The 57671-nt window shown below is 50.9% G+C and carries 52 protein-coding genes and 14 pseudogenes (2 of these 66 only partly in view); 59 read left to right on the forward strand and 7 right to left on the reverse strand.

Annotation, left to right across the window (positions count from 1 at the left end):
* From P378_RS06365 to P378_RS06370, 3 genes are all read left to right on the forward strand, one after another.
* Positions 1 to 170: the end of a D-alanyl-D-alanine carboxypeptidase family protein gene (locus tag P378_RS06365; RefSeq protein ID WP_238472966.1), read on the forward strand. It extends 802 nt beyond the left edge of the window; 170 of the gene's 972 nt are visible here — the last part of the coding sequence; its start codon lies beyond the left edge, outside the window; its stop codon occupies positions 168 to 170.
* On the forward strand, positions 167 to 433 hold the full coding sequence (locus tag P378_RS21220; protein ID WP_238472967.1) for a hypothetical protein: 267 nt from the start codon (positions 167 to 169) through the stop codon (positions 431 to 433). The genes P378_RS06365 and P378_RS21220 overlap by 4 nt, the downstream gene beginning before the upstream one ends.
* A gap of 63 nt (positions 434 to 496) precedes the next feature.
* A complete protein-coding gene (locus P378_RS06370; protein ID WP_099082662.1) occupies positions 497 to 934 on the forward strand; it encodes a Fur family transcriptional regulator in 438 nt (145 codons plus the stop codon).
* Between the two features lie 303 nt (positions 935 to 1237).
* Here the strand turns inward: P378_RS06370 and feoB are convergent.
* Together feoB and P378_RS06385 are read right to left on the reverse strand one after the other, a co-directional pair.
* Positions 1238 to 3221: pseudogene (gene feoB / locus P378_RS06380) on the reverse strand (ferrous iron transport protein B).
* A gap of 73 nt (positions 3222 to 3294) precedes the next feature.
* Positions 3295 to 3513, reverse strand: coding sequence for a FeoA family protein (locus P378_RS06385; RefSeq protein ID WP_099082664.1), 219 nt, complete (start codon positions 3511 to 3513; stop codon positions 3295 to 3297).
* Between the two features lie 286 nt (positions 3514 to 3799).
* Here P378_RS06385 and P378_RS21225 point away from each other — a divergent pair, with 286 nt between their 5' ends.
* Positions 3800 to 4441 carry a PAS domain S-box protein gene (locus tag P378_RS21225; RefSeq protein ID WP_238472968.1) on the forward strand — a complete coding sequence of 214 codons (642 nt, stop codon included), beginning with the start codon at positions 3800 to 3802 and terminating at the stop codon, positions 4439 to 4441.
* A complete protein-coding gene (locus P378_RS21230; RefSeq protein WP_238472969.1) occupies positions 4438 to 5421 on the forward strand; it encodes a sigma-54 interaction domain-containing protein in 984 nt (327 codons plus the stop codon). Before P378_RS21225 ends, P378_RS21230 begins: the two co-directional genes overlap by 4 nt.
* Before the next feature lie 81 nt (positions 5422 to 5502).
* Here the strand turns inward: P378_RS21230 and P378_RS06395 are convergent, their stop codons facing one another.
* Positions 5503 to 5724, reverse strand: coding sequence for a hypothetical protein (locus P378_RS06395; protein WP_099082665.1), 222 nt, complete (start codon positions 5722 to 5724; stop codon positions 5503 to 5505).
* Between the two features lie 133 nt (positions 5725 to 5857).
* Between P378_RS06395 and P378_RS06400 the strand changes: the two genes are divergently transcribed.
* The 32 genes and pseudogenes from P378_RS06400 (at position 5858) to ldhH (ending at position 36122) form a co-directional block, all read left to right on the forward strand.
* Positions 5858 to 6760 (forward strand): patatin-like phospholipase family protein, encoded by a 903-nt coding sequence (locus P378_RS06400; protein WP_099082713.1) that lies wholly within the window; start codon positions 5858 to 5860, stop codon positions 6758 to 6760.
* A gap of 183 nt (positions 6761 to 6943) precedes the next feature.
* Complete coding sequence (locus tag P378_RS06405; RefSeq protein ID WP_099082666.1) at positions 6944 to 7747, forward strand: histidinol-phosphatase; 804 nt, start codon at positions 6944 to 6946, stop codon at positions 7745 to 7747.
* 313 nt (positions 7748 to 8060) lie between these two features.
* A pseudogene (mraZ, locus tag P378_RS06410) lies at positions 8061 to 8488 on the forward strand (division/cell wall cluster transcriptional repressor MraZ).
* A 143-nt stretch (positions 8489 to 8631) separates the two neighbouring features.
* Positions 8632 to 9570 (forward strand): 16S rRNA (cytosine(1402)-N(4))-methyltransferase RsmH, encoded by a 939-nt coding sequence (rsmH, locus tag P378_RS06415; protein ID WP_099082667.1) that lies wholly within the window; start codon positions 8632 to 8634, stop codon positions 9568 to 9570.
* Between the two features lie 141 nt (positions 9571 to 9711).
* Positions 9712 to 10245 (forward strand): cell division protein FtsL, encoded by a 534-nt coding sequence (locus P378_RS06420; protein ID WP_099082668.1) that lies wholly within the window; start codon positions 9712 to 9714, stop codon positions 10243 to 10245.
* A gap of 38 nt (positions 10246 to 10283) precedes the next feature.
* On the forward strand, positions 10284 to 12428 hold the full coding sequence (locus P378_RS06425; RefSeq protein ID WP_099082669.1) for a stage V sporulation protein D: 2145 nt from the start codon (positions 10284 to 10286) through the stop codon (positions 12426 to 12428).
* A 133-nt stretch (positions 12429 to 12561) separates the two neighbouring features.
* Positions 12562 to 14004 (forward strand): UDP-N-acetylmuramoyl-L-alanyl-D-glutamate--2,6-diaminopimelate ligase, encoded by a 1443-nt coding sequence (locus tag P378_RS06430; RefSeq protein ID WP_099082670.1) that lies wholly within the window; start codon positions 12562 to 12564, stop codon positions 14002 to 14004.
* A gap of 251 nt (positions 14005 to 14255) precedes the next feature.
* Positions 14256 to 15502: pseudogene (locus P378_RS06435) on the forward strand (Mur ligase family protein); the annotation flags it as partial.
* An 80-nt stretch (positions 15503 to 15582) separates the two neighbouring features.
* A complete protein-coding gene (mraY, locus tag P378_RS06440) occupies positions 15583 to 16584 on the forward strand; it encodes a phospho-N-acetylmuramoyl-pentapeptide-transferase (protein WP_099082671.1) in 1002 nt (333 codons plus the stop codon).
* Between the two features lie 126 nt (positions 16585 to 16710).
* Positions 16711 to 18074 (forward strand): annotated as a pseudogene (murD, locus tag P378_RS06445) (UDP-N-acetylmuramoyl-L-alanine--D-glutamate ligase).
* Positions 18075 to 18262: 188 nt separating this feature from the next.
* A pseudogene (gene spoVE / locus P378_RS06450) lies at positions 18263 to 19363 on the forward strand (stage V sporulation protein E).
* A gap of 111 nt (positions 19364 to 19474) precedes the next feature.
* Positions 19475 to 20590 (forward strand): undecaprenyldiphospho-muramoylpentapeptide beta-N-acetylglucosaminyltransferase, encoded by a 1116-nt coding sequence (gene murG, locus P378_RS06455; protein ID WP_099082672.1) that lies wholly within the window; start codon positions 19475 to 19477, stop codon positions 20588 to 20590.
* A 226-nt stretch (positions 20591 to 20816) separates the two neighbouring features.
* Positions 20817 to 22198: pseudogene (murC, locus tag P378_RS06460) on the forward strand (UDP-N-acetylmuramate--L-alanine ligase).
* A 1-nt stretch (position 22199) separates the two neighbouring features.
* Positions 22200 to 22613: an FAD-binding protein gene (locus tag P378_RS23445; protein WP_338013852.1), complete on the forward strand. Its 414-nt coding sequence runs from the start codon at positions 22200 to 22202 to the stop codon at positions 22611 to 22613.
* Entirely contained in the window at positions 22610 to 23110 is a 501-nt protein-coding gene (murB, locus tag P378_RS23450; protein WP_338013853.1) for a UDP-N-acetylmuramate dehydrogenase, read from the forward strand. The genes P378_RS23445 and murB overlap by 4 nt, the downstream gene beginning before the upstream one ends.
* Positions 23111 to 23124: 14 nt before the next feature.
* Positions 23125 to 24376: pseudogene (murA, locus tag P378_RS06470) on the forward strand (UDP-N-acetylglucosamine 1-carboxyvinyltransferase).
* A gap of 181 nt (positions 24377 to 24557) precedes the next feature.
* Positions 24558 to 25229: a cell division protein FtsQ/DivIB gene (locus tag P378_RS06475; RefSeq protein ID WP_238472970.1), complete on the forward strand. Its 672-nt coding sequence runs from the start codon at positions 24558 to 24560 to the stop codon at positions 25227 to 25229.
* Positions 25226 to 25927, forward strand: a complete 702-nt coding sequence (locus tag P378_RS06480; RefSeq protein ID WP_099082673.1) for a DUF881 domain-containing protein — start codon at positions 25226 to 25228, stop codon at positions 25925 to 25927. The genes P378_RS06475 and P378_RS06480 overlap by 4 nt, the downstream gene beginning before the upstream one ends.
* 11 nt (positions 25928 to 25938) lie before the next feature.
* A complete protein-coding gene (locus P378_RS06485) occupies positions 25939 to 26646 on the forward strand; it encodes a DUF881 domain-containing protein (protein ID WP_099082674.1) in 708 nt (235 codons plus the stop codon).
* A 2-nt stretch (positions 26647 to 26648) separates the two neighbouring features.
* Positions 26649 to 26990 carry a small basic family protein gene (locus P378_RS06490; protein WP_099082675.1) on the forward strand — a complete coding sequence of 114 codons (342 nt, stop codon included), beginning with the start codon at positions 26649 to 26651 and terminating at the stop codon, positions 26988 to 26990.
* 91 nt (positions 26991 to 27081) lie between these two features.
* Positions 27082 to 27699, forward strand: a complete 618-nt coding sequence (locus P378_RS21235) for a cell division FtsA domain-containing protein (protein ID WP_238472971.1) — start codon at positions 27082 to 27084, stop codon at positions 27697 to 27699.
* Positions 27700 to 27709: 10 nt separating this feature from the next.
* On the forward strand, positions 27710 to 28057 hold the full coding sequence (locus P378_RS21240) for a cell division protein FtsA (protein ID WP_238472972.1): 348 nt from the start codon (positions 27710 to 27712) through the stop codon (positions 28055 to 28057).
* Between the two features lie 46 nt (positions 28058 to 28103).
* Positions 28104 to 29156: a cell division protein FtsZ gene (ftsZ, locus tag P378_RS06500; protein ID WP_099082676.1), complete on the forward strand. Its 1053-nt coding sequence runs from the start codon at positions 28104 to 28106 to the stop codon at positions 29154 to 29156.
* Positions 29157 to 29260: 104 nt separating this feature from the next.
* Positions 29261 to 29407, forward strand: coding sequence for a hypothetical protein (locus P378_RS19445; protein ID WP_180261006.1), 147 nt, complete (start codon positions 29261 to 29263; stop codon positions 29405 to 29407).
* Between the two features lie 70 nt (positions 29408 to 29477).
* Positions 29478 to 29702, forward strand: coding sequence for a putative signal transducing protein (locus P378_RS06505; protein ID WP_099082677.1), 225 nt, complete (start codon positions 29478 to 29480; stop codon positions 29700 to 29702).
* Positions 29703 to 29917: 215 nt separating this feature from the next.
* On the forward strand, positions 29918 to 30595 hold the full coding sequence (locus P378_RS06510; protein ID WP_274378654.1) for a sigma-E processing peptidase SpoIIGA: 678 nt from the start codon (positions 29918 to 29920) through the stop codon (positions 30593 to 30595).
* Positions 30592 to 30825: a sigma-E processing peptidase SpoIIGA gene (locus tag P378_RS22805; protein ID WP_274378655.1), complete on the forward strand. Its 234-nt coding sequence runs from the start codon at positions 30592 to 30594 to the stop codon at positions 30823 to 30825. Before P378_RS06510 ends, P378_RS22805 begins: the two co-directional genes overlap by 4 nt.
* Before the next feature lie 58 nt (positions 30826 to 30883).
* Positions 30884 to 31584: pseudogene (sigE, locus tag P378_RS06515) on the forward strand (RNA polymerase sporulation sigma factor SigE).
* 191 nt (positions 31585 to 31775) lie between these two features.
* Positions 31776 to 32548 (forward strand): annotated as a pseudogene (gene sigG, locus P378_RS06520) (RNA polymerase sporulation sigma factor SigG).
* Positions 32549 to 32805: 257 nt separating this feature from the next.
* On the forward strand, positions 32806 to 33075 hold the full coding sequence (locus tag P378_RS06525; RefSeq protein WP_099082678.1) for a YlmC/YmxH family sporulation protein: 270 nt from the start codon (positions 32806 to 32808) through the stop codon (positions 33073 to 33075).
* Between the two features lie 297 nt (positions 33076 to 33372).
* Positions 33373 to 33966 (forward strand): LutC/YkgG family protein, encoded by a 594-nt coding sequence (locus tag P378_RS06530; protein ID WP_180261007.1) that lies wholly within the window; start codon positions 33373 to 33375, stop codon positions 33964 to 33966.
* 11 nt (positions 33967 to 33977) lie between these two features.
* Positions 33978 to 36122 carry an L-lactate dehydrogenase (quinone) large subunit LdhH gene (gene ldhH, locus P378_RS06535; RefSeq protein ID WP_099082680.1) on the forward strand — a complete coding sequence of 715 codons (2145 nt, stop codon included), beginning with the start codon at positions 33978 to 33980 and terminating at the stop codon, positions 36120 to 36122.
* A gap of 38 nt (positions 36123 to 36160) precedes the next feature.
* On the opposite strand, the pseudogene splB reads toward ldhH, so the two are convergent.
* Positions 36161 to 37218 (reverse strand): annotated as a pseudogene (gene splB / locus P378_RS06540) (spore photoproduct lyase).
* Positions 37219 to 37507: 289 nt separating this feature from the next.
* Between splB and nrdR the strand changes: the two are divergent.
* From nrdR to P378_RS06585, 12 genes and pseudogenes are all read left to right on the forward strand, one after another.
* Positions 37508 to 37969 carry a transcriptional regulator NrdR gene (gene nrdR / locus P378_RS06545; RefSeq protein ID WP_099082681.1) on the forward strand — a complete coding sequence of 154 codons (462 nt, stop codon included), beginning with the start codon at positions 37508 to 37510 and terminating at the stop codon, positions 37967 to 37969.
* Between the two features lie 16 nt (positions 37970 to 37985).
* On the forward strand, positions 37986 to 39428 hold the full coding sequence (gene nrdD, locus P378_RS06550) for an anaerobic ribonucleoside-triphosphate reductase (RefSeq protein ID WP_476588315.1): 1443 nt from the start codon (positions 37986 to 37988) through the stop codon (positions 39426 to 39428).
* Positions 39394 to 39849, forward strand: coding sequence for an anaerobic ribonucleoside-triphosphate reductase (gene nrdD, locus P378_RS24460; RefSeq protein WP_476588316.1), 456 nt, complete (start codon positions 39394 to 39396; stop codon positions 39847 to 39849). The genes nrdD (P378_RS06550) and nrdD (P378_RS24460) overlap by 35 nt, the downstream gene beginning before the upstream one ends.
* A complete protein-coding gene (gene nrdD, locus P378_RS22810) occupies positions 39795 to 40013 on the forward strand; it encodes an anaerobic ribonucleoside-triphosphate reductase (protein WP_274378656.1) in 219 nt (72 codons plus the stop codon). Before nrdD (P378_RS24460) ends, nrdD (P378_RS22810) begins: the two co-directional genes overlap by 55 nt.
* Before the next feature lie 29 nt (positions 40014 to 40042).
* Positions 40043 to 40564: an anaerobic ribonucleoside-triphosphate reductase activating protein gene (nrdG, locus tag P378_RS06555; RefSeq protein WP_099082682.1), complete on the forward strand. Its 522-nt coding sequence runs from the start codon at positions 40043 to 40045 to the stop codon at positions 40562 to 40564.
* 640 nt (positions 40565 to 41204) lie between these two features.
* Positions 41205 to 42271: pseudogene (locus tag P378_RS06560) on the forward strand (GerAB/ArcD/ProY family transporter).
* A gap of 128 nt (positions 42272 to 42399) precedes the next feature.
* Positions 42400 to 43961, forward strand: a pseudogene (locus P378_RS06565) (spore germination protein).
* A complete protein-coding gene (locus tag P378_RS06570; protein WP_099082683.1) occupies positions 43958 to 45172 on the forward strand; it encodes a Ger(x)C family spore germination protein in 1215 nt (404 codons plus the stop codon). The pseudogene P378_RS06565 and the gene P378_RS06570 overlap by 4 nt, the downstream one beginning before the upstream one ends.
* A 46-nt stretch (positions 45173 to 45218) precedes the next feature.
* Positions 45219 to 45458 (forward strand): hypothetical protein, encoded by a 240-nt coding sequence (locus P378_RS06575; RefSeq protein WP_099082684.1) that lies wholly within the window; start codon positions 45219 to 45221, stop codon positions 45456 to 45458.
* 143 nt (positions 45459 to 45601) lie between these two features.
* Positions 45602 to 45743: pseudogene (locus P378_RS18925) on the forward strand (IS3 family transposase); the annotation flags it as partial.
* A 455-nt stretch (positions 45744 to 46198) separates the two neighbouring features.
* Positions 46199 to 46459: a TM1266 family iron-only hydrogenase system putative regulator gene (locus P378_RS06580; protein ID WP_238472973.1), complete on the forward strand. Its 261-nt coding sequence runs from the start codon at positions 46199 to 46201 to the stop codon at positions 46457 to 46459.
* A 78-nt stretch (positions 46460 to 46537) separates the two neighbouring features.
* Positions 46538 to 46813 (forward strand): carboxymuconolactone decarboxylase family protein, encoded by a 276-nt coding sequence (locus P378_RS06585; RefSeq protein WP_238472974.1) that lies wholly within the window; start codon positions 46538 to 46540, stop codon positions 46811 to 46813.
* 29 nt (positions 46814 to 46842) lie between these two features.
* Here P378_RS06585 and P378_RS06590 read toward each other — a convergent pair whose 3' ends face one another.
* Positions 46843 to 47526 carry a Crp/Fnr family transcriptional regulator gene (locus P378_RS06590; RefSeq protein ID WP_099082687.1) on the reverse strand — a complete coding sequence of 228 codons (684 nt, stop codon included), beginning with the start codon at positions 47524 to 47526 and terminating at the stop codon, positions 46843 to 46845.
* 20 nt (positions 47527 to 47546) lie between these two features.
* Entirely contained in the window at positions 47547 to 48296 is a 750-nt protein-coding gene (locus P378_RS06595; RefSeq protein ID WP_238472975.1) for a class I SAM-dependent methyltransferase, read from the reverse strand.
* 189 nt (positions 48297 to 48485) lie between these two features.
* Here P378_RS06595 and P378_RS06600 point away from each other — a divergent pair, with 189 nt between their 5' ends.
* Both P378_RS06600 and P378_RS06605 read left to right on the forward strand, forming a co-directional pair.
* Positions 48486 to 48746, forward strand: a complete 261-nt coding sequence (locus P378_RS06600) for a hypothetical protein (protein ID WP_143338424.1) — start codon at positions 48486 to 48488, stop codon at positions 48744 to 48746.
* Between the two features lie 38 nt (positions 48747 to 48784).
* Positions 48785 to 49972 carry a BsuPI-related putative proteinase inhibitor gene (locus P378_RS06605; RefSeq protein WP_099082689.1) on the forward strand — a complete coding sequence of 396 codons (1188 nt, stop codon included), beginning with the start codon at positions 48785 to 48787 and terminating at the stop codon, positions 49970 to 49972.
* Positions 49973 to 50008: 36 nt separating this feature from the next.
* On the opposite strand, the gene P378_RS06610 is transcribed toward P378_RS06605, so the two are convergent.
* A complete protein-coding gene (locus P378_RS06610; RefSeq protein ID WP_099082714.1) occupies positions 50009 to 50233 on the reverse strand; it encodes an FmdB family zinc ribbon protein in 225 nt (74 codons plus the stop codon).
* Positions 50234 to 50488: 255 nt separating this feature from the next.
* Between P378_RS06610 and P378_RS06615 the strand changes: the two genes are divergently transcribed.
* From P378_RS06615 to P378_RS06645, 8 genes and pseudogenes are all read left to right on the forward strand, one after another.
* Positions 50489 to 52066 carry an MBL fold metallo-hydrolase RNA specificity domain-containing protein gene (locus P378_RS06615; RefSeq protein ID WP_099082690.1) on the forward strand — a complete coding sequence of 526 codons (1578 nt, stop codon included), beginning with the start codon at positions 50489 to 50491 and terminating at the stop codon, positions 52064 to 52066.
* A 13-nt stretch (positions 52067 to 52079) separates the two neighbouring features.
* Positions 52080 to 52415, forward strand: coding sequence for a laccase domain-containing protein (locus tag P378_RS24465; protein WP_476588317.1), 336 nt, complete (start codon positions 52080 to 52082; stop codon positions 52413 to 52415).
* 53 nt (positions 52416 to 52468) lie between these two features.
* The gene (locus P378_RS24470) at positions 52469 to 52900 is read left to right on the forward strand and encodes a purine nucleoside phosphorylase YfiH/LACC1 family protein (RefSeq protein WP_476588318.1); all 432 of its coding nucleotides are present in this window, start codon (positions 52469 to 52471) and stop codon (positions 52898 to 52900) included.
* Between the two features lie 23 nt (positions 52901 to 52923).
* Positions 52924 to 53622 (forward strand): response regulator transcription factor, encoded by a 699-nt coding sequence (locus P378_RS06625; RefSeq protein ID WP_099082691.1) that lies wholly within the window; start codon positions 52924 to 52926, stop codon positions 53620 to 53622.
* A 7-nt stretch (positions 53623 to 53629) separates the two neighbouring features.
* Positions 53630 to 54991, forward strand: a complete 1362-nt coding sequence (pnpS, locus tag P378_RS06630; protein WP_099082692.1) for a two-component system histidine kinase PnpS — start codon at positions 53630 to 53632, stop codon at positions 54989 to 54991.
* Positions 54992 to 55161: 170 nt separating this feature from the next.
* Positions 55162 to 55915 (forward strand): annotated as a pseudogene (gene pstB / locus P378_RS06635) (phosphate ABC transporter ATP-binding protein PstB).
* A gap of 36 nt (positions 55916 to 55951) precedes the next feature.
* A complete protein-coding gene (phoU, locus tag P378_RS06640) occupies positions 55952 to 56608 on the forward strand; it encodes a phosphate signaling complex protein PhoU (RefSeq protein WP_099082715.1) in 657 nt (218 codons plus the stop codon).
* 97 nt (positions 56609 to 56705) lie between these two features.
* On the forward strand, positions 56706 to 57671 hold the 5' portion of the coding sequence (locus P378_RS06645) for a biotin/lipoyl attachment domain-containing protein (RefSeq protein WP_238472976.1). 21 nt of this gene lie beyond the right edge of the window; 966 of the gene's 987 nt are visible here — the first part of the coding sequence; its start codon is at positions 56706 to 56708; the stop codon falls past the right edge of the window.

Here is a 57671-nt window from a genome sequence, read left to right on the forward strand (position 1 = left end):
ACGGTTTTGCCAACTACACCAACCGCCAGCTGATTTACGGCGGCAACGTGATGGCCAACCTGCCTGTAAAATACGGTAAAACCAAGGTGGACCTGGTGGCCGACGAAGATTTTTTTACACCTTTCCCAAGCAAGGGGCCGGCGGTGTACAAGTTGTCACAGAACCCGTGAAAGAGATTTCCGCCCCGGTGAACAAAGGACAGGTGCTGGGAGCAGTGGTGATTCGGAGTGGCCAGGAGGAACTGGGCAGAGTGGATTTGGTGGCAGCCGCGGATGTTCAGCGGGACTGGCTAGCCCTTTGCCAAACTTTCCTGAAATGGGTTGGGCCACCGCTGCTGTTTCTTGTCTGGATCAGGCGGCGGGTGGTTCTTAACAGAAAAAAGAGGAAAAGAGAAGCCCGGCGCCGGCAATACTACAATTATGGCAGTGAATAAGCACATTGACACTCCCAGTAAAAAACAATATACTGGAAAAAAGTAGCCGGGTGGTGTTATCCTTTGAAGAAGATTATAAATCAAATCGGAGAAAAACTGAGGGCCAAAGAATATAAGTTAACCCCCCAGCGGCAGCAGATTTTAGAAGTGATGCTGGAGAATAAGGAAAAGCATCTCAGTGCCGAGGATGTTTACAATCTTGTCAAAAGAAAGGCGCCGGATGTAGGGCTGGCCACTGTTTACCGGACCCTGGAACTGTTCCTGGAACATGATATCATCCACAGCGTAAATTTCGGCGACGGGCGTAAACGCTATGAATACGGCGACAATACGGACGGCCATCACCACCATCATGCCATCTGCCTGAAATGCGGTAAGATTTTGGAAATTAACGAAGATTTATTGGAAGAGCTGGAAGAACAGGTGGCCAAGGATTATAACTTTTTCGTTACGGACCATGAACTGAAGATATATGGGCACTGTGGCGAATGTAAAGCGTAGAAATTAAGGGCTGCTGATAAGCAGTCCTTTTTTATGTACGCCCGGCATGTCTGCCGAGAATTTATACCGGGAAAAGAAGATTTGTTAAGCGTTAAAAACCCCGTAAGCCATGGCCTGCGGGGTTTTTATATGTTTATTTACTTGTTTTTTTACTGTTGCCTTTCATGCATTTTGAACAAGAGCCGGAACAACCGCCGGGAATGGGTTCCCGGCACCTGGGGCAAATCAGGGTCAATTCTACAGGGCAATTGCAGCGGGGGCAGGTTTTGGTTGTACAACAAGAATTTTTATCTGCGGGCTTCATCAGGCTGCACCCTTTGAACTGGCATCGCGGCGCACGCCTTGCTTTTTCGAGAGTCTTACAGCGATCACCACCAGGGCCGCCAGGGCTAAAACAGAGGCGATAACCGCAAACACCTGCGTCGGGGTGGAAACTCCCAGCAGGTTTGACAATTGAGCGACGATACCTCCGATCAGGAAGGCAATTACCCAGGTGCTGAGCCACATCAGAGCCGCTTCCTTCTTGCTGCGTTCTTTAAACATCACCAGGATGGAGGCGATGCAGGGAACAAACAGGGTAATGGTAATTAAGGCAACCACTGTCTGAATGGGGGCAAGGGTCATATCCGCCAAACCTGCGGCGCCGAAATCTCTCCGCACAACCCCCATAATGAAGGCGGTGGCAGCTTCCTTGGGCAAACCAAGCCAGCCGACGGTAAGGGGTGCCAGGGCGTTTTGCAGCAGGGTAAGAATACCGGTAACCTGAAAAGTACTGATTAGCAGGGCGCCCAGGGCAAACAGCGGAAAGGCTTCTTTTAAGAATTGGTACGATTTGATGAACGTCTTGGTTAAGACATTGTCGATCCTGGGCAGCCGCAGGGGCGGTAAATCAATCAACAGGTCGGAGGACTGGCCGGATATCAACGTATTCATTAAAGTGCCGACCACCACCAGCACCGCCAGGATCACCAGGGCATAAAGGGCAACGAATTCAGGACCCACCGCGGCCAGCATACCGGCAATGACGCCCAACTGGGCAGAGCAGGGAATGGCTAAGCCTAAGAGAAAAATGGCAATGCGTCTTTCCCGTTCGGAACCCAGCAGGCGGGTGGTAATGGTGGCCATGGTCACACAACCCAGGCCAAGAATCAACGGAATCACCGCCCGGCCGTTTAATCCGATGCTGGTTAACACTCTGTCTACCAGGGTGGCCAGACGGGGCAGGTAACCGGAATCCTCGAACAAGGAAAGGAAGAAGTAAAAGCCTACCACCAGGGGCATCAATAACCCCAGCACATAGGTGAAGGTCATGGTCAGCAGGCCGAATTCCCCGACTAAAATAGTTCCCAAAGTGGAATCTTCACTGATAAAGTTGCCGACCAGGGAGCGCACAGCCGGTTCATATTGACCGATCATGATGGTCTCTTCGGTCAACCCGACCACCGTACCGGCAACAAAGACGCCGATAATTTGATACATGGCATAAAGGGCCAGCAGCAGAATCGGCACCCCGGTAAGGGGTTTAATCATGGCGCTGCTGAGGGCATTGCCGAAGGCGGTTGATTTGCTGATCTCCTTCACCACATGATTGACCAGTTGGTTAACCCGCTGGCGGCGGTGCAGGTAAATTTCTTCCCGCCGGTTGGCAGGTTCCAGCCCGTGCCTGGCAGCCACAGTGGCATCCCCCTCCAGGATCAGCAGGCTTCGCCGCGGCTGCCGACCCTGTTCACCAGCTGATCCAATTCCTTTTGCAAGGAAGGATCAGAGTGACCCTGCCGGGCCTGCCAGATGGTTTGCTTTACTTCTTCTAACCCTTGTTTTTTAATGGCCACCGTTTGAATGACCGGAACTCCCAGCAGTTGGCTCAGCAGGGCATAATCAATTTTAATCCCCTGTCTTTCAGCCTCATCCACCATGTTCAATGCCACGATCACCGGGACTCCCGTATCGATCACCTGTTGGGTCAGGAACAAATCCCTCTCCAAATAGACGGCGTTTACCACGTTGATAACAACGTCTGCTGATAAGATTACATCCCGGGCGACTCTTTCTTCGTCATTAAAGGACGAAATGCCATAAACCCCGGGGGTGTCTATGACAACGTCGCCTTGATAGAGCCGTGGGAAATTTCCAGCGTGGTGCCGGGGTAGTTGGAAACATCAACATACATGCCGGTCAGGTAGTTAAAGAAGACGGATTTTCCCGCATTTGGGTTGCCTGCCAGAACAATGCGCCGGGCCCCTTCCGGGATATCTATTTTTATATTGCATCCGTGGCAGTGGGACATATGACTCACTCCTTTTATGGTTGATCCATAGTAAGTTCACTGGTATTTTGTGATTGGTTGACCGGGTGGTGTCCTAATTCAGACTGACAGCGATTGCCTTTGCCAGCTGCCTGCCAAGGGCAATCTGCTGGCGGTTCTTACGAATAACGATGGGACCCGCCGGAACAACTTCCTCGCAGGTGAGCCATTCACCCTCAGCAATGCCGAAGCGAATTGCCTGGGCCCTTACAGTTTCATCGGGGATACAGTTGATTTTAAAACATTGTCCCCTTTTTATGCGGTCCAAAGTCATATCCAACACTCCTTTACATGAAGATGAAAATCATTATCGATGACTGTGCACAGTAATGGGTAGGATTTAAAATTAAAATTATGTAGCTTATTGCTTTATCCTGCTATTACTATATGCCTGCATATCGATGAAAACGATTATCAATATCTGATTTTAGTATATTCCTCGTTAGATGGGATGTCAATCCCTCAATGGAAAAATTAATAATTGGGCCAAGCTCCATCAGCAGGTGCGTGGGAAAAATGACCTGCTGTTCGATGAAGGATGAAGGGAGGGAGCTGTAGAATTGTTACTGCATAAACTGCATCCGGGGGTGCTGATGATGGAAACCTTGCGCCTGCGCATTGAATTTAAAGACCGGGTGGGCATTGTCTACGATGTTTCCCAGGTGGTGTCACCTAAGAATATTAATATCATATCCCTGCAGGTACTACCCAACAACATGTACCTGGAGATCGAGGCACTGGGAGAGCGGGAATCAACAACCCTGCAGCAGGAACTGAAAGCCATTCCGGGTGTCAGACAGGTGGAACCCATCGAGGTGATGCCCCATGAGGAAAGGGAAAGACAGCTCAGGGCTGTACTGGATTCCGTCAGTGACGGCATTATCGCGGTGGACCGCAAGGGACACATTACTGTTTTTAATCCCGCCTGTGAAAAAATTCTTCTCATTTCCGCCGAGAAAGCCCTGGGCCGGGATGTGGCGGAAGTGGTCTCTATGGATATTCCGATGATTAACAGCCTGAAAAACGGTGAAGGGTACGACCATAAAGAAGTGATGATCACCACCCCCCGGGGCAGGCACCATTACCTCAGCACCGGCAGGCCCATCAAGGATCAATCCGGCAGGGTTATTGGCATGGTGGCGGCTCTTAAGGATATGTCCCAGGTGCGTGACCTGGTTTATTCAGTAACCAAGCTTCCATGATCACCTTTGAAGACATTATTTACGGCAGCGAAGCCATGGAACGGGTGGTGGCCGTGGCCAAAAGGGTGGCCCGCAGCGATTCTACCGTCGTCATCCGGGGGGAAAGCGGGACAGGCAAAGAATTGTTTGCCAGGGCCATCCATATGGAAAGCTTGCGCAGAAACAAACCCTTTGTACCCCTGAACTGTGCAGCCCTGCCGGATACTTTGCTGGAAAGTGAACTTTTTGGTTATACCGACGGGGCCTTTACCGGGGCAAAAAAGGGAGGCAAGCAGGGACTCTTTGAATTTGCCCATGAAGGGACATTGTTTTTGGATGAAATCGGAGAACTGTCTCCTCACCTGCAGGCGAAACTGCTGCGGGTTTTACAGGATGGCAAGGTAAGGCGACTGGGGGATGGCCATGAGACTCCCATCAACGTCAGGGTAATTGCCGCCACCAACCGGAACTTGGAGGAAATGATGGCCCGGGGTGATTTCAGGGAGGACCTTTATTACCGTTTGAATGTGTTTCCCATCCGCCTGCCGCCCCTGCGCGAGCGGCCGGAGGACATTCCCTTTCTGGTGCACCACTTTTTAAAGAAATATGCTTCCCATCCGGACAAACAAATTTCCGGCATCTCCGCCGGGGCCCTGAGAATCCTCACCAAAAACCGCTGGACAGGCAATGTCCGGGAACTGGTGAACGTCATTGAACGGGCCAGCAACCTGGTGGAAAGCGGGGAAATCAGACCGGAACACATTGTATTGGATGAAGGCCGTTTCAACCTTGCCGGTCCTTCTCCGGCAGGTGGTGAAGAAGTCAGCAGCCCCAGCCTGAAAGGGGCAGCGGCCCAAGCCGAACTGGACACCCTGCAATTGGCCCTCAAGACCTACGGCAGTGCCCGCAAAGCCGCCAAAGCCCTGGGGGTTTCCCACACCACTGTCCTGAATAAGATCAGGCGCTTCGGTTTGCAGGCTGCCAGTAAAAAAATGGAATAGAAAAAAGCAATGCACATCAAAATCGTTGCTTTTTTAATAATAAAAAAACATAGAACAGGTTCGGACAGTAGGGTTTTATCACTAACAATATTTGTCTTTAAATTCTTGCTCATTTAAAACAAGCAAGCCTTTTGCCGGCAGTTTAATCCTGTCACCAATTTGATAGCGACAGTAATCCCGCGGGTCTTTTTCGGTCAGTTCAACCAGGATGTAACTGGCATTAATTTCCCTGACGATGCCGTATTTCGGATAGGTATCCATGGGCCAGAGATGAACTCTGCTGCCTACTTTCAATTGGGGCACCTTTCATCACCTGATGCCTTTATAATATATTCAAATCTTATCGTAAAAAACAAAGTGGATCAACTTTTCAATGGTCAACATTCACCACTGTTTTTGAAGGTTCATAAAATGAACATAGCAGGCGGTGATGAAAATGCTAAAAAGAATTGGTTTAGCCTTAGGTGGGGGCTTTATTTTGGGAGCTGCCCATATAGGAGTGCTGAAAGTGTTGGAGGAAAATGGCATAAGGCCCCACATGATTGCAGGGACCAGCGCGGGCAGCATCGTTGCTTCCTTATATTCCTACGGGTGGACAGTGTCCGAGTTGGATAAGCTGGTGCGTATACTAAAGCCTAGTATGTTTATCGATGAATTTGCCGCCATAGAAAACTTTTTTATTATGACAATCAAACTGATCTTTGATGCTTTGCACCTTCCGTACCCCTTTCGTTCTCCCCTGGGGTTAATGAGGGGCGTTAAGCTGGAACGTTTTATCAGGTCCAAGCTGGGTCAAAAACAGTTCGAAAATGCCCCCATTCAACTGGCCATAACCACCGTGGATATTACCAACGGCAAAAAGGTCATTTTCCTCAGCCGGCAGGACAGGATACGATTAAAAGCCAAGACAGACCAGGTGTTTGTCAGCGGCGTGCCGGTTTGGCAGGCAGTCCGGGCCAGCACCGCCGTGCCGGGAATTTATGAACCAAAAGAAATTAACGGCTACCTGCTGGTGGACGGTGGCCTGCGGGAGAATGTACCGGCTCAGGTCCTTAAGGCATTGGGAGCAACCACAGTTATCGCTGTGGATCTTGGCAACGACGGCGAGGAGCCGAAGGTGCCCCGCAATATCGCGCAAATGATGGGCCAAACCCTGGACATTATCCGTTCCGACGCCCTTGAGTACGTGCTGGACAGTAATGCCGATGTCCGCATCCGGCCGCTGTTAAAGGGAGTTGGTTCCTGGGAATTTCACAAAATCCCTTTTATCATTGAGCAGGGAGAAAAGGCGGCCCGGGAACTGCTGCCGGATATTTTAAGGGTTTGCGGAAGAAGATAAGACTTTGTCAATGTGCCCGGTACGTCTATAATGGAAAATGAAGACCTTTCCCCAATTCAAGTGGGGACGGTTCGTGACTTGAATCAAAGCAAACCAATTTTTATTTTTAGCTGATGTCCGGTTATGCTTGCATGAAAAGTGCTTGCCATAAATAGGTCAGTAAAATAAAAGGGAGTGTATTCAATGCTGGTGGATTACCATATCCATACCTTTCGGTGTGGACATGCCGTGGGGACGGTAGAAGAAGTTGTGGCGGCGGCAAGGAGAAAAGGCCTCAAAGAGATCGGTTTTTCCGAGCACCTGCCCATGTACTGGCTGCCGGAGGAAAAAAGAAACCCGGAATTTTCCATGCCCTGGCCGGACCTGGAAATTCATATCTCCGAAGTCAGACAAGCCCGGGCAGCCAACCCGGACTTATCTATAAAACTTGGTATCGAGGCGGACTATATCCCCGGTCATGAAGAAGATCTCAGGAAGATCCTATCCTCCTTACCCCTGGATTATGTGCTCGGTTCCGTCCATTTCCTGGGCGAATGGGCCTTCGACGATCCCGATCGCATCGAAGAATATAAAAACCATAATATCCAAGACTTGTACCGCCGGTATTTCCACCACGTCCGACAGGCGGCGATGACCGGGTTATTTGACATTCTCTCCCACCCGGACTTGATCAAAAAGTTTGGCTTTAGGCCGGACGGTCCCATAACGGATTTATACCGGGAAACCGTACTGGTAATGAAAGAACATGATGTTTGCGCCGATGTCAACACCGCCGGCTGGCGCTACCCCTGCGCCGAACTGTACCCGTCCCCGGAATTTCTTAAGCTCTGCCTGGAACACGGAGTCCCCGTAACCCTCGGATCAGACGCCCATAAACCGGAGCAAGTGGGGGAAGGACTCGACCGGGCGGCAGACCTTCTCAAAGAGATCGGGTTCCGGCAGGTGGCAACATTCAGCCAGAGGAAACGGACAATGATTGATCTATAGTGAATTCAAGTCAAGAACCGTCCCCGAGTTGAATTTGAATTACGAGCTCCGGATAAAGGAGAAAACCAAATAGGTAACCTTCGTCACGGCAGGCCCTGGAGGCCATGTCGTGTAGATAAGACTTTTAATTGTGTAAACAAGTTAGTATAGAAACGAACATAACCAAGTCCTAAATAATGGATTTGGTTAATTTTTTGCCAAAAATATCAAAAACATCCGCAGGGGAGAAGGAATTTTTAGCACCATAGCGAATAAAAGTGGTATAAAGTGGTACTAAGTGGTGGGAAATACCCAGAAAGTGGAGCATGATATCATGTTTATGGGGGAATTCCAACACAACATCGACCCGAAAGGTCGTCTCATAGTCCCTGCCCGCTTCCGTGAAGGCCTGGGTGACCGGTTCATCGTCACCAAGGGTTTAGACAACTGTCTTTTTGTTTACCCTCCCCAGGAATGGGCTGAGGTTGAACAAAAACTGAAGTCACTGCCCTTTGCCAGGGCAGATGCCCGGGCCTTTGTACGTTTTTTCTTTTCCGGAGCCACTGAATGTGAAGTAGACAAACAGGGGCGTATTTTGCTGCCCAACAACTTGAGAGAATATGCCAGGCTGGACAAAGAAACCGTCATTGTAGGGGTATCCACCGGGTGGAAATTTGGTCCAAGGAAGAATGGGACCGTTACAATACCCAGGCCGAAGCCTCCTTTGAAGAACTGGCGGAGAAAATCGTTGACTTGCTGTAAACGCGAAGGACTGTTCGTTTCGAAGTTCGATGGCGTCCTGCGTATGAAGGGCAGACACCCTGTTAAGAATAAAAGCTAGACGTGGTTCAAAGACCTTCCTTAGAACCTCAAACTTCGAACTTCTGATCTCGAAAGGCATAAAAATGGAATTTAAACATGTCTCAGTCTTGTTAAAGGAATCCATAGAAGGATTAAACATTCACCCCGGGGGGACTTACGTGGATTGTACCCTGGGGGGCGCAGGACATAGCATCGAAATACTGCGTCGACTTGGACCGGAGGGACAACTGATAGGCATCGACCAGGATCCGGCGGCCATTGCCAATGCTGTGGAAAAGCTTCAGGGTTTCGCCGGTCAGTTTCATGCGGTGCAAAGAAATTTTTCCCAGATAAAGCATGTCCTGGATGAACTGGCAATCCATGCGATCGACGGTACGCTGTTTGACCTGGGCGTTTCCTCATACCAATTGGATACCCCGGAGCGAGGGTTCAGCTACATGCACGATGCTGAGCTTGACATGCGCATGGGGCCGGACCAGCCCGTCAGCGCCAAGGATTTGGTCAATAAACTCTCCGAAGAGGAGTTAACCGATATCATTCGCCGGTATGGCGAAGAACGCTGGGCCAAACGAATTGCCTCCTTTATCGTGGCGGAAAGGAAAAGGCAGCCCATTGCCACCACCGGCAAACTGGTGGAAGTCATCAAAGCCGCGGTGCCGGCCAATGCCCGGCGGGAGGGTCCCCATCCCGCCAAAAGAACCTTTCAGGCCCTGAGGATTGCAGTGAATCATGAACTGGACATTCTCAGCCAGACCATGAAAGATGCCGTGGAAGTGCTAAAACCGGGCGGCAGGATCTGCGTCATCACCTTCCATTCTTTGGAAGACCGTATCATCAAAGAAACCTTTAAAGAACTGGCGAACCCGTGCACGTGCCCGCAGTCGTTCCCGGTTTGTGCCTGCGGCAAGCAGCCGCAAATCAGAATTATCACCGGTAAACCCATTGAACCAAGTAAAGAAGAAGTGGAAAGCAATCCCCGGGCTCGCAGCGCCAAACTGAGGATTGCAGAAAAACTCAAATAAACAAACCTTTAAAAAAACTTTTCACCAGGTAGACCGGTTTTTCCGCAACGTAGCGGAGCATTCGGCTGCGTTGTGTGGGGTCACAGGATCGGCTACTTTCAGTTCATAGAAAGTTCTAAACCGGATGGAAGGTGCATAAGCTTGAGTGTAGCACAGGAAAAATTTAGCTATCGGCTGCCCGAAGAACGGCAACAGCAAATTGCCAGGCCAAAAAGGCAGCTGTCCAAAAGGACCCTACGCAAGGGCAAAATCCTGTTGACCGGCTGTATTCTTGCTATTTTTCTCACAGGGGTCGCCATCGCCTATTACTATGCCCAGGTGGCTGCAGTGGGTTACCAAATCAGCCAGATGCAAAAGGAACTGGCGAATTTAAAGGCCGAGCAAGAATACCTGGAATCCCAAGCTAACCAGTTAATGTCATTACAACGAATTGAGGCCATCGCCACCACCAAATTGGGTATGGTAAAACCGGACCCCAAGGAAGTGGTACTGGTTGCCGCCTTACCTAAGAGTCCTCCATCAGGACAAAACAACCCAACCAATCAACTGAAGCATCAGGAGGCCCCTGAGCATACCGCCCGGGAGAAGGACAATCATGGTCAGGCGGAGAACCCGAAAAGGCCTGTCCTTGAGGCATTTATGGATATGGTAAATCGTTGGGAGAAAAAACTTTAGGAAGCGGTGACTGCCAGGCCTGCAAGGAGGAATCGTGGTTGAAAACCACCAATATACTTGTTCGCAGGAGAATAACCGTTCTTTTCTTACTGGCTACCGCTTTTTTATCATTAATTATTGTACGACTGGTGTGGGTCCAAATTGTCAGGGGAGATGAATACCGCCAGAAGGGGATTATCAACCGGATGAGAGATGTGCCGGTGGAGGCCAAACGAGGCAGCATTTTGGACCGCAACGGCAATGAATTGGTCACCAGCGTCAGTGCCGACTCCGTCTATGTAGTGCCCAACCACATCAAGAATCCCGATGAAGCAGCAGCGCAGGTTGCTCCCCTGCTGGGGATGGATGTGGCCAAAGTTAAAACCATTATGACCAAGAAATCCCGTTTTGAATGGCTTAAAAGGAAAGTAGACTTTGAGACATCGCAAAAAATCAAGGATTTAAAAATTGAAGGGATCGGCTTTACGGAAGAAAGCAGGCGGTATTATAAGCAGGAAACCCTGGCCCCTCATATTCTGGGCTTTACCGGAACCGACAACCAGGGACTGATGGGAATGGAAGCCGCCTTTGACGAGGAATTGAAGGGGATACCCGGCAGAATTGTCATTGAACATGATGCGGCGGGAAGGGAAATTCCCCAGGCTCTGCACCAGTACATTCCACCCACCCAGGGGAATAACCTGATACTGACCCTCGACCAGACCATTCAGCATTTTGTGGAGCGGGAACTGGATAAAATCGTGGCAGCCCATAATCCCAAAATGGCGGTTATTATCGTTATGGATCCCCAGACCGGCGAGGTTCTGGCCTTGGGCAACCGCCCCAGCTTCAATCCCAACAAATGGCGGGAAGTCCCCCAGAGCGTCTGGGACCGCAACCCTGCTGTTTGGTATAACTACGAACCCGGTTCTACCTTTAAAATTATTACCGCTGCCTCGGCCCTGGAGGAAAATGCCGTTAAGCCCAGCGACCGCTTTTTTGACCCTGGCTACTACCAGGTGGCGGACCGCAAAATACGCTGCTGGAAGGCCGGCGGGCACGGCAGCCAGAGCTTTGAAGAAGTGGTGCAGAACTCCTGCAACCCGGGCTTTATTCAAACCGGTCTTAATTTAGGCAAAGAAAAGTTCTATAAATATATTCGGGCCTTTGGCTTTGGCCAGCCCACCGGCATTGGTCTGCCCGGGGAAGCAAAGGGGATTATCATACCGGAAAAAGATGCCACCAATCTTAACATTGCCACCATGTCCATTGGCCAGTCCATTGCTGTAACCCCGATTCAGCTTCTCAATGCTGTTTGTGCGGTGGCCAACGGCGGCAAGCTGATGAAGCCACACCTTGTAAAGAGAATTGAGGACCAAAAGGGAAATCTGATCAAAGATTTTGCCCCGGAAACAGTGCGGCAGGTGCTTTCCGAGGATACCGCCAAACTGACCAGCCAACTGCTGGAGAATGTTGTGTTTAAAGGAACAGGAAAAAATGCTTTTGTGGAAGGTTACCGGGCAGCAGGCAAGACCGGTACGGCCCAGGTGGTGGCAGAACGGGGTGGTTATGCCAGCGGCAGGTATGTAGCGTCCTTTACCGGTTTTGCACCGGTTAATGATCCCAAAATCGCCGTGCTGATTATGATTGCAGAACCCCAGGGGGGCGCCTATTACGGCGGCGTGGTGGCCGCTCCGGTCTTCTCTCCCCTGGCCCTGGATATCCTGCGCTACCTGGGGGTGCCGGAACAGAAGAACTTACCCAGACCCAAGACCAACCCCTGGCAGGTGGAAGAGGAGCGCATCGAGGTAGAGGTTCCCAACGTGGTCAACTTGCCGCTGGAGGAAGCGCAGAAAATTCTGCGCGGGGCCGGCCTGGCCTTTGAAACGAGAGGTCAGGGTAGGATGGTATACGGTCAGATACCGGAAAGCGGCGCCCTGGTACTGACGGGGACCACCGTTATTCTGGACCTCTCCGGTGCCGGAGGGTCGAAGACCAAACAGGGGGAACAGGTTTCGGTGCCCAACTTGAAGAGGATGACCATCCGGGAGGCAGGGAACCTGCTGGAAAGCCTGGGTCTTAAGCTAGAACCGGTGGGTTCCGGACTGGCAGATACCCAGAGCCCCGCCGCCGGCCAAAAAATGCCCCGGGGCAGTACCGTAAAGGTGGAATTCAAACCTCCGTCACCGGCAAATAAACCATAAGAAAAAACGGCCAAGGAAACCCTGGCCTCCCACTCAGGGGGGGTCAGGGTTTTTAAAGCGGGCCGTCAGGCATAAATGGCGCACAAATGGAAAGAATAGGAAGTATAATGGATATTGTCGAGGGGGGCCCAACATGTTACTAAAACAGCTGCTGGAAGCACTGGACGTTATTTCTGTAACCGGTACGCCGGAAATCAATATAGAAGATATTTGCTACGATTCCCGCCAGGCGTTGCCGGGAACGCTTTTTGTCGCCATTAAAGGATACCAAACCGACGGGCACCGTTATGTCGACAAGGCCGCAGCAGCAGGTGCCGTGGCTGTTGTGGTGGAATATGACGTGGCGGTGCCGGAGGGGCTGACGGTCATTAAGGTGGCCGACAGCAGGAAAGCACTGGCCCTGCTGGCGAACCACTTTTACCGTCATCCCTCTAAACAATTAACCATGGTGGGGGTCACCGGCACCAACGGAAAAACCACCACCACGTATTTAATGGCTGCCATTTGGCGGCAGGCCGGCATAAAACCCGGCGTCATCGGCACCATTCGTAATCTAATTGGAGAAAAAGAGCTGCCCGTCACCAATACCACCCCCGAGTCTTTAGATTTGCAAAAACTGTTGGCCCGGATGGTTGAGGAAGGGGTTAAGGGTGTGGCCATGGAGGTTTCCTCCCACGCGCTGGCCTTAAACCGGGTTGCCGGTGTGGATTATGACTTGGCGGTGTTCACCAATATGACGCAGGACCATTTGGATTTCCACGGCACCATGGAAGAATACCTGGCTGCCAAGGCGAAACTCTTTGCCATGGGTATCAAATATGCCGTCATTAACGCCGATGACCCCGCTGCGGAACACCTGGTCAAGGTAAGCCGGGGGAAGGTCTATACCTATGCCATTGACCGGGATGCCGATGTCAAGGCGAAGGATATCGCAGTAACGGCCAAAGGAGTCAGTTTTACCGCCAGCGGGCCCTGGGGAGAACATAAACTGGAATTAAAATTAACCGGGCGTTTCAACGTGTACAATTCCCTGGCGGCGTATACCGCTGCAATGGCCCTGGGCATTCCCGCAGGAGAGGTTAAAGCGGCTCTGGAAAGTGTGCCCGGGGTTGCCGGGCGCTTTGAACTGGTGGATCAAGGGCAGGACTTTGCTGTGGTTGTGGATTATGCCCATACGCCGGACGGGTTGGAAAACATTTTAACCACCGCCAGGCAAATTACCGGCGGCAGGTTAATCACCGTCTTTGGCTGCGGCGGCGACCGTGACCGCACCAAGCGACCCATCATGGGAGAAATTGCCGCCAGGTACAGCGATTTGGCGGTGGTGACATCCGACAACCCCCGCACCGAAGACCCTGCAAGAATTATTCAAGATGTGGTAGAGGGTATCAACAAGGCTGCCTTCCCGGAAGATTACCTGGTGATTCAGGACCGCCGGGAGGCCATCAACCGGGCCATTGAACTGGCCCGTGAGGGCGATGTGGTGGTGATTGCCGGCAAGGGTCACGAGGATTACCAGATTATCGGCACCACCAAGTACCCGTTTGATGATCGTAGCGTAGCACGGGAGCTCTAGAACGCCGACTATCAGATAGCTTAGATTCATAGTGAAGTGAGATGTAAGAAGTTAGAGGTGAGAAATTTGAACCTTACCTCCAACCTCTCACCTCCCACCTCTCAAAACGGAGGTAAAGTATGCAACCCTATACAATTCATAAAATTGCCGAAGTTACCGGCGGCACCCTTCTGCAAGGGAACCCGGCAACCCTCGTGAAAGGGGTCTGTACCGACAGCCGCAAAGCAAAGGCCGGTGACGTCTTTGTGGCCCTGCAGGGGCAGCAGGCAGACGGCCACGACTTTGCGGTCAAGGCCCTGGAGCAGGGGGCGACTGCCCTGCTGGTTTCCCAAAGGGTCCGGGAAGTGGCGACCGAGGTACCGGTGGTTTTGGTGGAAGATACCCTGCAGGCGCTGCAGCGGCTGGCCAGCCATAACCGGACCAGCCTGAATATTCCGCTGGTGGCGGTGACCGGCAGCAACGGTAAAACCTCCACCAAAGATATGATTGCTTCGGTGCTGAATACCCGTTACAATACCTTAAAGACCGAGGGTAATTACAACAACGAACTGGGCCTTCCCCTGACCCTGCTCAACCTAACGGCAGAACACCAGGCTGCGGTGGTTGAAATGGGTATGCGGGGCCCGGGGAAATTGATTTTCTGGCCAGGCTGGCCAAACCAACCGGGGCGGTGATTACCAATATCGGGGAAGCGCACCTGGAACGCCTGGGTTCGGTGGAAAACATTGCTCTGGCCAAGACAGAGGTGCTGGAACATATCGGGGCAGAGGGCTTTGCCGTCCTCAATGCTGACAGCCCGTTCCTCAGGGAACTGTCAGGCCGCTGTAAAGGTAAGGTTTGGCTGTACTCCCTGGCAGGCCCGGCGGACATCCGGGGTTATAACCTGCGTTCCGACGGCAACGGGGTCCGGTACGAAATTCTTTACCCCGGGGGCCAGGGGAAAATTCGCCTGCCGGTCCCTGGCAGTCATAATGTCATGAACAGTATGGCTGCGGTGGGTGTTGGCCTGCAGCTGGGTTTACAGTTTGATGAAATCGCCCGCGGGTTGGAGCAGGTGGCCCTGACCCACATGAGGCTGGAAATTTTAAATGTCAAGGGTATGACCGTTATCAACGATACTTATAATGCCAATCCCTCATCGGCCAAAGCGGCTCTGCAAGTGCTGCAAGAGACCGCCGCGGGTAGAAAGATTGCCGTTTTGGGAAACATGTTTGAACTGGGCGAACTGGAACAGTCGGGGCACCAGGAGGTCGGAGAGGCAGCAGCCGTTTTGGCGGTGGATTACCTGGTCACCGTAGGCAACCTGGCCCAATGGATCGCCCGGGGAGGAGTGAAGGGCGGGCTGCACCCCGGTAGAGTCCGCCAATGTGAAAACAATGATCAGGCGGTGGAATTTTTAAAAGATATTTTACAACACGGTGATACAATTTTAGTAAAAGGCTCCCGCGGCATGCGCATGGAGGAAATTGTAAAAGAACTGGTTAAAGACAACCGAGAGTGACGTGAAAGTTAGAAGGAGAAATATTTTTCTCACTTCCAACTTCTCACTTCCCACCTCTCACAAGGGAGGGAGCAGAAATGGACTATACAGTGGTTTGGCTGGCAGCGGGGATTAGTTTATTCGTCACCCTGGCGCTGGGTCCAATAGCCATACCTCTTCTCAGAAGACTAAAATTTGGCCAGACCATCCGGGCCGAAGGACCCTCCGGACATATGGTCAAATCAGGCACACCTACCATGGGTGGTATCATGTTTCTCATCGGCATAGCCGTTGCCGGTGCAGTATTATTAAGGAGCGGCGTTCCAGGCCGGGCCGAGGGGTTGGTTGTTTTAGCCGTTACCCTGGGTTACGGTCTTATCGGCTTTTTAGATGATTTTATCAAAGTGGTGCTGAAGAGAAATTTAGGCTTAAAGGCCAGGGAAAAAATTCTCGGCCAGCTGATTTTTGCCACTTTTCTGGCCGTGGTTGCGGTGTTCCAAATGGGGAGGGGAACCGATTACCTGATTCCCTTTTCCGGCTTCTTGACCCCGGGAGGAATTGGCTTTGACCTGGGATGGTGGCCCTTTTTCGCTCTCACGGTGTTTGTGTTGCTGGGGACCAGCAACGGTGTGAATTTAACCGATGGCCTGGATGGCCTGGCTGCCGGCGCCACGGTATTTACCTCGGCGGCTTTTGTGCTGCTGGCCCTGCTCAGCGGCAAAGTGGGCACAGCCATTGTATTGGCGGCGGTTACCGGCGGCTGCCTGGGCTTTCTGTTTTACAACCGGCACCCGGCCAAAGTCTTCATGGGAGATACCGGTTCTCTCGCCCTGGGAGGCGCCCTGGGAGCCGCCGCGGTGGTCACCCGCAGTGAATTGCTGCTGGTGGTTATCGGTGGACTGTATGTGCTGGAAACTCTTTCTGTCATCATTCAGGTTATATCCTTTAAAACCACCGGTAAACGTGTCTTCCGCATGAGCCCGCTGCATCACCATTTCGAGCTTTCCGGCTGGTCGGAAAGAAAGGTTGTTGGTTTCTTCTGGCTGTTGAGCTTCCTGTTTTCAGTCATCGGGTTGCTGGGAATAAGAGGGTTGGGCTGATGCTTTAGGGTATTTCTTTGGGGTCTGGCCATCGCCCTCAGCCATCAGCCATCAGCCGTCAGCTTTAAGTATTTTTAGGATTGGCAATATACGATTTATTTCAGTTGAACAAAGGAGATACCGAAAGTGGATTTAGCAGGAAAACGGGTTTTAGTGGTGGGGGCCGGTGTCAGCGGCCAGGCTGTTTGTGAATTTTTGCAGGCCAAACAGGCCAGGGTAACCCTCACGGATTCCAGAACAAGGGAACAAATCGGACAGGCGGCGGACCTGCTGGTCCGGATGGGCATTCATCTTGTACTGGGGGATTATCCTCCTGTCAGTCAGGAAACCTTTGACCTCCTGGTTGTAAGCCCGGGGGTTCCCTTGACGGTGCCTCCTGTGGCACAGGCAGCAGTTTCAGGGGTTCCGCTCTTGGGGGAACTGGAATTGGCCTATTACTTTGCCAGGCACCCATCGTAGCCATTACCGGGACCAACGGCAAAACAACCACCACCTCATTAACCGGGCAGATGTTTCGGGACGCCGGTTATAAAACCCTGGTGGCAGGGAATATTGGTTTGCCCCTGGTCAGTGAAATCGAAAATTATACCGCCGGGGATAGGGTGGTGGCCGAGGTGTCCAGTTTTCAGTTGGAAACCACCCGGCATTTTTCTCCCAGGGTGGCAGTCATTTTAAATATCACACCGGATCACCTCGACCGTCACGGGTCCATGGAGGAATACATCCGGGCAAAGGCACAGATCTTCGCCCATCAAAAACCCACTGATTGGTGCGTATTAAATTACGATGATCCGGTTACCCGGGAATTGGCCAGGGATTGCCCTTCCCAGGTCATATTTTTTAGCCGCCGGCATATCTTAGAAAAAGGAAGTTTTATCCAGAACGGTAAAATTGTAATTGTAGATGAGGCTGGGCTGAGGGAAATTACCGGTGTTGCCTCCCTGCGCATCCCGGGCAGCCATAACTTGGAAAATGCCATGGCTGCCGCTGCGGCGGGCCACGCCATGGGTCTCGCACCTGGCGATATTGCCCGCACTCTGGAGAGTTTTTCCGGTGTTGCCCATCGCCTGGAATATGTCGCCACCTTGAACGGTGTGGATTACATAAATGATTCCAAAGGCACCAACCCGGACGCAGCCATCAAAGCCCTGGAGGCCTATGATGTTCCCATCGTGTTGATTGCCGGGGGGAAAAACAAAGGGGTTTCCTTTACCGAGTTTGCCGAGAAGATTAAAGAGAAAGTAAGGGTCCTCATCACGGTGGGGATACACGGCTACCAAATCGAAGAAGCTGCCCGGGAGCAGGGCTTTACCAACATTTTTTTGGCCCGGGACTACCCCCACGCCGTACAGTTGGCCTACGAACATGCCCACCCGGGGGAAGTTGTCCTTCTTTCCCCGGCCTGTACCAGCTGGGATATGTTCAAGAATTTTGAGGAACGGGGAGAGCTTTTTAAGAAGCTGGTATTAGAACTGAAGGACGATGCTTAAGGCAAAGCATTAGGGGTATTCTCCCGGGGGGCCGTTGGCCATTGTTTTTTAGAAAGTGGCTTAAAATTTCATATTGACAACAAATTCGATAGGTTCCTACAATGCCCCAAAAGCCAAAAGCCAAAAGCCAAAAGCCAAAAGCCATTCCGACGTCTGACGACCGACGACTGAAAAAGGAGGTAGAAACGATGCGTTTAAAGAAGAGACCACCGGATTTTGTATTGTTTCTGACGGTTCTTATTTTATTAAGTATCGGTCTGATTATGGTCTTTTCTTCCAGCGAATATGCAACCATGGTACGGTACGGCGACAGCTTCTACTTCTTTAAAAGGCAGCTTCTATGGGCGCTTCTCGGACTGGCAGCCATGTTTTTCATGATGAATTTTGATTATTACCGGTTGAAACGTTGGGTAGGACCTATTATTTTGACCGGGTTCATCCTGCTGGTGGCAGTACTGCTGCCGGGTGTCGGCCAGGTGGTAAACGGGGCACGCCGGTGGATCGATCTAGGCTTTATGGCTTTTTCACCGGCCGAGTTGGTAAAACTCTGTATGATTATGTTTGTGGCCTTTGGATTGTCAAAAAAGGAGAGAAGTTAAACTCCTTCAGGGAGGGGTTGCTGCCTTACCTGGCTGTCATGGTGCTGGCGGCAGGATTGATTTTATTGCAGCCCGACCTGGGGACAGCCATTGTTTTGTGCGGCACGATCTTTATCATGTTTTTTGCCGCCGGGGCCAAAATCTCCCACCTGGGAGGACTGATGGGCCTGGGTTTGGTGGCAGTGTCATTGGCCATTTACTTTGAGCCTACCGGATGAGACGTTTTCTGGCCTTTCTGGACCCGGAAGCAGACCCCCAGGGAACAGGGTATCACATTATCCAATCCCTTTATGCCCTGGGTTCCGGCGGGTTATTCGGGGTAGGATTGGGACAAAGCAAACAAAAATTTCTTTACCTGCCGGAAAACCACACGGACTTTATTTTCGCCATTACTGGAGAAGAGCTTGGCTTTATCGGGGCCACTTTGATTGTCTTGCTTTTTATTATGTTTGTCTGGCGTGGTCTGAAAATCGCAGTTACGTCGCCGGACCCTTTGCCAGCCTGCTGGCGGCGGGCATTACCAGCGGTATCGCCCTGCAGGCACTGATCAACATGGGAGTGGTAACCGGGTCCATGCCGGTCACCGGCGTTCCGCTGCCCTTCATCAGCTATGGGGGTACATCGCTGCTTTTTACCCTGTCCGGCATTGGCATCGTCCTGAATATATCAAAGTACACAACCCCACGATGAATATAAATTATTGAAACATCGTATAATTTAAAGTTCAAACAGAACTTCGAAATGAGGTTGGAAGTCGAACTTCGAAGTTCCAATCTCGAACTTCGAGAAGAGGTGAAGGCTGTGCGTGCCATCTTAACGGGCGGCGGTACCGGTGGCCACATATACCCGGCCCTGGCCATTGCAAGAGGCCTGCAAAACCGTTTCCCCGATACAGAAATCCTATATGTAGGAACCAACCGTGGTCTTGAGGCGGACATCGTACCCAAGGCCAATTTCCCTTTTCAGGCCATTACCGTATCCGGCCTGGAAAGAAAGCTTTCTTTGGCCAATCTCAAGGTGCTGTGGCAGGCCTGGCAGGGCTGCCGGGAGGCGGCCCGTATAATGAAAACCTTTAAACCGGATGTTGTGATCGGTACCGGGGGTTATGTCTGCGGGCCGGTGGTGATGGCAGCGGCCCGGCGAGGCATACCCACTTTGATTCACGAGCAAAATGCGCTGCCCGGTATCACCAACAGGCTTCTGTCAAGGTTTGTCGATCAGGTGGCCGTTACCTTTGAGGACTCCGTCAAATACTTTTCCGGTAAAGCCAAGGTAGTGGTTACCGGCCTGCCGGTTCGACCGGAAATCATGCAGACCGACAGAACGAAGGCTCTGACATCCCTGAATTTACATGGCGAAAAACTGACCCTGCTGGTCTTTGGCGGCAGCCTGGGGGCCCGGCGCATAAACCAGGCCATGGTGGAGGTTGTAAAAAGATACGCCAACGACCAGAAGGTACAGGTACTGCATGCCACCGGACAACTGGGCTACCAGGAATTTCTTCATGAATTAGCAAACAACGGTATTGTTTTGGATAAATATGTCAATATTATCGTTAAACCCTATTTGTATAATATGCACGAAGCACTGGCCGCTGCGGATCTGGTGATCAGCCGTGCCGGGGCGGCGACCCTGGCGGAACTTACCGTTTCAGGCCTGCCGTCCGTTCTGATCCCTTATCCCTATGCCTCGGAAAATCATCAGGAACATAACGCCCGGGCACTGGCGGACCGGGGAGCGGCGGTGCTGATCAAGGATGCGGATCTGACGGGCGGCAAACTGGTTGAAACCGTCGAAAACATCATCAACGATCCCAACAGGTTGGAAAAAATGTCGCGGGACAGCCAAAAAATGGGGCGGCCCGGGGCCCTTCATGATATTATAAAAAGCGTGGAGCAGATTTTGCCGCGGCAATAACGAAAAATCATTGCCGGGGCAGTCTTTTGTTGGCGGAACAGGACAAGCCCTTGGCGAATGGTTTGGGCAGTAACACCTCCCGGAGGAGATGCATAGTATGCTTAACAGAAACGCTCTTTTACGGGGAATAAAGGTTGCCCGACTTTCTACCAAGCGGTGCAGCAGCTACAGATTAGGATGGGTTTTCACCCTGGGAGCAGTCTTGTTTCGGGAAGGAGTGATGTGAGTGCAGGGAAAGCTAAAAAGAATTCATTTTGTTGGCATCGGCGGTGCCGGTATGAGTGGGATTGCCACAGTCCTGCTGGGTACGGGCGGCTACCGGGTGTCAGGTTCCGATATTAAAAGGTCTGCCGTTGTTGAACGGCTGGAGGCAATGGGCGCTGTATGCAGCATCGGGCACGAGGCCCGTACTATTGACGGTGACATCGACATGGTCGTCGTTTCTACGGCCATTTCTCCCGACAATCCGGAAGTACTGGAGGCAAAGCGCCTGGGCATCCCGCTGGTGAAAAGAGGGGAAATGCTGGCCCGGTTGATGAGAGAAAAACGAGGCATTGCAGTGGCCGGAGCACACGGAAAAACCACCACCACGTCCATGACAGCCCTGGTCCTGGAAGAGAACGGGCTGGATCCCACCATACTCATCGGAGGTGACTTGAGCAATATCGGTGGGAACGCTAAACTGGGCCGCGGGGAATTCCTGGTGGCCGAGGCGGATGAAAGCGATGGTTCATTTTTATTGTTGGACCCTCGGGTGGCTGTGGTCACCAACATCGAGGACGACCACTTGGACTATTACGGACACCAGGAGAAGCTTGTTATGGCTTTTCAGGAATTTCTCCACAAGGTGCCGGCGGACGGGTTGGCGGTGATTTGCCTGGATGATCCAATCCTGAAAGAAATGAGAGAGGGGCTGCCCTGTCCGGTGATCACCTATGGATCAAAGGATTCCGGTGCGGATTACGTTTTGCAATCCTTTGCAACAAAGGAAGGAATAAACTGCGGGGAAGTGTACTTTCGAGGAGAGAGGCTTGGCACGCTGGAACTGCATATTCCCGGCTATCATAATCTTTTAAACGCCCTGGCCGCCTTGGCGGTGGGCCGTCACCTGGGTCTTGATTTTGCTGAAATCAACAGGGCTTTGCACCTGTTTAAAGGAGCCAAAAGACGTTATCAATTGATTGGGGAAGCCAGGGGATTAAGGTTGTAGACGACTATGCACATCACCCCACAGAAGTGAAGGCTACCCTGCAGGCAGCAAGATCGGCACACCCGGGAAGAATTATTGCGGTTTTTCAACCCCACAGGTATACCCGGACCCGCCAGCTGTACCGGGAATTTGGGCAATCCTTTAGCAAGGCGGACATGGTCATTTTAACCGACATTTATGCCGCCAGCGAGCAACCCATTGAGGGCGTTCATACAAAACGGATTGTTAAAGCCGTTCCCAGGCAGGAAGGTCAGCAGATTATTTACCTGCCTACCTTGAAAGACGCGGCAGATTTCCTGGCAAAGGAAGCCAGAGGCGGAGATTTGGTTTTAACCATGGGCGCCGGAGATGTTTGGACCCTGGGCGGGGAACTGCTGAGGAGACTGGAGGAAAAGTAGCATGAGTTATACTTCACTGGCGGGTGAACTTCAGTCACTGGTCAAGGGATCCGTACGGATCAATGAGCCAATGAAGAAGCACACCACCTGGCGAATTGGTGGCGCTGCCGACCTTTTTGTCGATCCCAGTGACAAGGAAGATATTCGTCGGACGGTGGAGTTTGCCGCAAACCATCATATTCCTCTGACAGTGATCGGAAATGGGTCAAACCTGCTGGTAAAGGACGGCGGCATCAGGGGGATGGTTCTTAAGGTAGGGCGGGGACTGGCGGGGATCTCAGTGGAGGGTACTACCATCAAAGCCGGTGCCGGAGCCATGCTGCCGGAGCTGGCGGTAGCGGCCTGTAAGGCCGGGGTAGGCGGTTTTGAATTTGCCGCAGGGATTCCCGCTCCCTGGGAGGGGCCATTGTCATGAATGCCGGGGCCATGAACGGCTGTGTGGAGGATGTCCTGTTATCCATAGAGGTGTTAAATGAAAATAACCAGTTTGTAACCCTAAGCAAAGAAGAACTGGGCTTTTCTTACCGCTCCAGCAATTTACAGGACAAACCGATCATTTGCGTGTCCACCCTCTGGCAGGGTTATGCAAAAGATAAGGATTTAATTGAGCAGGAAACCCGGGATTATTTATTGAAAAGGAAAGCCGTCCAGCCACAGGGGTATCCCAATGCGGGCAGTGTCTTTAAGAATCCCGAGGGAGATTTTGCGGGAAAATTAATTGAAGCATGCAGGGGCAAAGGACTCAGGGTCGGGGATGCCGAGGTTTCAACCAAACATGCCAACTGGATTTTAAACCTTGGCAATGCCACTGCACGTGATGTTCTGACTCTGATAGACAAAATAAAGAAAATGGTGCAGGACCGTTTCGGGGTATCCCTGCACCTGGAAGTGAGAGTGTTGGGAGAAGACTAGGCGGAGGTGGCAACGTGGAGAAGTTCGTGATTGTAGGAGGCAACCGCCTAAAGGGTTCCATCAAGGCAAACGGATCAAAGAATGCAACCTTACCGATTCTGGCAGCAACTTTGCTAAGCGGCGGTGTATGTGCAATTCATCAAGTACCCAGTTTAAGAGACGTTTTTGTCATGCAGGAACTTCTTGCCTATCTGGGGGCCAAGGTAACCTTTGAGGGCAATACTATGACGGTGGACAGTACCCATGTACAGTCCCAAGAGATTTCAGAGGACCTGATGAGAAAAATGAGGGCGTCCAATCTCGTTTTAGGTCCACTGCTCGGTCGTTTCGGCAACGTGAGGATCTCACATCCGGGGGGGTGCAACATCGGGTCCCGTCCTATGAATCTTCATTTCAGAGGTTTATCAGCCCTGGGGGCAAAGATCTCGGAAAAATTTGGTTATATTACAGCAGAAACCAGCCAGTTAACTGGTACGGTAATACATTTTGACGTTCCCAGTGTAGGGGCTACGGAAAATTTAATGATGGCCGGGGTACTGGCAGAAGGCACCACCGTCATACGGAATGCGGCCAAGGAACCGGAGATTGTGGATTTGCAGAATTTTCTCAACGCCATGGGCGCCAAGATTGTCGGCGCCGGTACCGATGTTATTCGTATTGAAGGGGTGAAAGAATTGGGTTCGGTCACCCACACCGTTATTCCGGATCGTATCGAGGCAGGGACCCATATGATCGCCGGGGCCGTTACCCAGGGGGATGTCACGGTAACCAATGTCATCCCGGAGCATCTTGACCCCGTCATCTATAAACTAAGGGAAGCCGGTGTAGAGGTGGATGTGGGTGACGATTGGGTGCGTGTTCAGGGTACCGGGCAGCTCAAGGCCGTAGATATTAAAACCATGCCTTACCCGGGCTTTCCAACGGATATGCAGTCCCAAATGATGGCCCTGCTGACCATCGCCGAAGGGACCAGTGTCATTACCGAGACCATCTTTGAAAATCGCTTTAAACATGTACCGGAATTCCGCAGAATGGGAGCAGACATTTACCTGGAAGGGCACACGGCGGTGGTCAAGGGAGTTAAGCGCTTGACCGGGGCCTGTGTGGAGGCCACCGACCTTCGGGCGGGGGCGGCCCTTATCCTGGCAGCTGGCCGGGGAAGACGGTACGGTGTTAAGCAATATTGAACACATTGACAGGGGTTATGAAAGAATCGAAAAGAAATACAATGCTCTGGGTGCACGTATTATTAGAGTCAACAGTTAGTGACTCTTTTTTTAGTTTTGCCTTGGACAAGTACTGTTCGTTTAAGTTATAATGTTGTCAAAGCATAGAAGGAAAAATTTAGGCAAGGAGTGGGACTGTGTATCGACCTCGTGCAGCAACCCCACGAAAGAAGAACCACTTGGTACAAAGTGTTTTTTTTATTTTACTGGTGGCAGCGGCGATGTATGTTTTACTCCAGTCGCCTTTTTTTCAGATCAAAACCATTACCGTGAACGGTAATCGCCAGTTGAGCGAGGAAGAAGTTATTCAGTTTTCCGGTATCCACCGTAATGCAAACATCTTTAAGATCAGCCTGTCTGAGGCCGAAAAGAGGTTGAGTCTGATCCCTTTAATCAAGAATTCAGAAATGAAGCGTTCCCTGCCCAATAAGATCAAAATTACTGTTGTGGAAAGGAAAGCTGTGGCGCTTCTCCCGGTACAAAACGGCTTTATTAAAGTGGATGCCGATGGGGTATACTTGCAAAAGGGACAGATTGCTTCGGCTTTGCCCATTATTACCGGCTTGCAGGTAAAGGCAAACGAGCCGGGTAAGCCCATTGAATCGGAAACCCTGCCGGTGGCCTTAAATGCTCTGTCCCAATTGCCTCGCTCATTAGTCATGAAATTATCGGAATTAAATATAAATAAAGCTGGACAGATCAATCTGTATACCATCGACGGTGTACAGGGGAGACTGGGATTGCCCAGGGATCTTGAATACAAAGGCATGGTTTTTCAGCAGGTCGTAAACAGCCTGAAGCAGCCTGGGAATCAAATACAATACATAGACCTGTCCAACCCCAGGGTGCCTGTGGTCAAATATTCAAAGCATCAACCGGAGGGCCAACAGTGAAAGTGAAAAAATACCAGTGGGGCGTTGTACTGGTTGGCATCGTATTGGGCTTAATGTTGACGGTCCAGTACAGATCTTACAAAGAAATTAACGAAACGCCGCCCATCGCCAGAGTGCAAACCCTCTCCAAAGAAATCAATCAAAAAAGAGAAGAACGCAACAAACTGCAGAAGCGGGTGAACGAGCTGCGGGAGAAACTGGATAAAAAGGCTACGGTATCCGATGTCAGCCGCACAGAATTGGAAACCTACCGGATTATTGCCGGCACCAAAGCGGTAACCGGACCGGGCGTGGAAGTGATGCTCAGTGACAGCAACGTGGCCCTGCCGCCCGGACAGGACCCCAATTTATACGTACTGCATGATGAAGATGTTCTGCGGGTTCTCAATGAATTAAAAGCAGCGGGGGCGGAGGCCATCGCTTTAAACGGTGTCCGGTTAATCGCCACCAGTGAGATACGCTGTATTGGACCCACCATCCTCACCAACAAGAATAAAAGGCTGCCTGCTCCTTTTACCATTACCGCCATAGGGAATCCGGACACCCTGGAGAACTCGTTGTTTATGAAGGGCGGCGTGGTGGAGCAGTTGAAAATCTGGGGCATCCAGGTGCAGGTGCGGAAGAAAACCAGCCTGGAAATCTCCGAGTACACCGGGCCCACCACCTTTGAGTACGCCCGGCCGGTAGAGGAAAAATAAGGCGGGATGGTATGAATAAAACACTTTATATTTCCATCGCAGTGGTCTCAGTGGTTTTGGGATTGATGGTGGCTTTTCAATTCCGGACCGCCGGCAGGGTGGATTCCGGTGTACCCATAGATCGCGTGCAACTGCTGACAACCGAGTTAAAACAAATCGAAAAGGAATATACCACGCTGTTAATTGAAGCAAACGACCTGGAAAGTAAACTGGCCCAGGCGGAAAAAGGCCGTCCCGAGGCATCCCAGGCGGTTCAGAAGGAATTGCAAAAGGTTCGCCAAATTGCCGGGATGACTGAATTGGAAGGCCCCGGCGTGGAGGTCACCCTGGCGCCCATTAAAAAGGAAGACCTGCAGGCAGGGGAAAACCTTTTTACCGTGCGGGACGAGGACCTGCTTAGAGTTATCAACGAACTGAGGGGCGCCGGGGCGGAGGCCCTGGCCATTAACGGTCAGAGAATTATTTCCAACAGTGAAATCCGCCTGGCGGGTACCTTTATTGATGTCAACCTGACAAGAATTTCCCCCCCTTACTCCGTGCTGGCCATCGGAGCGCCGGACCAGCTGGAGAGCGCCCTGCTCATTAAAGGCGGTCTGGTGGACACCATGCGGAACTGGGGAGTTGCTGTTAACGTTGCCAAAAAAGAAACGCTGACGGTGCCGGCTTATAAGCATCGTATTCACATCGAATATGCCAAACCGCTGAAGGAGGAAAAATAACCATGTGGGCAGGTGTTTTGTTGGCCATGGTGGGACTGACCCTGGGGGTTATCGTAGGTTTGAATGTTCCCATGGTGTTACCCCAGGTCTATGCCCAGTACCTGGGGCTGGGGGTACTGGCGGCATTGGATTCGGTTTTTGGCGGCATCCGGGCGGCCCTGGAAGATCACTATGACAACCATATTTTTGTGACGGGCTTTTTCAGCAATATCTTACTGGCTGCCGGTCTGGCCTATATCGGAACCAAATTGGGTGTTCCGCTGAGCACAGCGGCAGTGGTGGCCTTTGGCGTGCGTTTATTTCAAAATCTCGCTATTATACGGCGGCATTTATTAAAAAAATAAAGTATTTTTTTGGTAAAATAGCAAAAGGGAATTTCTATTCTATGTAGAATTTTACATTTTAAGTAAACAGTTACACTGGGAGGTGCCTGGCTTGGCCAGGAGACATATTGTCGGTGGACTTGACATCGGCACCACCAAAGTGGTGTCAGTGTTAGCGGAAGTCAGCCCCAACGGTTATCCCATCATCAAGGGGCTGGGCGAATGTCCCACCTTGGGGGTTCGCAAAGGGGTTGTTATTGACAAAGCATCGTTAAGCAAGTCCATCGCCCAGGCCGTCAGGCTGTCGCAGGCTATGGCCGGCGAAACCACGAATGCTTTCCATGTTGCCTTTCCTGTTGTCAATCAGTTAGCTGAAGACCTGGAGATTGTAGACGGGCAGTTGGCTGAAAGCATTGCCATGGCCGGGGTGGAAATTTTGGAAATTATCCCGTCGGTGGTGGCTTCAGGAGAAGCAATTTTAACCGATACCCATAAAAAAATAGGTACGGTGTTAATGGACCTGGGAGGGGCTATTACCGGGTTAGCAGTGTTTGATCAGGGACTGCCGGTTTATACACAGGCCCTGGCCGTTGGCAGTGAACATATCACCAGCGATTTGGCGGTGTGCCTACGGACTTCCATCGGTGAAGGGGAACGAATCAAACGTAACCTGGGTCTGGCAGAGCCGGAGCCGGCTGTATTTTGGAAATCAACAGTGTGGGGGGTATGAAACAAGGAAAGTGCCCGCCAGCACTGCCCGAGATATCATACAATCACGCATGCAAGAAATTTTTGAGCTGGCCCAGCAGGAAGTAAGCCGCCACTACAGACTTGCATCCTTAACCGGCGGATTCATGCTGACAGGCGGTGGGGCCTTACTAAAGGGAATCTTGGACTTGGCGGCTGCCCAAATGAACTGTTCGAAAGTGGCAGTCGGTTCTCCCGGAAAAGTTGGCGTGCCCGGGGAGGAATGGACAAGCCCCGTGTATGCTTCATCCATTGGACTGGTACTCTATGGCGCCAAACGAAATTTCCGCCGTTTAGGACGCCTGTCTGTCTGGCGTGAAGTTCTGGACAGGTTTATCTAAGAAATGAAGCGGCTTGATGGTTTAAATACGGAGGAGGATTAACTTTATGCTTGACTTTGAACTGGACCTGGACCATTTTGCAAACATTAAAGTAATCGGTGTCGGGGGCGGCGGTAACAACGCAGTCAACCGGATGATCAGTGCCGGGCTGAAAGGCGTCGAATTTGTTGCGGTGAATACAGATGCACAGTCCCTGTTCTTATCCCACAGCAACCACAAAATTCAGATCGGCACCAAGTTAACCAAAGGTCTGGGCGCCGGAGCCAACCCGGAGATTGGCTGTAAAGCCGCCGAAGAAAGTCGGGATGAAATCATGCAGGCCCTCAAGGGTGCCGATATGGTCTTTGTCACTGCCGGTATGGGCGGCGGTACCGGGACCGGAGCAGCGCCGGTGGTGGCTGAGATTGCAAAAGAAATTGGCGCCCTGACGGTAGGCGTTGTCACCAAACCCTTTACTTTTGAGGGAAGAAAGAGACTTACCCAGGCGGAACAAGGCATTGAGAATCTGAAGAGCAAGGTGGACACACTGATTACCATCCCCAATGACCGTCTTTTGCAAGTCATTGACAAACATACTTCCATTGTGGAGGCATTCCGCATTGCGGATGATGTCCTGCGCCAGGGTGTTCAGGGTATCTCCGACCTGATCGCTGTCCCCGGCTTGATTAACCTGGACTTTGCCGATGTGAAGACCATTATGAAGGATACCGGTTCCGCCCTGATGGGGATTGGCAGTTCCACCGGGGAAAACCGGGCAACCGAGGCGGCCCGGGCAGCCATCTCCAGCCCGCTGTTGGAAACCTCCATTGAGGGAGCCCGGGGTGTGCTGTTAAATATTACCGGCGGTTCCTCCTTGGGCCTGTTTGAAGTAAATGAAGCGGCCGAAATCATCGCCCAGGCAGCCGACCCGGAAGCCAACATCATCTTTGGCGCCGTCATTGATGAGAGAATGAATGAAGAGGTTCGGGTAACCGTGATTGCCACCGGTTTTGACCAGTATGTTCCTGCGAGAAAAGAGAAGAAGAAACCGGAAATGGAAATCAAACCCTTTGCCAGTCACGATGACCTGGACATTCCGGCCTTCCTGCGCCGTCGCTAAGATTTTCAACCTCCTGTTTCAGGCAGGGGGTTTTTTATTGGGATAACCCCAACACTCCGGGGTACACTAAGTGCAGAAAAAATACCCGGAAGAAGGTGATCTTGATGGAGAACGTCAAAACCAACAGGGAAAAGTTAACCCGCAAGGAAGGGTTGGATAAGATCAGGGGGCAACAGCAGTTTGAGGATCCCAATAAAGGCCCTGCCCACAAAGACTCAAACCGGCACGACATCAACGATCCGCTGGATTGAGAAGTGGGACGTGAGATTAGAAGTGAGAGGTTTATGAATGCACGGAGATTGTATTAAGTAGGTGTTGGTGATGGCTCCTAAATGGCGACTTTTAATGTCTGCTGCCAACATGGTGGAGGCAGAAATTTTAAAAAGCGCTTTGGAAAGTGCGGATATTCCGGTTAATTTGAAATGGGAAAGTTTTAATGCTGTATTTTTTGGTACATCAGCCACCGGGCCCGGTTCCCAGGTACAGGTCTTCGTGCCCGAGGAACTGTGGGAGGAAGCCCGGGCTTACCTGTCTTACTCCGATTGACCATAGGTTTAACTTTTTTAAAATAACAACGAAAATGTAGAAATAACACTAAAAAAACTTGGAAGCAATTACCAGATATTGACAAGTTTCCCTGACCCTGGCGTTGTATAATACTGCCAGGGTTTTTTTGTTCCAATTGGTTTTGTTGGAATATTTGGCTTGACTGTGCCATATCATGGTACTGACCACCTTTTTTTACGACGGGGTAGGCACAAATGAGACAAGTGGTCTACTTGGATGAACTACTATTTGTAAACTTGGCGATGAACCTTACTGTGCTCTGGCTAACATCCAGGTTTACCGGGAACGGCAGTTCCTTTGCCCGGATGGTAACCGCTGCAGCAGTGGGGTGTATTTATGCCTTTATCATTTTCATTCCGGGGTTAGGACCGGCGGGCAGCCTGTACGCAAAATTATTGACCGCCGTGTTGATGGTTTTGATCGCCTTTGGCTTTGACTCCTGGAGAAAAGTTCTTCGCCGGTTCCTTTTTCTGTTGCTGGCCGGTTTTGCTGTGGGAGGCACTTCTTCCGGCCTGCATTACCTGTGGGCTAATACACTGGTTGTTCAATCAGACAACCGGTTGGCGGAGATTGGTTTTAACAAGTGGCTGGTTTTATCCTGCATGGTATTCTTATCTTACTGTGTGGGAAAATGGGGGTCCACCCTCTGGTTAAAGCGTGGGGGACAAACAACAGATAAAATCCCCTTGACCATTACCCTGTGGGGGAAAAAGGTCTCTGTGGAGGCGCTGGTGGACACCGGCAACCAACTGGTAGACCCCTTAAGCCAGCACCCGGTTGTGATTGTGGAATATGAGGTTTTAAAGCCATTGCTGCCTGAAGAAATCTGTGGGCTATTTCAGCGGGGGGGGACCGGGACGGGTCTCTCATGATTCTGTCGCTGTCTGAAACACCCTACGCCAAACGCCTGAGATTGATACCCTTTCAGTCCCTGGGCAAGGAAAACGGTATGTTATTGGGAATTCGGCCGGATGTCATAGAAATCTGCTATAGAGATAAAAAACAGCAGGTGAAAGATGTGGTGCTTGGGATTTATGACCGGAAGTTGAGTCCTGAGACCACCTACAGGGCTTTGCTGCACACACAATTTCTGGCTTCATAGGTGCCCAAGGAATGGGATTCAGGGAGGGAGATGCTTGAAAAACGCCTGGCATTTAAAAATACTGATTCGGCTCTATGTGGCCCGGGTTATTCACTGGCTGGGATATCACCAGGAAATCTATTATGTGGGCAGCAGTGAGGCTTTACCCCCACCGCTATCCAACGATGAAGAAAATGATTTAATTGAGCGGTTGGGCAGCGGTGACGGCAAGGTAAAAAATGTCCTAATTGAGAGAAACCTGCGACTGGTGGTGTATATTGCCAGGAAATTCGAAAATACCGGCGTGGGCATCGAAGATTTGGTATCCATTGGTACCATTGGTTTAATTAAAGCTGTCAATACCTTTGACCCGCACAAAAAATCAAGCTGGCCACCTATGCTTCCCGTTGTATTGAAAATGAAATCTTAATGCACCTGCGCAGAAACAACAAAACCCGTTCGGAAGTTTCCTTTGACGAACCTTTAAATATAGACTGGGACGGCAACGAATTACTGCTGTCCGACGTGCTGGGAACCGAAAATGACATCATCTATAAAAATTTGGAAGAAGAAGTAGACAAAACGCTGCTGCACCAGGCATTGTTGAAATTATCGGGTCGTGAGAGACGGATTATGGAACTTCGTTTTGGACTGAACAACGGGCTGGAAAAGACCCAAAAGGAAGTGGCTGACATGCTGGGGATCTCCCAGTCCTATATTTCCCGGTTGGAAAAAAGAATTATCAAACGCTTAAAAAAAGAAATTCACCGCATGGAGTAATTTTAAAAGACAGAGAAATACGAAGATTTCGCCCTAAAAACAGCGCATAGAGGTTGTTTTTGGGGTTTTTTGCAGCCCTTGGCCCATGTATATAAGAAATTTGCCAAGGTAATAATGAACCTGTAAGGTCAAGTTTAAACGTTTTACCGCTTGTACCACCGGTATTAGAAACAACGTTGGGAGGCCGATTAATGCTGGTAAACAAAGTCGAGATCTGCGGTGTAAATACATCCAAACTTCCTGTACTAACAAACAGTCAGATGAGAACTTTGTTTGAAGCAATGCAACGAGGAGATAAAGATGCCAGAAGCGAGCTGATTAACGGCAATCTCAGGCTGGTACTCAGCGTCATACAACGTTTTACCAACCGTGGCGAGTATGTGGACGACCTGTTTCAAGTGGGCTGTATCGGCCTCATGAAGGCCATCGATAATTTTGATTTGGGTCAGAACGTAAAATTTTCCACCTATGCGGTACCGATGATTATCGGGGAAATCAGGAGATACCTGCGTGACAACAACCCCATCCGGGTGAGCCGATCCCTGCGGGATGTTGCTTATAAAGCTTTGCAGGTAAGGGACAGTCTGGTCAATAAATATTCCCGGGAACCGTCCATTAACGAAATTGCCGGCGAACTAAAAATGCCCAGGGAGGAAATTGTCTTTGCCCTGGACGCCATCCAGGAGCCCATCTCCCTGTTTGAACCCATCTATCACGACGGCGGAGATCCCATTTTCGTGATGGATCAGATCAGTGACGAAAAAACCTGGACTTAAGCTGGCTGGAGGAGATCTCCATCCGGGACGCATTAAGAAGGCTCAGCGACAGGGAAAAGCATATTCTGACGCTGCGGTTTTTTGAAGGAAAGACGCAAATGGAGGTGGCCGAGGAAATCGGCATTTCCCAGGCCCAGGTTTCCCGCCTGGAAAAGGCCGCACTCAATCACATGAGAAAGTATGTATGATTTGAGAAGTGAGATGTGAGAGGTTGGAAGTAAGAAGAAGACATAGGAAATCTTCATTTATCTTCCGAGTTTTTCATAGTACAGTATGAACCAGCCAATACGAGGTAGTCCATAAGCCGATGGCTGAAGCTGATGGCCAGATTCCAAAGATATATCCCATAGCAAGAATGTTTGTCCAAAAAATAAGGCCCCCGGCCTTATTTTTGTGTAGAAGTTAAATGTTCCTGCATATACATTAACAATGGGGAGGTGGCAAAATGATCAAGATTTCCGACCTGCGGATAAGAGAGGTTGTAAATGTAGTCGACGGCAGAAGACTTGGACTGATCAAAGATATTGACATTGATTTGGAAGCGGGTCGCATTGCCGCCATCGTTTTACCGGGACAAGGACGTTTTCTGGGGCTCTTCGGGCGGGACGACGAACTGATTGTCCCCTGGGAAAAAATTAAAAAAATCGGCATCGATATTATCCTGGTAGAAATAGCACCCTATCATAACCCCAGGGAAGATTCCTACCGTTACTAAAAAAATTTAGTATGTTAAGATTTGTTTAAATGTTAGGTAAAGAGAGGTATGCTCGAAAAAAGATTGCATTTTGTCAAAAATTTTAATATACTATTCAGAAAATGGCTGACTAATTGAAAAGAATACAGTATATAAGGAGATGTTAATAAATAAACAATCAGCACTTCTTAATTTCTGCAAAAGTCAGTAAGCCATTTTTTTGGTTGCAAATCGTGGTCTGACCATCATGCCCTCACGATGGTATGAAAGTAAAATCTATCGTAAAGTTTCCAAAAATATATTCAAGAGGTGGATTGCATGAGCGCCGTACAAGCGAAGGTTCCTATGAAGGATTCTTACAGCGAGTGTAAAGGAGATGCTTTGTACGAAAAGTTTAAAACCGCTGCCGAAGCCCTGTCTGCAGAAGTACACAGGGTAGCCAACCTGGAGGAGGCCCGTCACCTGGTAGCCAAGATCATCGGTGAACTGAAGGTGGATAAGGTTGTCTACGCTTCTTCCCAGTTAGTTGACGAGGTGGATGTAAAAGCCATCGGCAGCAAACTGGGCATTGTGATGACCGATGAAAATTTACGGCAGAATGCTGCCGATGCCGGTTTGGGCATTTCCCAGTTGGACTATGCCATTGCGGAAATTGGCACTTTGGTCGGCAATGCCACCAGCATTGAGAGCCGCATGGTATCCATCCTTCCCCCGGTTCACATGGTGTTTGTTCGGACCAAAAACCTTTTACCCACCCTGCTGGATGCCATTGCTGTTTATAATAAAAACCTTGGCGAGCTTCCTAAATATCTCACCTTCGTCAGTGGTCCCAGCCGTACTGCGGACATTGAAAGGGTCCTCACCATTGGTGTTCATGGTCCTGGTAGACTAATCATCGTGTTTATAGACTAGGGAGGTACAACATGGCGACAGCAAAATTAAAACAGGAAATTAACTCTGCTCTGCACAACGATAACTTAAAGGGCGCCCTGGGCCGCTTCGGGGAAGCCTATCCCATCGCCCGCGAGAAGGCCTATGAAGGTAAGGACTTCGAAGCCATTCGTGAAAAAATTTGCACAGCCAAGAGCTATGCTGCAGATAACATGGAAGAACTTGCCAACCAGTTTGCCGCCAATGCAGAAAAAAACGGCTCCATTGTATTCCGGGCCAAAACCGCCCAGGAGGCCAAGGAATATATTCTGAAAGTGGCCAAGGAAAACAATGTAAACCATATTATTAAGTCCAAGTCCATGGCTTCTGAAGAAATTCACCTCAACAAGTTCCTGAATGAAAATGGCATTCAGGATGTTGCGGAATCCGACCTGGGTGAATGGATTATTCAGCTTTGCGGCCAGCGTCCTTCCCACATGGTGATGCCCGCTATTCACATGACCCGTGGTGAAGTGGCCGACATCTTCTCCAAGGAAGTTAATGAAAATCTGGAACCGGATATTCCCAAACTGGTTAAAGTGGCCAGAGAAAGCCTGCGCAGCAAGTTCCTGCGGGCTGAAATGAGTATCTCCGGCGCCAACATTGCCGTAGCTGAAACCGGCACCCTTGTGATGTGCACCAACGAAGGGAACGGCCGTCTGACCACCACCGTGCCTCCGGTACACGTCGTCCTGGTGGGGATGGAAAAACTGGTGGCGAAGTTTGAGGACGTAGGCCCCATCCTGGAAGCCCTGCCCCGCAGCGCCACCGGTCAGAAACTGACCAGCTACGTGACCATGATGACCGGTCCCACCGCTGCCATTGACATGGACGGCAGCATCATTGAACAAAAACAAATGCACATTGTGCTTATGGATAACGGACGTACTGAAATGCGCAACGATCCTGTCTTCAAACAGGCCCTCCAGTGCATTCGCTGCGCTTCCTGTCTCAACGTTTGCCCTGTATTCCAGCAGGTGGGCGGACACGTCTATGGGGACGTGTACACCGGCGGTATCGGCACCATTCTAACCGCTTTCTTGAACAGTTTTGAGAAAGCGGGCGAACTGCAGAACCTCTGCCTCCGCTGCGAGCGCTGCAAGTCCTTCTGCCCCGGCAAGATTGACCTGCCCGGCCTGATTGTTGAACTGCGCCGCCGTACCGTGAAAAAAGAAGGCCTGCCTATGGGTCAAAAGTTGATTTTGGAGAAGTTACTGACCAACCGCAAGCTGTTCCACACCTTGCTCAGAACCGCTTCCCTGGCCCAAAAGCCTTTTGTAAAAGGCAATATGATTCGTCACCTGCCCCTGTTCTTCTCCGGTCTCACCGAAGGCCGCAGCCTGCCTGCCGTAGCTGCCACACCGCTGCGGGACAAGGTTGGCCACTCTGTACCCAAGGGCAAAGTGAAGGCCAAGGTTGCCTACTATGCCGGCTGCCTCGGTGATTTTGTCTATCCCGAGCAGGGTGAAGCCGCCTACAAAGTGCTGAACAAAATGGGTATGGCAATTGTTTTCCCGCTGGAGCAAACCTGCTGCGGCATTCCCGCCAGCCAGATGGGCGCCCCGGAAGTGGCTGTAAAACTGGCCAAGCAAAACATCGAGGCCCTTGAAAAGGAAAACGTGGACTACATTGTTTCCCTGTGCCCCACCTGCGTGGAGGTGTTAAAACACCACTACCTGGATCACTTTAAGGATGATCCCGCCTGGATGGCCCGTGCGGAAAAAGTGGCTGCCAAGGTTGTCGACTTTGCTTCCTTCGTTGCCCAGCACGGCAAAGACCTCAAGTTAAAGAACCTGGGCGCCAATGCGACCTACCACGATTCCTGCCACATGAAGCGGGCACTGGGCGTTTGGCAGGAGCCCCGGGAACTGCTGAGCAAAGCCGGTGTTGCCATCACCGAAATGAAGGGCTGCGACGAGTGCTGTGGTTTTGGTGGTTCTTACTCCATCAAGATGCCGGAAATCTCCCTGGCCATCTTAGATAAGAAACTTGCCAATGCCGAAGCTACCGGCGCCAGCGTACTGGCTCTCGACTGCCCCGGCTGCAAAATGCAGATCAGCGGCGGCCTGGACGCCAAGGGTAAAAATATTGCCGTTAAGCACACTGCTGAACTGCTGGCAGATGCTTTAAAAGAATAGGTAAATAAAAAGAGGTTGGGATGAGCCCCAACCTCTTTTTATACCAAATACTCTACTTTGGCTGCCGGGAAGTACCGGTTCACCAGATTTTCCATGTGTTCCTTTACCTCGGACATGCTTTCCTTGGGGTAGACGTATTTACCGTAGCCAAACTGGCCGTACTTAAACTGGCGCTTTTCCTCATCCATGTCCAGCCGGGAATTGGGGAAGATTTCGCTGATATTATTTTTCGCCCGTTGGGTAAAGCGGTGGGTGATAAATTCAAAGGTCAGGTCCCTGCGTGTCCGGGGGTCCAGCACCCTGTCCAGTTCCTCAAAGAGTTCGTTGTAGCCCTGCTGCCAGCCGTCGTAAAGCATGATGGGAGCCACCAGGAAACCCAGGGGGTAGCCTGCCCTGGCCACTTTGCCGGCGGCGGCTGCCCGTTCCGGCATGGAAGGGGTGCCGTGCTCAAATTTTTTATGACGGGTTCTGTATTGAGGCTGAAGCGGAACCGGGTACGACCGTTGTGTTTGGCGTCCAGCAGGGAATCCACATCGGTAAACTTGGTTACGAAGCGGAAGCGCGCATGGTCCTGGCGGCCGAAAAATTCAATGGCCTGCTTTAAGGCACCGGTGTACCGCTCGACGGGGATGGGATCTGAAGTGGCGGCGCCCTCAAAAATGGTTTCCCTGGGCAGGTGTTCATTGATGTAGGATTTGGCCCTGTCTAAAATTTCTTCAATGTTTACATAGACCCGGAGATAGGGCCTTTTGCCCAGGTTGGTCAACAAATAGCAGTATTCGCACTTGCCGGGGCAGCTGGTTACCAGAGGGAGCTGGTAGTGGGCCGAAGGCTTGCAGGTTTGGAATTCTTTTACCTTTCTTACCCCCACCACCAGGGTACGTTTGGCATCCACAAAGGCTTCCTGGGCTGTCTTGCCGGGTATTCCCGTAGCCCGGTTATGGGAACCGGTCACTGTTACCGGGACCCCCTCGGACCGGAAACGGTCCCGCAGCCTTTGCCCCAGTTCATATTCCAAAGCCGCCGGTTCGATAAAAACTCTCTTGGGAATAAAATGATGGGTTGCGGCGGGTTTTTCTAACATAGCGTTTGCCATAGCAGTTCTTCCTTTATTGTTATTTGTCCATGCCTGTATTAAAAGTATTTCGCAGGCCTTTTATATTATGTAACAGATGACCTATGTCCTATTTTTATTTTTTGCAGTGAATGTAGAAAACGCGAGAAAATGAAAGGTAGGGACAACCAGCCCCTGCAGGCTGGTAAAATTTACTGATAAGCGGCATTGACTCACAATATATGGTATTTTATAATTAGTCTACCTACAACATATTGTTTTAGTTGTGTTAAAATAGTATGGTAGACCCTATATCTTGGGGGTGGACGTAGTGCGTTGTCCCTTTTGCAGTTTCCCCGAAAGCCGGGTGTTAGACTCCAGGCCGGCCGATGAAGGCAACAGTATCCGGCGCCGCAGAGAATGCAGCGAGTGCGGCAGAAGGTTTACCACCTATGAAAGGGTGGATGAACGACCCCTGGTAGTGGTTAAAAAGGACGGGCGGCGGGAGGTCTTTGAGCGGGCCAAGTTACTGGCCGGGTTAATGAAGGCCTGTGAAAAAAGGCCCGTACCGGTTCAGAGAATCGAAGATACTGTTCATTATATCGAAAGGGAACTGCGCAGCCACACGGATCTGGAAGTACCCAGCCACGTGGTGGGGGAACTGGTGATGAACCAACTGCTGGAACTGGACGAGGTGGCCTACATTCGCTTTGCCTCGGTCTACCGGCGGTTCGGGGATATCCACAGTTTTCTTCAGGAAGTGGAGAAACTGTTGAAGAGTAAGGAGAGATAAAGGGGGCCCTGTAGAGATGTTCAATAAGATTAGGAAAAGGGACGGCCGGGAAGTGACCTTTGATGAAACCAAAATCACCGAGGCCATTTTTAAAGCGGCCAAGGCGGTTGGCGGTGAAGATCGTCAAACGGCGATGGAACTCACCCTTGAAGTCTTGAAAATGCTCAAGAAACAATATAACGGCCATATTTTTGGCGTGGAAGAAGTTCAAGATATGGTGGAAAAGGTGCTGATCGAAGCAGGCCATGCCCGTACCGCCAAAGCCTATATTTTGTACCGTCACCAGCGGACCCGCCTACGGGATGCCAAAAGTGACTTGATGGATGCGGTGGAGGAAATCCTGGAAGAGACCAACCGGGAAAATGCCAACGTATCGAACTCGCCTTCAGCCAAGATGCTGCAGATCGCCAGTGCGGCCAGCAAGAAATATTACTTAACCCGCCTGATTCCCGAAGAAATGTCCCAGGCCCATGCCAGAGGGGATGTACATATTCATGATCTTGAGTTTTATGGAAAAACTTTGACTTGCCTTCAAATCCCATTAGGAAAATTGCTAAAAGAAGGATTTAATACCGGGCATGGTTATATTCGGCCGCCCAAGCGTCCTACTTCGGCCACTGCATTAGCCGCAATTATTTTACAGAGTTCTCAAAACGACATGCACGGCGGACAGTCTTTTGCTTTCTTTGACCGTGACCTTGCACCCTATGTGGAAGATGCCAGTGATCATGAGACCTACCAGGCCATGGAGGCCCTGATCTATAACTTGAACAGCATGCATAGCCGGGCCGGCGCCCAGGTGCCTTTCTCCAGCCTGAACCTGGGAACCGAAACATCCGAAGCGGCACGGAAGGTAATCCGAAACCTGCTGTTGGCCTATGAGGCCGGTCTGGGACGGGGAGAAAACCCGATCTTCCCCAACATCATCTTCAAGTTGAAGGAAGGCATTAACCTGAACCCCGGCGATCCCAACTATGATTTATTTCAGTTGGCAATCCGGGTATCTTCCAAACGCATGAACCCGACCTTTAGCTTTATGGACTCTTCCTTTAACAGCGAGTACGGTGACCAGGTGGGTTACATGGGATGCCGGACCCGGGTGATTGCCAACCGCAAAGGTCCCGCGGTCACCGACGGGCGGGGGAACTTATCCTTTACCACCATCAATTTACCCAGGATTGCCATTAAGGCAGAACGCAACCTCGATAAGTTTTACCGGTTATTGGATGAAACCCTGGATTTAACCTGCCGCCAGTTGTATCATCGCTTCCGGGTTCAAGCCAAACTAAAAGTGAGAGATATGCCTTTGTCATGGGGCAGGGCCTGTACATGGGTTCCCAGGGACTCAAACCGGAGGATGCCATTGAAGATGTTATTAAACACGGCACCCTGTCACCCGGCTTCATTGGCCTGGCCGAAGCCTGGTGGCGCTGACCGGCCAACATCACGGTCAAAGTGAGGAAGCCCAGGCGCTGGGGCTGGAAATCGTTTCTTACCTGCGCCGCAAGGTCGATGAGGCCGGCGAGCAGTATGACCTGAACTATACCCTGCTGGCGACCCCGGCAGAAAGTGTATCCGGCAGGTTTGCTAAGGTGGATCGCAAAGAGTTTGGTATTATCCCCGGCGTTACCGATAAAGCTTACTATACCAACTCCTTCCACGTGCCCGTTGGCTATCCCGTCGGCATCTTTGAAAAGATTTCTCTGGAAGGTCCTTATCATAAGTACTGCAATGCCGGGCACATCAGTTACATTGAAATGCTTCGCCGCCGCTGCACAATCCCCAGGCAGTACAGGCCATTCTCAAGCATATGCGGGCCAGCGACATGGGCTATGCGGCCATCAACTTTCCGGTGGATTACTGCACCTCCTGCAGTGTGACCGGTGTCATCAACCAGGACAGCTGCCCGCGCTGCGAATCCCCCGAGATTCGCCGGGTTCGCCGTATCACCGGCTACCTCAGCACCGTTGAGCGGTTTAACGATGCCAAGGTGGCTGAGCTGAAGGACCGGACCGTTCATTCGGGTTTTGATCCAAGGGGTTAGTAGAACACCGGAGATGGAGATGAGGATTCTTGAGTAACCAGCTTCGCCTGGGAGGCATTACGGCCAATAGCGTGGTGGACGGTCCGGGACTCCGAACGGTGGTGTTCCTGCAGGGATGCCCCCGCCGCTGTCCGGGCTGCCATAATCAAGAGCTGCTGGATGCCGGCGGCGGCAGGGAAGTGACCGTTGAGGAAGCCCTGAAGGAAATCACGGCTACGATTTCTCCCATTACCCAGGGCATTACCTTCTCCGGCGGGGATCCGTTGATGCAGCCGGAGGCTGTCTGGAGATTGGCTGACCGGTTAAAGAAAGAATTTCCCGGGCTGGAAATCTGGCTGTACACCGGCTATAAATACGAGGAAGTAAAAGACCTGCCGGTGTTGGACCTGGTGGATGTCCTGGTGGACGGTCCCTTTGAACAGGATAAAAAGGACCTGGCACTGGTTTTCAGGGGTTCTGCCAACCAGCGGCTCATTGATATACCGAAAAGCCGGCAAGCGGGCATGGTGGTGGAATGGCAGCCGCCCGTACCGGCTATCAGGCCTGACTAGGCCGGTAGTAAAAGCGAGCTTGTTTAAAAACCATATTTTAGCGAAAAAAGGCGTCCTGTCAACCTGGTAAATGAAAGGTTGAACGGACGTCTTTACTGTTAAACCTGATTATCAACCTATAACATACTGAATAGATTATGAAACAGATTCTCTTCATAATTTTTCCTTGTATAACATCATTCCTGCTTATAAAATTATGAACATTCTTACAATTACACGAACTTTCTGCCATGTCACTTCTTTTATGAACTAGTTTAATTTACCACTGACTTTATTCTACAGTGAATAAGCTAAAATGAAAGCGACCTATATCACAGTACAATGAAAAAGGTCACTTTTTTAGCATAAATTTTGTTTCCTTCTAACAGGACGCATGTGGGTATCCTGTCGTTGTCCATAAAATGTTTTTTGGCTCCGATATGCATAAATAGCGGTGTAAGAGTAAGAATAAATATTCAGCAAGGGCGATACGAAACTTTTAGACCAGATACATTATCGCCGCTGCTCTCTGTAAAGGCGGTTTTTCTAAAATTCGCTGGATATTCGCAGCCGGCATAATGGTGGCTGAAGAAAATCCAGGTCAGGCTCAGGGGAAGTGGAACCAATGCGGGAGGAAGGAAAAATTTCGGCTTACCAGGCTATGGTATATCAGGTGAGCATTGTTTTGGCAACAGCCGTCTTATTCGTCCCGGCTATTACAGCAAAGTACGCAAAGCAGGATGCCTGGATCTCCGGAATCATAGCCTGTTTTTTGGCTGTCTTCAGGTTTATACAGCCGTCAGCCTGGCCCGGCGTTTCCCGAATACGTCGGTTGTGCAGTATGCACCACTCATTCTCGGTAAGGTGCCGGGCAAGGTGGTGGGATTTATTTATCTCTTCTATTTCTTCTACGTTGGTTATTTCGTACTGCAGCAATTTACCGCCCTGATGTCCTCCTCCTATATGCCGCTTACGCCTTCTATTGTTTTTATGCTTGTTCTTTCTCTGCTTACCGTCTATGCGGCTTATGGCGGGCTAGAAGTGATCTGCCGGATGAGCTCTGTTGTTCTGACGGTAGTGCTGGCAACGATGGCATTAATAGTTTTATTAATTGTCAAAGATATTAAAATATGGCGTTTTCTTCCTGTCCTAGAGAACGGGTTTAACCCAGTATTGCTGGGAGCAATTTCACCAGGTGCATGGTTTGGGGAAACCGCAGTGATCCTGATGCTCTACCCATTTATAAATAATAAAGAAAAGGTGCTTAAGACCAGCCTCCTGGCCATGCTAATCCTTTTTATAGCCATAGAGATGGTAATTATCGGAGCAATTGGATTATTAGGCCCGACGGAAGCAGCCTCCTTTCTTTTCCCCACCTTCAATGTGGCCCGGCGGATTAAATTAGAGGCGCTACCGATTCTGGAACGGCAGGATGCTCTTTTCATGATGATCTGGGTGGCGGGTATGTTGATTAAGTTAACCACTTTCTTTTTCGCCGGAGTGCTTGCCCTGGCGCAGTGGCTCAACGTCAAAGACTATCGCCCGTTAATCTTACCCTCCATGGCCATAATGATAGCGCTGGCGGTACAGGCCTGGAAGAATATTACCGAGTTGTTTGCTTTTTCCGGAGAAGTATTTCCCTTAACCATTATCTTTGTCAATTTTATAATCACCGTTTTTCTTTTAATCATCGCCGTCATTCGCAATATTTCCACCAGGAAAACATGACCATTACTTGCGGAGTTATAAAAAAGGAGGGTGTTCTTTCTGTGCGAAAGCGTATTGTAAAAAAGCTGCACCATTTGATCCGGAATTATGCATGTAAGACCGCAGGAAAAAACATCTGCCCGGATGACATGGACTGGGTTCATCAAACTACTGTGGAAAAGTACGATCTGGAGCGTATTCCCATCGAGGCGGACCTGGCAGCCAACATTAAGCGCCTGAAGGGAATATCCGGTGTTTGTCCGGATTTCATTATCCGGCAGTTTGAAATAGGAGGCGGCATCGCGGAAGCGGCGGTAATTTTCCTGGAGGGTATGGTAGAACGGGTACTTTTAAACGAAAACCTGCTCAAACCGTTAATGATCCATTACAGGCCATTTAAACCGGCGCAGGGTTCCTTCCTGGATCAAATTTTACGTGTTGCCCTTCCCGTGGACGTGGTCAGAAAGTGCGTTAACCTGCACGACGTAATCGATCAAGTTCTGGAAGGCTCTGTCGTTCTTTTAGTGGACGGTGAATCGAGGGGCCTGGCGCTGGAGGCCGCCGGGTTTAAAACCCGTGTTCCGGAAGAACCGATGACAGAAGCGGTGGTACGGGGCCCCGGGAGGGATTTACCGAAGCTTTGCATACCAACATTACCCTTCTGCGACGGCGGCTCAAGACGCCGAACCTGGTACTGGAAAGCATGGTCCTCGGCCGGATCAGCCACACGCAGGTTGTGGTGGGATACGTCAGGGGCCTGGCTGCGCCGGAACTGGTTGCCGAAGTCAGGGAGAGGCTTCAGCGTATCGATATCGACGGTATTCTCGAATCAAATTACCTGGAGGAAATGCTGCGGGATCATCCACTTTCCTTTTTCCCGCAGGCCATTACTACCGAACGGCCGGACCGGGTGGCTGCCAACATGCTTGAAGGACGGGTAGCCGTACTCACTGAAAACACACCTTTTGTCCTGATTGTGCCGGGTGAATTCGTAGCCCTCATGCAGAGCTCGGAGGATTTTTACCACCACTTTGTCCTGGGCGTTTTCATTCGCCTTTTGCGCTGGAGCGCTTTCGCCGTTTCCCTTCTCCTCCCGTCCGTATATGTGGCTGTGACCACCTTCCATCAGGAAATGATTCCCACCGGGCTTCTTTTAAGCATCGTTGCCGCACGTGAGGGAGTGCCTTTTCCTGCCGTGGTGGAAGCACTGATCATGGAAATTGCCTTCGAAGTTTTAAGGGAAGCCGGTGTGCGTCTGCCCCGGGCGGTAGGTCAGGCAGTAAGCATTGTCGGGGCGCTGGTAATCGGTGAAGCAGCGGTAACGGCAGGTGTAGTATCGCCGCTGATGGTGATTGTGGTGGCCTTAACGGGGATTTCCTCCTTTCTCTCGCCCTCCTTTGATCTGGCCATTTCCATCCGCATTTTGCGCTTTCCAATGATGTTCCTGGCCGGCTTGCTGGGCCTTTTTGGCGTGGCCGCAGGAGTGCTTGCCATCTTGATCCATTTCGCCGGGATGCGTTCCTTTGGATTACCTTACCTGGCCGGATTAACCCCTTTTCACCCTGACGACTGGAAAGATGTTTTTATCAGAGCACCGATATGGATGATGCGCAGGCGTCCCACAGAACTTTCCAAAAGCAACCGGAAACGGCAGGTGCCCGGTCTTAAGCCTGAACCGCCAGACCGGCGCCCTCAGGGGGGAAGATCTTGAAACGCCGCATCAGGTTGATTATACTGGTTTTACTTATTTGCTTAACCGCCGGTTGCTGGGATATGCGGGAAGTAGAGGATCTCGGTTATGTTATGGCTATGGCCATCGATAGGGGCCCTCAGGAGCAGATCCGGATCATTGCCCAGGTACCAAATCCGCGTGTACTCGGAGGTGGAGCGCGGGGAGGAGTTACACCCGGGGCCAGTATTGCTGCCAAGCCTTACCGCAACTATGAGGGAACCGGCCCCACGATTTTTGATGCGCTGCGGGAGATTTCCCATGAATCATCCCGGCGGCTGTTTTTTGCCCAGAATCGTACCCTTATCTTCAGTGAAGCAATGGCTGAAAAAGGTGTATATGATGTACTCGACTTTTTAAAACGCAGTGTAGAGATCCGGCGTGGTTTAACAATGGTCTTCGTTGCCCGCGGAGAACCGGCCAAAATACTCGATACTCCTAACCCCCATGCTATTTTACCGGCGCTCCGTATAGATGACATCATACGCTGGCGGGGACAAACTTCCAGGTTTGCACCTGTTCCTCTATCCCGGTTTCTGGAATCTCTTAGCCTGGAAGGACAGGAACCTTATGCAGGTGTAATTGAAGTGGCTTCTAACCCTACGGCACAAGTCAAGGAGGGTGAAAAGGCAGCTCCCGAACCGTCCTCAACCATCCGGCTTACCGGGGCCGCCCTCTTCCGTAATGACCGTATGGCGGGGTTTCTTGATGAAACCGAAACTCGCGGACTTTTATGGGTACTCAACGAGGTGAGAGGAGGGCAAATTGTTTTCCCTTGCCCCGGCCAGGAGGGTAAAAAGGTTACCGTAGAAATTATACGTGCCAATGCTAAGATTGAACCGGAAATTACAGAAGAGGGAATTATTATGACGGTAAAAATCCAGGAAGAAGGTAACCTTGTTGAAGTGGAAGGACCCCTTGATGTCTCTAAACCGGAGGTAATTAAAGAACTGGACCGTTTGCACGCCGCGGCTATAGGTAATGAAGTAATGGCTGCCGTTTACAAAGCACAGGAATTGGGCTCCGACGCCTTCGGTTTCGGAGAAGCGTTCCGACGTAAATTCCCCCGGGAATGGAAGAAAATTAAGAAAGACTGGCCGGAAATTTTTACGGGCATTGAGGTACGTGTCCAGGTAGTTGCCCACATTCGACGCATGGGGATGATCGTCCAGCCACCGCTTTTGGTTCATTAAATAATTGCATTTAAAACTCAAACCCTTTGAGACAGGATGGTTGAGAATGCTGTTAGATGTTTTGCTGATTTTAACCGGCTTTGCGGTTATCGTCGCCATAGAGCTGCCCAGGTTAATTAAACAAAAAATTTACCGCGAAATAGTAATTTTCTTTGTTTTGATTGCCCTTGGAATCACTTTAAGTCTGGGTCAAGTTTTGCAACTGCCCATACCGAATGTTACAAAGGGCATTGAAACAGTTACTCGCCCGATATTTAAGGCCGTGGAAAGGATCCTTTTACCATGAATAAAAACCAGTTTTCTTCTACGACCCTCCACAAATTCAGTAAATGGGACATGGGTGCCAGGCAGTGCGACCGAGCAAGGGCGCGTCATATAGCGGGTGCGAATCCCGCCCGGTAAGGTCTAGCCAACCACCGGTAGCGAGTCTTGGAGCAGGCGATCGGTCGGGAGCGCCCTTTCGAAGGATTGATCCATCATTCTGACCGTGGGGTTCGTTCAATATGCCAGTCATGCCTATCAGGCTCTGCTTTGTGAAAACGGCTTTGCCCCCAGCATGAGCCGCAAGGGGAAAGGACGCCCCGGGGAGAGATTGGGCGCTTTATTGGACAGAATAGAAAGGAAGAAATAAAAATAAAAACAAAACCAAAATATATCTCGACATTTGTCGTACATTGTCATATAATTGACCATGTGCATAGCACACCCGCCTTTTTATTTTTTGTCTAGCTCGGCTTTTGCCGAGTCTTTTTGTTTTCAGGGTAATTTCAGATCCTTTTGGTGATACTTTCCCTTAAAAGGAGGGTGATGGGAAATACTATGGATAAAAACGTTATTACCTTGCTGGCAACCCTGGCGGTGGCTGCCCTATCCTTTACATATCTTTATTACACCCGTTTCATCAAAAAGAAAAATTAGGGTTTGTTTGAGACTAAGACAAGATGTCATAAAAATGTAACTTTTCCGAAAAAGGTTTTTGATCATTAACAGCCAATTAACCCCTTAAGAATTTAACAAGGGGGTTTTATGATGGAAAACAGTGTAGGCGGCGTGGTCATTGTTGTGGAGGATCGTGAGAAGCTGGCCCCAAAGGTCAATGGTATTCTTACGGAGTATGGGGATTTGATTGTGGGCCGGGTTGGTCTGCCTTACCGGGAAAAGAATAAATACGTGATTACCATTGTGGTGGACGGTGACGTTGCGCTGGTCAATGAAATGGTCGGCAAACTGGACAGCCTGGGAGAGGTTCAGGTCAAGCTGGCCCTGAGCGGCGCTTGCAATCCATAAAGTGAGCTTTTTAAGAGGTGTCTCCAAGGAAACACCTCTTTTTGTATCAGTATATCTTTACCAATGGGAGGGCTGAAGATGGATTTACTAAAGGTGCTGGAGAGATTACGGGAAGAAAAACCTGAAGTGGCCGCAGCCATTGGCAACTTACGACAGGCCGTTTTGGCAAACGCCACGCTGGACGTGAAAACCGCCAACCTGGTGGCCATAGGAATAGCCGCGGCCATCCGCAATCAGGATGCTTTAACGGGGCATATCAAGCTGGCCAAAGAAGCGGGGGCCGCCAAAGATGAGGTGATTGGCGCCGTCCTGCTGGCCATTCCCCCCGGCTTGAATTCAAGGAGGGTCATTTAAAAGCACCGTGTTTTGACGCGATGCTTTTGTTATCTCAATAAATCTTCCAGTTTTCCTTTGTCCAGGACCATGATTTGCTGCCGGTCCACGTCAATAGCGCCAGCCCGTTTAAAACTGTTTAACATCCGGTTGATGGTTTCCCGGGAACTGCCGGTGAGGTTGGCCAGTTCCTGGTTGGTAAGGTTGAAGTTAATCAGGATGCCCCCGGGTTTTTTAATGCCATGTTCTTCGGCCATTTTAATCAGGGCAAAGGCCAGCCGGCGAGCGGTATCATGCAGGGCCAAATTCATCACCTTTTCCTGGGCGGTTCGCAGGCGCCGGGACATGATGTGCAGCATTCCCAAAGCCATACTGGGGTTTTGACTGATCAGCCTTTCAATGTCCTGGTTGCGCAGCACCCCCACCACGCTGTCTTCCTGTACTTCAGCGGTGGCGGGGTAATCTCCGCCGTCGAAAAGAACCACTTCCGCAAAGACTTCACCGGGGTTCACAAAATGCAGGATGTGTTCCCGGCCGTCTTCCAACCGCTTGGTCAGTTTAATTAAACCGGATTTTAAAATGTAGAGCGCTTCCCCGGGTTCGCCCTCCATAAAGATAAAACGTCCCTTTTGGTAACTGCGCTCCAGCAGCAGGTTGGAGATTTCCTGCAGTTGCTCTTCCGGCAAACCGTAAAAAAGCGGAATCCTCAGTAGATATTCCAAATTACTTCCCAATACCCACACCCCCTACTGATTTAACTTGCAGGACCTCCTGCGGACGGTCTGGATGACCGTGGACTGGCTGTCCCAGCATGGGGCTTCCGGTTAAACCCACCGAAAATTTCTATGTCATCAAAACCGGCGGCATGTAAAAAATTCTCCAACTCCGCCTTGGTTATGGGGCGCAGGGGAACCTGACCGCTGCCCAGACTGCGCTGGCTGCCGTCACTGCCGTTTTTGATCAGGGTGGTTTTGAAGTCGATCAAGCCGTCGGGCCGGAAATCATACTGCCGGGTAAAAATGATTCCCGCCTGGTTATTCACAATATCGGGCAGTTGAGTGATACTGCCTTTTAAAATGCGGTCGTAATTGATCGTCTGAAGAATCAGTGTGCCCCCGTGGTAAAGGCGTTCTTTCATTTGGGTAAGGGCGGTGACAATGTCTTTGTCCGTCAGCAGGTGGACCAGTGAATTGCCGATACAGATCACCGCATCAAATTTACCATCGATATCTTCCAGGTTTCTCATGTCCCCGGTACGGAAGTCAACGGCCAGTCCTTCCCTGCGGGCCTTTTCCCGGGCCATTTTAATCATTTCCTGCTCGTAATCCACGCCCACCACACTAAGGCCCCACCTGGCAAACTCCAGAGCGTAATTACCCGAACCGCAGGCCAGGTCCAATACCCTGCTGGCCCCAAGGTCACCAAAGACCTGCCGGAAAAATTTCAGTTGTCCTTCTCCTGCCGGAAAAATGTCGTCATAATACTGGCTTAGTTCTTTATACATACTGCACCTCAAAGATTTTTTTATATTTTACCCGGTAAATTTTTGTCTATGGTTGTTTTCATTGTAATGGAAGGAGAAAAATATGGCAATCATGGGGATAGGGGTGGTGACACAGAAAAATTGCTACCGCTGCCATCAAACCGTGCTCAGCACAACCAACGAAACACCATCGGGTAAAAGCCGCTATTGTTGGAATTGTCACCGCAATACACCACATTCACTTTAAAACAACTTTTTGAAAGGGGCAAAGACTGGCGGCAGGCCTCCCGGCAGGAAATGCGTTACTGGTCTGTCCCGGGTACATTTAACACGGGGATTTTTGTTTCACCCTGGGCTTTAAGCGCCTTGCTGACTGTCAACATGCTGGCCTGCACCGCCAGGCGAATGGGGGCTTTCCTGAAAAAAGAGCCCGGCGTTCCTGCCGTAACCTCCTGGCTCTTTCCTTCATAAGATGTCATAAGACTATTTGACGAAAGGAAGGGACAGAGATGGCCGTATATATTGTTCAACCAGGGGATACCCTTTCCAGAATTGCCCGGTGCTTTAATACGACGGTTGCGGAACTCCAACGATTAAATCCTCAAATCGCAAATATTAATGAAATCTTTGTGGGACAGCAGATCACGGTACCGGATACAGTGACCCCTACTACCACTCCCACTCCCGCCGGCCAGGAAGAACTCATCCGGCGGTACAGATCCATCATTGATGCTGTACTGAGAAATCAAGGGCTGACCGGTGCACCATTTTCAGTGCGGTTGGTTGGCGGCTTGTTATATATTCTGGTGTTAAACAGTAGTACTTACCGTTTGGGTGAACCGGTGCAAATCAGGTTGTTCAAAGTCAATGTAACAAACCGGCCCATTGTGTTGAGGTACACCACAGGTCAGCGGTTTGAACTGGTTGTGCGCAGGGCTGCTGACAATGTGGAGATATGGCGCTATTCCCGGGGCAGGTTCTTTACCCAGGTAACCGCCACCATTACCATTCGTCCGAATCAATTTGCCATTTACGGTTTCACCTGGGATCAAATCAACAACCTGGGTAACCAGGTCAGTCCCGGAAACTTTATCCTGGAAGCTTTTAACGTAGCGCAGGGATTTAGAGACGTACCCATTCGTATTGGATTTAGAATTGAAAGGGGCGTTATTCCTACTCCTACTCCCACTGTACCGCCCGTTGAGTGCACCGGCGAAAACCTGCTACGGAACCCCAATTTTGAAAGCTGGACCAGCGCCACCCAGCCGCGGGATTGGGTCGCCACCAATGTACGCCGCTCCACCGTTGCTTTCACCGGTAGATTTGCGGTGGAAATGGGGAACATTCCGGATGAACCGGCCACCCTGTCCCAGACATTCCCCATCGCTCCGGGCAGCAATAACCGGGTCAGCTTCCGGGTTGCCGAGGACGTGGAGGGTTCCAGGATGGGCAACTTCACCTTCGGCGTCCAGGTCTTCTTCCGCAACCGGGCCGGCACAGTAGTAGGAGTGGCGCCCCAGGGACCCTTCTCGCCGGCCCTGATCGAAGATGAAGTTTACGAACTGTTTACCTTCACCACCGGTCGGGTGCCCGCAACAGCGGTGACCGCTGAGCTGCGCTTTACCTTTACCCCTCGTACCACAAACCGCAGCCGCATTCGCATAGACAGCGCCGAATTCCGCTGCCTGAGTCTGTAAGAAAAATCCCCAGGGGTGTTAAAAACCCCCTGGGGATTAATGTTTACAGGCACTGCAATTGCTGGAAGTGCAGCCTTTGCAGCTGTCTCCCCGGCTACCGGCCAGCGCACCGGGATTATTGAGGATAAAACCGGACATCACCCTGCCGGGGCCGGGGGCCTGGCAGGCGGGGCAGGTCAGGTTTTGGCCTTCTTCCCCCATGTCACAGAGTTTTTGAAATTTGTGATCGCACTTGCCGCAGCGGAATTCATAGATAGGCATGATCATGGCACCTCCATTCTCGAAAGTATGACCACAATTCTTAGTTAAAACCACCTTTTGAGAATTGTCAAGGCCCCCTGTTACTTCGAGGAAGACAATCCGGTTATATTAGTAATAAAGGGGAAGTGCAAGGCAAAGGACGAGCTGCTGCAAGGTCGAATCATACGAATTATAAAGAATTTTGTAAGAAAATAAAGGTTTTCATCATATTTGCAAGAAATAGTTAGTACAGTAATAGAGCGGGGAGGTTTTTTTATGTACATTCAGTTTTTAGGAGCTGCCCAAACCGTTACCGGTTCTTGCTTTTTAGTGGATACAGGATCTACCCGCCTGCTGGTGGACTGCGGGTTATTCCAGGGGTCTAAAGAAATTAAAGAGCGCAACTACCGCAACTTTCCCATTGCCCCGTCCAGTGTGGATTATGTCCTGTTAACCCATGCTCATATTGACCACAGCGGACTGCTGCCCAAGTTTATCAAGCACGGTTTTAAGGGCCGGGTCATTGCCACTTCCGCCACGGTGGATTTGTGTGAAATACTGCTGCCGGATTGCGGGCACATTCAAGAGATGGAAGTTGAAAGGAAGAACCGTAAATACCGCCGTCAGGGGCGTAAGCTGATTGAACCCATTTATACCGCGGATGACGGCGCCGATGCATTGAAGTATTTTGAACGGGCAAATTACAACGAGATGATCCCCGTCAGTCCCGATGTAAAAATCTGTTTTCGGGATGCCGGGCATATTTTAGGGTCCTCCATCATTGAAATGTGGGTCCGGGAAAACGGCAAAGAGACCAAGCTGGTCTTCTCCGGGGATATCGGCAACAGTGACCAGCCCTTCATCAAAGACCCGACCTTTATTGCCGAAGCGGATTATGTCATTATGGAATCCACCTACGGCAACCGCCTGCACCGGAATGTGCAAGACAAACTGGAACTGCTGCGGCAGGCCATCGTGGATACCTACCACAAAGGTGGTAAATTAATTATCCCGTCCTTTGCCGCAGGTCGTACCCAGGATATCCTTTACAGCATCAACTTGTTAAGAATGCAAAAGGCCATTCCGGAACTGCCGGTCTATATCGACAGCCCAATGGCCATCAAAGCCACCGAGATTTTCCATAAAAACTGTGATATCTGTAACATGGAGACCCAGGAACTGATCTCCAGAGGGTTAAGCCCCCTGGAGATGTCCAATATCAGGACCACGTTGACCATGGAGGAATCCCGGGAGTTAAACTTTATGAACGGCAGGGCCATCATTATTTCCGCCAGCGGCATGTGCGATGCCGGCCGGATTAAACACCACCTGCGCCACAACCTCTGGCGCCCGGAAAGCACCGTTTTGTTTGTGGGCTACCAGGCCGAAGGAACTCTGGGACGGCGGATTCTCTCGGGCGAAAAAACCGTACGCATTCACGGGGAGGAAGTGGTGGTAAAGGCGGAAATCCGCAATATCGACGGGTACTCCGCCCATGCTGACCAGGACGCCCTGTTGAATTGGATTAAGCAATTTTCCAGCAGCTTAAAGCAGGTGTTTATTGTACACGGGGAAACAAAGGCAGCCGCAAACTTTGAGAGCTTGCTGAAAGCGGAGGGTATTAACGCCTGTGTGCCCCACTGGCTGGAGAAGATCCAGTTGACTTCTCCTGTTCAACAGCGGGTACCGCAGATTTTTGTGGACACCTGGCAGAGTATTACGGAAAAAATGCAGCGAGTCATGCAGGGTGATCTGTCCCCCGCCAAATACTCCGTACTGCTTCGCCAACTGGCCGAACTGGAGGCTCAAATGAATGAAGCCATCCAGGAGGAGGTCCAATCCAAGTTAGCCTAAACGGAGGTGCCGGATGCAGGGGATTCGCATTGAACAAAAGGGAGACTTTCAGTATATTCAATTTGATTCCTTTGCCGAAAGCGGCAGCATAACCCACGGTTTTACCACCCGCAGGGGCGGCGTCAGCTCCTTCCCTTACCATACCCTGAACATGGCCCTGCACGTGGGGGATCACCCGGATCACGTCCGGGCCAACCGGGCGGTGGCCTGTGCGGCCCTTGACATCAACCCGGCGGACCTGGTGGCTGCTATGCAGGTGCATGGCAGCAGGGTGGAGGTGGTGGGTCCGGAACACCGGGGCCGGGGTGCCCTGGACTATGACACCGCGATCCCGGACACCGATGCCTGATTACCGATAGGCCCGGCCTACCGCTTTCCAGTTATTATGCGGACTGTGTCCCCATCCTCCTTTACGACCCGGTCAAGACCTGCATCGGCTTGGCCCATGCGGGCTGGCGGGGCACTGTCCGGCGCATCGCCGGTGAAACCGTTGCCAGGATGATGGAAGCCTATGGCTGTCACCCCGGAAACATCCTGGCAGGCATTGGTCCGTCCATCGGCCCCTGCTGCTACCAGGTGGATATGCCGGTACAGCAGGCTTTGGCCAAAGGCTTTCCTGACTGGCAGGAACTGCTAAAGCCTGCGGGACCCGACCGCTGGCTGCTGGATTTATGGGAAACCAACCGGAAAGTTTTGCTGGATGCAGGGATTAAACCGGAACATATCACCGCAGCACGTTTGTGTACGGCCTGCCGAACCGACTTGTTTTTTTCCTACCGGGTGGAACAAGGAAAAACCGGACGCATGGCATCTTTAATTATGATAAAGGAATGAGCACAAAACAGGGGGTGCACGCCTTGCCCAAGATTTTGATCGTCGATGATGAACAACCCATTCGTGAGCTGGTCAAGTTCAACCTGGAAAGGGAGGGTTTCCAGGTCCTACAGGCCGGGGACGGAAATACCGCCATGGAAATCGCCAAAAGTGAAAACCCTGATTTGATTGTTTTGGATATTATGCTGCCGGAACAGGACGGGTTAACGGTTTGCCGCAACCTGCACCAGAGCCCGGGTACCCGTTCCATCCCCATCATTATGCTCAGTGCCCGTACAGAAGAATTGGACAAGGTGCTGGGACTGGAGATGGGGGCGGACGACTATATTACCAAGCCCTTCAGCCCCCGGGAATTGGTGGCCAGGATAAAGGCCCGCCTGCGCCGCCAGACGGCGGAGGCGCAGGTCAGCGAGCAGCCCGGCAGAATTACGGTGGGTAAACTGGTCATTGATCAGGACCGCTTTATTGTATCTTATAACGGGGTCAAGCAGGACCTTACCCCGAAGGAGTTTGAGTTATTGCGTTACCTGGCCCGCAATCCCGGCAAGGTTTTTACCCGGGACTTTTTACTGGAGCAAATTTGGGGCTATGATTTTGCCGGCGATTCCAGGACGGTGGATGTACACATTCGCCATATCCGCCAGAAGTTGGAGCAAATTCCCGATGCCCCGCAATTTATTGAGACGGTACGGGGGGTAGGCTACCGCTTTAAGGAGGTCTAGGCGTAAGGTGCTAAAAGGGATTCGGCGGCGGACCATTGGCAGCTATGCTTTTCTTTTTTTAGTTTTTATTGCGTTATCGTTCTTAAAATCCCTGGGAATTGTAGACATGCTGACGGTACTGCTGGGGTCCTTCTGGGCAACGGTGGTCATGGCCTGGCTCACCAACCGGCGGTTGATCACCCCGGTGGAACAAATTACCCTGGTGGCCCAGGAAATGGCCGGGGGCATCCTGGATACCGAAATCCGGGTCAAGGGGGAAGAAGAGCTGGATGACCTGGCCTGGAGCATCAACTATATGGCCCGGGAACTGCGAAAGAACTTATTCGTCATTACGGAAGAACGAAACCGCGCCCGCGCCATTTTAAACAGCATGGCGGACGGGGTGATTGCCCTGGACAAGTACGGCCGGGTGATTCTAATAAACCCGGTGGTGGAAGGCATTTTTAAAATTAAAGAGGAAGAATGGGCCGGTAATCAATTAATTAAGGTCATCCGCAACCACGAACTGGAGGAACATTTTATCCGGGCTCTGAACAGCATGCAGCCGGTGTTAAACAACGAACTGCAGGTGCTTACCCCCGAACCCCGGCTCTTCCGGGTTCATATTTCCCCGTTAAAAGGAAGCCATGAGGAAAGAATGGGCGTGGTTGGTTTGCTGACGGATGTTACCGAGCGGCGTAAACTGGAAAGAATGCGCTCGGAATTTGTGGCCAACGTTTCTCATGAACTGCGGACTCCCCTCACATCCATCAATGGATTTGTGGAGACTCTGCTGGACGGGGCCATCGAAGATCCCACCCTTGCCAAAAACTTTTTAGAAATTATTAATGCAGAGGGCAAGCGTCTGGCCAACTTAATTGACGACCTGCTGAAGCTGTCCCGCCTGGAGGACCGGCGCACCAAACTCAATAAGCAGCCGGTTGATTTGGCTGAGGTCATCAACAATACCGTCAAAATGTTTGAGGCCCGGGCGACGGACAAGAACATCGAACTGACCACAGCGCTTCCCCAGGAGATGCTCCCGGTACCGGGGGACCAGGGGTTTCTGTCCCAGGTGCTGGTAAACCTGGTGGACAATGCGATTAAATATACGCTGCCCGGGGGCAAAGTTGGGATTGAGGTAACCTACAGCCAGGAAGAAGTAACTGTGGCTGTCTCAGATACCGGCATTGGCATTCCGCCCGAGAGTTTGCCCCGGGTGTTTGAGCGATTTTACAGGGTGGACAAAGCCAGGAGCAGGGACATGGGCGGCACCGGGCTGGGGCTGTCCATCTCCAAACATATCATTGAGGCCCACGGCGGCAAGATCCGGGCAGAAAGTGACCAGGAAGGAAGCACATTCAGCTTTACCCTGCCGTTGCATGACTAATGGTTCAACAATATTTAATTTATTAACGTTATTTTAACATTACAGCAATAAACGTATAACATGAGATTGTTACACTTTGAGGAGTGCGAAGTGAGAGGTGAGAAGTGAGATTGAACATTTTTCTCACCTTTAACCTTTCCCTTCTCATTTCTCAGACAGGAGGTAACGCTGTGGCGTACAAGATAACAGTCAGAGATTTAAACTTGTTTTACCGTGACCTGCAGGCCCTGACAAATATCAACCTTGATATAGAGGAGAAAAAAGTAACAGCCTGATCGGTCCCTCGGGGTGCGGCAAGTCCACCTTCTTACGGACGTTAAACCGTATGAACGATTTGATTGAAGGGGTTCGGGTGGAGGGCCAGGTCCTACTGGACGGGCAGGACCTCTATGGACCCGAGGTGGACGTGGTGGCGCTACGCAAGAGGTCGGTATGGTATTCCAGAGGCCAAACCCTTTCCCTATGACGGTTTATGACAATGTCGCCTATGGACCCAGGATTCACGGACAAAAAGACCGGCGGGTTTTGGACGAAATTGTGGAAAACAGCCTCAAGTCGGCGGCCCTTTGGGACGAGGTAAAGGACAGGCTGCATAAAACCGCCCTGGGACTGTCCGGCGGTCAGCAGCAGCGTCTTTGTATTGCCAGGCTTTTGGCGGTGGAACCGGAAGTACTGCTGATGGACGAACCCACCTCTGCCCTTGACCCCATTTCCACCCTCAAGGTGGAGGAATTAATCCGGGAGTTAAAGAATAATTATACCATTGTCATCGTAACCCACAACATGCAACAAGCGGCCCGGGTCTCTGACAGCACCGCCTTCTTCCTGAACGGGGAGCTCATTGAATTTGGCAATACCGAACTGATCTTTACCAGTCCCAGAGACAAGCGGACGGAGGACTACATTACCGGTCGTTTCGGATAAAATTTTTAAAATATGATATAAGGGGGTACGTTGGTTTTGGCCACCCGTCAATCCTTTGATAAAGCCTTGGCAGAACTGCAGCAGGATGTCCTGCGTATGGCCAGTGTAGTGGAGAAATCCATCTACAACGCAGTTAAATCGTTAGCAACCCAGGATCCCATTCTGGCCGGAGAAGTCATCGAAGGCGATGACATTGTTGATGAACAACGCCATCAAATTGAAGACAAAATTATTAAGATTATCGCCACCCAGCAGCCCATGGCGAAGGACCTGCGCATTCTCATTACGGGCATTCGCATTGTCATGAGTTTGGAGCGGATGGCGGACCATTCGGTGGATATTGCCAGGGTCACCATGTGCCTGGCGGACCAAAAACTGATCAAACCGCTGGTTGGCATCACCGCCATGGCCAAACTGGCCCAGCAAATGGTCAAGGACGGCCTGGATGCCTACGTTCACAACGACCCGGAAAAGGCCAGGGAGATGTGTGAAGCCGACGACGAAGTGGATCACATCTACCACCAGACCTTTAAACACCTGGTGGCCCACATGAAGCGGGATCCGGAAACCATCGGGCAGGCAACCTACCTGCTGTTTGTGGCCAGGTTCCTGGAACGTATCGCCGACCATGCCACCAACATTGGTGAGGCTGTGGTCTACCAGGCCACCGGGGAACGGAAAGAATTAAATTAAAAAAAGAAAAAACGCCCAAAAGGGCGTTTTTTTACGAAGGAATTTATTGATTAACTGTCGAAAATCTCTTACTGGAAGAACAAGGCAGGTGGTGGTCGTGACGGAAGAGACAGGCATCAAACAAAGGCCGGGACGCCACAGAAAGATACGGGTATTAAACAAAAGTCGCCTCTTCTTTTTTATGTTTTTTTGTCTTGTTTTTTTTACCTTTTCCTGGTTTTTGGCCGGCGGGGTAAAAACCTTTATATTAAAACAATTTGTCAAGATCGAAGCACTTCAGCCGGGGGTTGCCGCACAGGATTTTGCAGGCCAGGGCATCCTCATTAAACAGGAATACCTGGTCAACGCTCCGGTGAAGGGCGTCATGAAATTTTCGGTTCCCGAAGGCGAACGGGTAAAGACCGGCACCACCTTCGGCATTCTCTCCGCTTCCAGCATGGAATCTGTCTCCGGGGTCAAGCAATATGCGGTGAAAGCCCCTGTGAGCGGGGTGGTGTGCAATCATATGGATGGCTTGGAAACGATTCTGGTTCCCGGTAATCTGGATGTTGTGGAAATATCTGCTTTGGATAAAATAGAAAATAGCAGTCCTCCCGTGCAAACCGGTTTGGTTGAGAGCGGGCAGCCTGTGGCCAAGATTATTGATAACCTGGCCCCGGTATACATTTACAGCCTGTTCAAAGAGGAAGAAATCAAACAGATCCAACTGTATAAGAAGTCCGGCATTACGATAAAATGGAAGAATGAGGCTATTGAAGCCAGGATCGATAAGGTCTTTACGGGAAAACAGCCGGCCATCCTGTTCATGGTAAAAAACTATCCGGATGAACTTCTTCATCACCGAAAAATAAATTTTCATCTAACCACCGCCATGCTGGAAGGCATTCTGGTGGAAGAAAAATCCCTGGTGCAAAGGGATGACCAGGATGGTTTATACCTGGTGTGGAAAGGGTTGGTGCGCTGGGTTCCGGTGGAAATTGCCGGGCGTCTGGGAGAGCAGGTAGCCATCCAGGGAAAAGACATCCAACCGGGCATACTGTATGTGGTCAATCCCACCTTTGCC

This window comes from Desulforamulus profundi (assembly GCF_002607855.1).

Excerpts from the sequence above, each read along its gene's own strand:
- P378_RS06385 (WP_099082664.1), bottom strand. The coding sequence starts at position 3,513 with ATGACTTTGGACCGCATAAAAAGGGGACAATGTTTTAAAATCAACTGT.
- P378_RS21230 (WP_238472969.1), top strand. The coding sequence starts at position 4,438 with ATGATCACCTTTGAAGACATTATTTACGGCAGCGAAGCCATGGAACGG.
- P378_RS06400 (WP_099082713.1), top strand. The coding sequence starts at position 5,858 with ATGCTAAAAAGAATTGGTTTAGCCTTAGGTGGGGGCTTTATTTTGGGA.
- P378_RS06405 (WP_099082666.1), top strand. The coding sequence starts at position 6,944 with ATGCTGGTGGATTACCATATCCATACCTTTCGGTGTGGACATGCCGTG.
- rsmH (WP_099082667.1), top strand. The coding sequence starts at position 8,632 with ATGGAATTTAAACATGTCTCAGTCTTGTTAAAGGAATCCATAGAAGGA.
- P378_RS06430 (WP_099082670.1), top strand. The coding sequence starts at position 12,562 with ATGTTACTAAAACAGCTGCTGGAAGCACTGGACGTTATTTCTGTAACC.
- mraY (WP_099082671.1), top strand. The coding sequence starts at position 15,583 with ATGGACTATACAGTGGTTTGGCTGGCAGCGGGGATTAGTTTATTCGTC.
- P378_RS23445 (WP_338013852.1), top strand. The coding sequence starts at position 22,200 with ATGAGTTATACTTCACTGGCGGGTGAACTTCAGTCACTGGTCAAGGGA.
- murB (WP_338013853.1), top strand. The coding sequence starts at position 22,610 with ATGAATGCCGGGGCCATGAACGGCTGTGTGGAGGATGTCCTGTTATCC.
- P378_RS06475 (WP_238472970.1), top strand. The coding sequence starts at position 24,558 with ATGTATGTTTTACTCCAGTCGCCTTTTTTTCAGATCAAAACCATTACC.
- P378_RS06485 (WP_099082674.1), top strand. The coding sequence starts at position 25,939 with ATGAATAAAACACTTTATATTTCCATCGCAGTGGTCTCAGTGGTTTTG.
- P378_RS06490 (WP_099082675.1), top strand. The coding sequence starts at position 26,649 with ATGTGGGCAGGTGTTTTGTTGGCCATGGTGGGACTGACCCTGGGGGTT.
- ftsZ (WP_099082676.1), top strand. The coding sequence starts at position 28,104 with ATGCTTGACTTTGAACTGGACCTGGACCATTTTGCAAACATTAAAGTA.
- P378_RS19445 (WP_180261006.1), top strand. The coding sequence starts at position 29,261 with ATGGAGAACGTCAAAACCAACAGGGAAAAGTTAACCCGCAAGGAAGGG.
- P378_RS06505 (WP_099082677.1), top strand. The coding sequence starts at position 29,478 with ATGGCTCCTAAATGGCGACTTTTAATGTCTGCTGCCAACATGGTGGAG.
- P378_RS06510 (WP_274378654.1), top strand. The coding sequence starts at position 29,918 with ATGAGACAAGTGGTCTACTTGGATGAACTACTATTTGTAAACTTGGCG.
- P378_RS22805 (WP_274378655.1), top strand. The coding sequence starts at position 30,592 with ATGATTCTGTCGCTGTCTGAAACACCCTACGCCAAACGCCTGAGATTG.
- P378_RS06525 (WP_099082678.1), top strand. The coding sequence starts at position 32,806 with ATGATCAAGATTTCCGACCTGCGGATAAGAGAGGTTGTAAATGTAGTC.
- P378_RS06530 (WP_180261007.1), top strand. The coding sequence starts at position 33,373 with ATGAGCGCCGTACAAGCGAAGGTTCCTATGAAGGATTCTTACAGCGAG.
- ldhH (WP_099082680.1), top strand. The coding sequence starts at position 33,978 with ATGGCGACAGCAAAATTAAAACAGGAAATTAACTCTGCTCTGCACAAC.
- nrdD (WP_476588315.1), top strand. The coding sequence starts at position 37,986 with ATGTTCAATAAGATTAGGAAAAGGGACGGCCGGGAAGTGACCTTTGAT.
- nrdD (WP_274378656.1), top strand. The coding sequence starts at position 39,795 with ATGGGCTATGCGGCCATCAACTTTCCGGTGGATTACTGCACCTCCTGC.
- P378_RS06575 (WP_099082684.1), top strand. The coding sequence starts at position 45,219 with ATGCTGTTAGATGTTTTGCTGATTTTAACCGGCTTTGCGGTTATCGTC.
- P378_RS06580 (WP_238472973.1), top strand. The coding sequence starts at position 46,199 with ATGATGGAAAACAGTGTAGGCGGCGTGGTCATTGTTGTGGAGGATCGT.
- P378_RS06585 (WP_238472974.1), top strand. The coding sequence starts at position 46,538 with ATGGATTTACTAAAGGTGCTGGAGAGATTACGGGAAGAAAAACCTGAA.
- P378_RS06595 (WP_238472975.1), bottom strand. The coding sequence starts at position 48,296 with ATGTATAAAGAACTAAGCCAGTATTATGACGACATTTTTCCGGCAGGA.
- P378_RS06605 (WP_099082689.1), top strand. The coding sequence starts at position 48,785 with ATGGCCGTATATATTGTTCAACCAGGGGATACCCTTTCCAGAATTGCC.
- P378_RS06610 (WP_099082714.1), bottom strand. The coding sequence starts at position 50,233 with ATGCCTATCTATGAATTCCGCTGCGGCAAGTGCGATCACAAATTTCAA.
- P378_RS06615 (WP_099082690.1), top strand. The coding sequence starts at position 50,489 with ATGTACATTCAGTTTTTAGGAGCTGCCCAAACCGTTACCGGTTCTTGC.
- P378_RS24465 (WP_476588317.1), top strand. The coding sequence starts at position 52,080 with ATGCAGGGGATTCGCATTGAACAAAAGGGAGACTTTCAGTATATTCAA.